Below are 55,301 nucleotides of genomic sequence, written 5' to 3' on the forward strand. Positions count from 1 at the left end.
TGCTGTCATGGATCTACGTCATCTATTACGCGCTGGTCTACCACTTCAAGGGCTGAAATGGGCATGACCTGGCTCCGCTGGCTGGTCACCGCGCGCCGGCACCCGTCGGCGTGGTTGCTGCTGGTGCAATTGCTGGGCGTGCTGCTGTACCCGCTGATGGAGGACACCGCCGGCGGCCGCGCGGTGTTCGGTGCGTTCGGCATCCTGGTGCTGGCGCTGGCCCTGTGGGTGGTCAACCGCAGTCCGTCCCGCTTGTGGATTGCCCTGGCCCTGGCGATGCCGGCGATGGTGCTGTCGCTGCTGGCGGCCGCCTTCGACAATGCCGCCCTGGGCGTGTTCGCGCATCTGCTGGAAAGCGGCCTGTACTTCTATACCGCCGGCAGCCTGATCGCCTACATGCTGCAGGACCACCAGGTGACCAGCGATGAGCTGTTTGCCGCTGGCGCGACCTTCACCCTGCTGGCGTGGGCGTTCGCGTTCGCTTTCTCGGTCTGCCAGCAGTGGTATCCGGGCAGCTTCATTGCGGCGGTGGCGGCGGACCAGCCGCGCACCTGGATGGAACTGCTGTTCCTCAGTTTCAGCGTGCTGTCCGGCGTGGGACTGAGCGACATCGTCCCGGTGCAGGCGGAGGCGCGCGCGCTGGTGATGCTGGAGCAGTTCGCCGGGGTCATGTACATCGCGCTGGTGGTGTCGCGCCTGATCGGCCTGACCACCTTGCGGATGGGGATGCGCAGGGACGATTGAAAAAAAGCCCGCCATTGGCGGGCTTTTTCGATTCGGGCGCGGGAGCCGGTTACTTCTTCAGATCGGCGTAGCGCTGCATGGCGTCGACCAGCACCTGCTTGGCGTCGGCGGCGTTGCCCCAACCGTCGAGCTTCACCCACTTGCCCTTCTCCAGGTCCTTGTAGTGCTCGAAGAAGTGGCCGATGCGCTCCAGCCAGTGCGGACTGACCTGATCGATGTCGGTGATGTGCTTGTAGCCGGAGAAGACCTTCTCCACCGGCACCGCCAGCAGCTTCTCGTCGCTGCCGGCTTCATCGCTCATGCGCAGCACGCCGACCGGGCGGCAGCGGATCACCGAGCCGGGGATCAGCGGCAGCGGCAGCACCACCAGCACGTCGGCCGGATCGCCGTCGCCGCACTGGGTGTTGGGCACGTAGCCGTAATTGCAGGGGTAGCGCATGGGGGTGGAGAGGATGCGATCGACGAAGATCGCGCCGCTTTCCTTGTCCACTTCGTACTTCACCGGTTCCGAATCCTTCGGGATTTCGATGATGACGTTGATTTCTTCCGGCGGGTTCTTGCCAGTGGAAACGTGGTCCAGACCCATGATGCGTGTGCTCCAGAGCGTGCGGAATGACAGGGCCGGCAATTCTACGCGCTTGCCTGCTGCGGCGCAGCAGGGCCGGGGCGGTCCTCCCCGCCGGAACCGGAGGGTCGGGGCCTGCCGGCCGTCCGGCAGGGGCCGCGAAGGCCGTTTCCATGGGGTTGCCGCTCAGCTTGCCGGCCCTAGAATCCGCCCCCATGCACCCGTCCCGCCTGCTTGTCCTGGTCTGCCTGCTGGCCGTCTTGGCCGGCTTCGGCCTGCCCGAAGCCCAGGCGCGGACGGTCTACCGCTGCGTCCGCGACGGCACTGTCAGCCTGGCCACCGCGCCGGAGCCGGGCTCCCGCTGCGAGGCGCGCCAGATCGAGGACGACGCGGTCCAGTTGCCGAACCTGTGGGGCCGGATGGGCATCTTCAGCGGCACCCTCTACGAGCGGGAGCAGGACGGCCAACTGGTCTACAGCACGCGCAACCTGCCGGGCTCGCGCGTGTACCTGAAGTTCACCGTCGCCACCCCGCCCGGGGAGCCTGCGCACGCCGGCTTGGGCAAGGTCGGCAAGCCGCGCCTGAACATGTATCCCAAGGATTTCCGCACGGCGGCGAAGAAGACCGGCGTGGACGACGCCTGGCTGCGCGCGATTGCGCATGCGGAAAGCGATTTCGACGCGGCCGCGGTGTCGGCGAAGGGCGCCAAGGGCGTGATGCAGCTGATGCCGGAGGTGGCGAGCGAATACGGGGTAACCGATCCGTTCTCGTCCGCCCAGTCCATTGACGCCGGCGCGCGCCATATGAAGCTGCTGATGCGCCGCTACAAGGGCGACCTCACCCTGGTCGCGGCGGCCTACAACGCCGGCATCGGCACGGTGACCCGCTATGGCGGGGTGCCGCCTTACGCGGAAACCCAGGAATACGTGGCCAAGGTGACCGCGCTGTATGACCTCTATCTGCGCGCCCTGGGCCGCAAGAGCGCAGCTGAACGCCCGGCACAGTGACCCCGCCGGACGCTGGCGGGCGCGGGCTTTCTTCACTCCCGCATCCCGTGCACGGGCCTATGGTCGTCCCGAGGCTGGATGACAGCCGCACACGGGAGTCCGCCATGAATCGACGTGTTTTCAGCGCGCCGGACCTGGGCACCGCGGAACAGGCCATGGGTGCCGCGCTCCGACTCGGCATCCGTCCCGGCCACGCCGCGGTCCTGGCCCAGTCCGACATCGAGATGACCCAGGTCCCCGACGCCGAGAAGGAGGCATCGCCGACCGATTTCATGCCCGCCGCCTGGCGCGGGATCGTGGGCGGTGGCGTCATCGGCCTGGTCGGTGGCTTGATCGGCATGTGGTTGCCGCAAACCGGTTTCCATGCGATGGGCGTGCTCATCACCACGCTCGTGGGCGCGACGGTGGGCGGCTGGTCGGCGGCATTGGCTGGTTCGACCGTCCCCAGCGAGGTGCGGCGGGACTACGAGCGCGAAATCGAAGCTGGCCGCCTGCTGGTGGTGATCGACGGTGAGGACGACGCCCTGCTGGATCGCGCGAGCCAGGCCATTGCCGCCACCGACGGCATGCAGCCGCTGCGCCAGGTCCCGCATGGCCTGTTGCGCTGAACCGGACATCCGCGGCATTTGATGACAACTGTCACTGGTCCAGGCGTGGCGCCTGGACCTAAGGTGTGCGCCATCCATCCTCTGGAACGCATGCCATGCCCGCCGTCGCCTTGCCCGCGCTGACCCCCTATCTCGTCACCGCCGGAATCGGCTGGATCATGTATCGCCGTATCCGCCGCAGCTTCGGCCGGCAGCCCTGGCAGCCGAAGCGCACGGCATTCCGCCTGGTGCTGATGGTGCTGCTGCTGGCCATGCTGCTGGCCGCCGCGGTGTACCTGCCGGGCGTCGCGGTCGGCATCGCCGGCGGCCTGGCAGGCGGGCTCGTGCTCGGCGCGTTCGCGCTCCGGCACACCCGGGTGGAGTGGCACGAAGGAAATCCCACCTATGTGCCCAACCCGTGGTTCGGCGGAATCCTGACCCTGCTGCTGATCGGGCGCCTGGCCTGGCGCTGGTCGCACGGCGCGTTCGCCGATGGCGCGGCGGCCACGGCGCAGCAGGCCAGTCCGTTGACGATGGCGTTCGCCGGCGCGCTGGTCGGCTACTACCTGCTGCTCAACAGCGGGCTGCTGTGGCGCATGCGGCGTCTGCACGCCGCCGCCGGCTGATCAGCGGGGAATCGCCTCGGATTCGATGATCCGCATGCCGGGGGCTCCGGCATGCGCCGCATCCAGCAGCGCGGCCGCGACCGCTGCCGCCGGCACCACCCGGTAACGGCGGGGAACGATCGGATCCAGCGCGGTCAGCAGGCGCAGCGCCAGGTGTTCGCCGCTGCGCCGTTGCGCGCGTTCGCCGCCCAGCAGGGCAGGGCGGACGAAGGTGAGCGAGGCAAAGCCGCAGGCGGCCAGCGCCTGTTCCAGTTGCCCTTTGGTGCGGCTGTAGAAGACCCGCGAATCCGCGCGCGCTCCGGTAGCCGAGGTCACCGCCAGCGTGCGCGCACCCTGCCGATGCAGCAGGCGCGCGACGGCCAGTGGATAGTCGAAATCGACGTGGACGAAGGCGGCCCGCGATCCCGCATCGCGCAGGGTCGTGCCCAGCGCGCTGATCATCGCGTCGGCGCGCCAGTAGTCCGCGTCCGCATCCAGGCGCTCGAAGTCGATGACCGGGTTCAACAAGCGTGGATGCGGCGGCAGCGGGCGCCGGGTCGGCGCGATGACGGTGTCGATGCGGTCGTCCGCCAGCGCCAGCGCAAGCGCCGCCTGGCCGACCAGGCCGGTACTTCCCAGCAGCAGCAGGCGATCCATCCGCTTCTCCCTTGCGCCGGGCACGGCGCCGGCATGCCTCACGTATCCTATGCCATCGGTCGCCGGCTACTGCCGGCCCATCGCGATCCGCCCGCGCGGATCCCATTCCGCGTGACGGGAGCACGCACGACGCCATGAACCTGCCCTTGCACTTCGGATTCCTCGGCGCGCTGGAAGCGTGCCTGATCGCCTTCGCCGTGGGCCTGCTGGTCTACGCGGGCTGGCAGGCGATCTGCCGCGCGCTGGGCTGGTCGATCGGGCATGCGGTGGGCTGGGCCTGCCTGATCGCGATCGCCATCGGCGCCGGTGTCGACACCTGGAACCTGTTCTACATCGGCATGGTGAAGCTGGAGTCGCCGCTGTATGCGCGCATCGCATTGAAGGCAATCCACGATCCCGACGCGCTGGGCACGCGCGTGGTGCTGGAGATCGTCGGCGCGCTCACCGGCGTCGTAATGGGTTGGCAATGGTTCAGCCGTGGCCGGCGTGAAGGAGTCGTTTCGCCGGAACAAAAAAATACGCGGATTGAACACTGATCTGACGCGTGCATCACGCTGCGATACCGCTTGCACATAGCCATCACGTATCGCTAACGAACCAAGTAATCGAAAAAAAATCGCGGATGGTTAAGCCTGCGTGCACGTTCATTTCGGGCCGCAGGGTTGATTCAGAAGCACGAAGGCATCGTCGGCATCGTGCGCTACAGGACGCACTTCCTACTTTCCATAACGGAGCAAACGACGATGACCAAGAACAACACCCGCAAGCCGCTGATTGCCCTGATCGCCCTGGGTGCCGCCGTCGCCATGCCGATGGCCTTCGCGCAGGACACGCAGGCCCAGCAGCAGCCGCAGCCGACCGAACAGGCCGAGCCGGCCCAGCAGGCCCAGCCGACCACCGATCAGGCGACCGGCGGTGCGGAACAGTCCGCCCAGCAGTCGACCCAGTCGGGCAGCCAGCAGGGCTGGGCTGATATCGACAAGGACGGTGACGGCAACATCACCAAGGAAGAGGCCGCGGCCAATGCCGGTCTTTCCCAGGTCTTCGACAAGGCCGACGCCGACGCCGATGGCAAGCTGACCGCCGACGAATACAAGTCCTTCGTCGAAAAGAACTACAGCGAGCCGCAGAAGTAAGACGCGCACCGCGGTCATCGTGACCGCAACGCGATGGCGCACCGGCGCCATCGCCCAGCGCCCGCGGAGGGCGGCCATGCCGCCCTCCGCCTCCGAGCGAGTCGTTGTCGTCTTCCCTGCCACCACACGGTCGGGAGTACACGCAAAGCAAAAGGAGACGCGCATGAAACCTTCATCCCGCCTGTTTTCTCTGCCGTTCGCCCTGCTGGCCGTCGCCCTCGCGGCCCCGGTCGCCGCATCCGCGCCGGAACCCACCGCGCAGGAACGCGGTGCGCAGGAACAGCGCCAGGAAACACCGCCACGGCAGGCCGACACACCGCCCGCGAGCGATGCGGCGGCGCCCGCGCCACGACCTTTCGAGGAACTGGACGCCAACGGCGATGGCAACATCGGCAAGGACGAAGCGGCGGTCGACCCCGCGCTCACCCAGGCTTTCGGCACGCTTGACCAGGATGCCGACGGCAAGCTGGCGCCGGCCGAATATGCCGCCTACAGACCGGCCGGCAACGGCCGCTGATCCTTTTCACCCGTCGCGGCACGATCCGCGGATCGGCGCGGCAAAAGGAGGAAACGAATGAATTCCCATTCCCACAGCAACACGCAGACTCGCAAGCGGCCCGTCTGGCTGCTGGTGGCGATGCTGGGTGGCGCGATCGCGTTGACGGCATGCAGCAAGACCGAAGAGGAAACCATGCCGCCGCCGACCGACACCGCGCCGCCGGCCGAAACCACCCCGCCTCCGGCGGAGCCGGCAACCACGCCGCCGCCAGCCGATCCGAACGCGCCGCCGGCCACGGATCCGAACGCACCGGCGACGACTCCGCCGCCGGCCGATGGCACCACGCCGCCGGCCAGCGACCAGACGCCACCGCCTCCGGGTGACGGCGCCGCACCGGCCAAGTAGGCAAGAGTCCGCAACGCACCCCTTTGCTCCTGGTGCGGACACGACGGAACCGGAACACAGGGCGGCCTTCGGGCCGCCCTGTGCATAAGGGCCGCTGTTATGCTGCGCGCCCCACGAAGAACAGAAGGCAGCAATATGGCCGGCATCCGCTGGGTCGGTTTCGACGGTGACGACACCCTCTGGAAGAGCGAGGACTACTACCGCCAGGCGGAGCAGGATTTCGAGGCCATCCTCGCCCGGTACATCGATCTGGGCGACCGCCGCATGCAGCAGCACCTGCTGGATACCGAACGGCGCAATCTCAAGGTGTTCGGCTATGGCGTGAAAGGCATGACGCTGTCAATGCTGGAAACCGCCATCCAGCTGACCGGGGAGCGCATCAGCGCACGCGATCTGCACCGGGTGATCGAGATCGGCCGGACCACCCTGCAGCATCCGGTGGATCTGTTGCCGGGCATCCGCGAAGCGGTGGAAGCCATTGCCCGGGATCATGAAATCGTACTGATCACCAAGGGCGATCTGTTCCACCAGGAAGCCAAGATCGCCCAGTCGGGCCTGGCGGATCTGTTCCATCGCATCGAAGTGGTGTCGGAGAAGGATGTTCCGACCTACTCCCGCGTGCTGCAGGAACTGGAAGTGGAACCTTCGCGGTTCGTGATGATTGGCAATTCGCTGCGCTCCGACATCGAGCCGGTCATTCAGCTCGGGGGCTGGGGCATCCACATGCCCTATCACGTCACCTGGGCGCTGGAGACCGAACACGGCCTGGGCGAGGACGTGCCCCGTCTGGCGACCGTCGCCGGAGCGGCCGAGTTGCCCGCGGCGCTGGCCGTCATCGAGGGACGCGCCCGCTGACGGGGGGCATCCCGGGGGCGCGGGCCCAGGACAGGAAGCGACGCCTCTGCTTGAACGGAAGGTGTCCGCCATCACCGACCCCGATTCCGTTTCCGCCGGGTTAAATCCGGGTTCACGCGCCAGGCGACATCTTTCACGCACAGGCCCGCAGGAACCGGACCTTTCACTTACCGGCCCGCTGCGGCGGGCCACCGGAGGATGTCATGGCAAGCTTCTCGCTCACGCGTCTGTTGGCTCCCACCGTCCTGGCCGCCGGCCTGGGGCTGGCGGCGCTGGCTCCCTCGCCGGCCCGTGCGGACGACGATCTGGTCCGGGTCCTCGTGGACGTGGCCGATGTCATGTACCACGGCGGGCAGCCTTACTACCGCTACGGGGACGGCGACCGCTACGGCTATGGCAATCGCGTGGTCATCGTGCGCGATCGCTATCACCGCCCGACCTACTACCGCTACGTGCCGCGCCAGTACTACCGCACTCCGCCCCGCGGCAACGCCTACGGCTACTACCGCAACAATCCGCACTATGTGCGCTACGTGGATCGGGATCGCTACTACCGGTATGACCGCTACGATCGCCACGACCGCCGTGACCGGCACGATCGCCGGGATCGCTGGGACGACGATGACCGCCGCTGGCGTCGCCATGACGGACATCGCCACCACGACGACGATTGATCCGGACATCGCTGCAGGACCGAATGGCGGCCGGCATTTTTTGCCGGCCGCCTGCTTTTGCGCAGCCGCTGCGGCACAATGCCCGCATGTCGGCGTCTTCCCGTTCCCGCACCGTTCTTTTCCGGCTGGGCCTCGTGCTCGGCCTGCTGGCATGCGCGACGGTGGACGCCGCCACGCCCGCGCCGCCACAGGCCGAATGGCCCGGCAGCGGCGATGCCTCCGTGGACCGCCACCTCAAGGACATCAACGATTACGCGGCACGCTATCCGGCCGCGTTCGCCGACGAGATGTCGCGCTACTACAGCGTGCCGCGCGCGTACGTGGAAGCGATGATGAAACAGCCGGACTGGTCCGCCGGCGACATCTACATGGCCTGCGCGGTCGCGCAGGTGGCGGGGCAACCGTGCCGCGCGGTGGTGCGCGAATGGTCGCGCGATCACGCAGGCGGCTGGCGCGCGGTCGCCGAGCGCCTGGACGTGCGTCCGGGCACCGCGGACTACCGGCGCCTGCGCAAGGGGCTGGACGATACCTATCGCCGCTGGGAGCGTCCGGCGCCCTGATCCGGCATCGGCTCCGACGTGGTTTCCGGCGGCCTGTCGATGCGGGCACGCGGACGATGGCCGCGCGCCGTACACTCCGCGTCCGGCACATGAAATGACAGGGAAGGGAGACAGGGTGGGGAAGGTCGTCTGTTTCGGTGAATTGCTGTTGCGGCTGGGCGCTCCCGGCCGCGAAACCCTGCTGCAAACCCCGGCGCTGGAAGTGCATGTCGGCGGTGCCGAAGCCAATGTCGCCGTGTCGCTGGCGCGATTCGGCCATGCCGCGTGGATGGTCGGCGTGGTCGCCGACAACCCGCTCGGCGAGGCCGCGGTCGGCGAACTGCGACGGCACGGGGTCGACACCACGGCGGTGCAGCGGCAACCAGGGCGGATGGGGCTCTACTTCCTCACCACCGGCGCCGTCCATCGCCCTTCGCAGGTGCTCTACGACCGCGCCGGTTCGGCATTCGCGCAGGTGGGGGGCGGACGCCATGACTGGCCCACGCTGCTGGCCGGCGCCGACTGGCTGCATGTGTCCGGGGTAACCCCGGCCCTGGGCGCCGAAGCCGCGCGCGGCACGCTTGAAGCGATGCGCGCCGCGCGCGCGGCCGGGATCCGGGTTTCGTTCGATGGCAACTACCGCCCGCAACTCTGGCAGGCTTGGGACGGCGACGCGCCGACCCTGCTGCGGGGCCTGATGGCCGAAGCGGACGTGATGTTCGCCAGCCATCGCGACATCGAAGTGGTGCTGGGGCATGTGTTCGAGGGCGACACCGCGCAGGAGCGCTTCGCCGCCGGAGCACAGGCGGCGTTCGCGGCGTTCCCGAACCTGCAGCGGATGGCCGCGACCGTGCGGGTGCAACGCAGCGTGGATCACCACGCCTTGTCGGCGGTGTCGCTGCGACGCGGCGAACGGTTGCAGGGAACGCCGGAATACGAGATTCCCGGGATCGTCGACCGCATCGGCACCGGCGACGCTTTCGCCGCGGGCGTGCTGCATGGCGCGATGAGCGGCCGCACCGACGCCGACGCGCTGCGTTTCGGCCTTGCCGCCGGTTGCCTCAAGCATTCGTTGCCGGGTGATTTCAGCACCCTGGGCGTGGCCGACGTGGAAGGTTTCCTGGCGCAGGCGGGATTCGACGTCCGCCGCTGAACGCGGCGACGCAGGTTGCGTTGCAGCAAATCCGCGGGACGAAGCGGGAGAGCGGGCGGCGGCGGCGCCTCCCTTCCGCGCAACGGGCGGCGACTCCCGACGCGGAAGGCCGCCGGATCACCGGCGGCGCGGGATGCGGGCCGTGCGTGCCCGGGTATCGCAAGCAAATGTTGGGTCTGAAGATGCCGGGCAAGACTTTTCTTTGTGTCCGCATCGTTGAAACTGCCTCGCCATGAAGAGTGCGGTCCATGCGTAGCAAGCTGTTCGTGCCCGGCAGTCGCCCGGAACTGTTCGCCAAGGCCCTGGCGAGCGGCGCCGACGCGATCTCCTTCGACCTGGAGGATGCGGTGCCGCAACCGCGCAAGGCCGAGGCGCGCGCGAACCTGGCCGACTTCCTGGGACGGCCGGGCCTGCCGGCGGACAAGGTGATCATCGTCCGCACCAACGCGCCGACTTCGCCGGAGTTCGCCGCCGATCTGGTCGCGCTGGCCGGCCGGCGCGTGGACATGCTCAACCTGCCCAAGATCGACAATGCCCGCGACGTGACCACCGCCGTGGTCGCGATGGCCTCGCTGCTGGCGACCGAGCAGGCGCCGGAACTGCTGGTCAACATCGAAACGCCGTCGGGCCTGCGCCATGCCGCCGAGATCGGACGCGCGCATCCGCGCGTGGCCGGGCTGCAGCTGGGCCTGGGCGATCTGTTCGAAAGCCTGGGCATCGAGCGCCGCGATCCCGCCAACCTGCATGCCGTGCTGTACGCGCTGCGGATGGCGGCCGCCGAGGCCGGGGTGTTCGCCTATGACAGCGCGTATCCCGATGTCGAGGACGAAGCCGGATTCCGGCTCGAAGCCGGGATTGCCCGCCGCCTGGGCTATCTGGGCAAGAGCTGCATCCATCCGCGCCAGGTCGCCCTGGCCAACGCGGCGTTCCAGCCGTCCGAGGAAGAAATCGCCCGCGCGCGGCGGATCGTCATGGCCGCCGCCGAGGCGGCGCAGCAGGGGCTGGGCGCCTTCCTGCTGGAAGGTCGGATGATCGATCCCCCCTACCTGCATCGTGCGCAAGCCATCGTCGCGGCGGCGGATGCATGAAGATCGCGGGGGAAACGCAGGGCCCGTCTCCGCGGAGGCGCCTGACGGGCATGTCCGGCGCCGCAACCACACCGAATCAAGCAATCATGGAAACCCGATGAGCCGAACCGCCGTCCCGTCCGCATCCACGGAGGCACCCGGCTTCCTGCGTGTCCTGTCCTGCCTGCTGCTGTTGCTGTGTGCCGGCATCCCCGGGCTGCGCGCCGAGAGCCTGACGTCGGTGGAGCGCAGCGCACTGCCGGCACTGCCCGCGGGTGCGACGGTGGAGCGGCTGCAAACCATCGAGGACCGCCCGATTGCCCTGGGAACATCAGGTGCCTGGATCCTGTCGGCCGACGGCCGCCAGTGGCAGGCCGTGTCCTGGCCGGACGGACAGTCACCCCGGGTACTCGATGCCGGTGGCGACGGCCGCCAGTTGTTCGCGCTGGTGTCCACGGGATCGGAGCCCGGGCGGATCGAACAATGGCGGCTCAGCGGAAACGCGATCACGCGCCAGCTGCTACCCGCGCTTCCGGAGGCGCTGCGCTGGGCGCGCTTTGCCATCCTCGGCGACGTGTTGTACGTGGCCGGCGCCGGCGAAGGGCCGCCCCGCCTGTGGCGCACGGTATTGAGCGCACCTGCCGCCTGGAGTGACGGTCCTGCGTGGCCGGAGGGCGTGGACGGTGCGGATCTGCTGGCCCAGACCAATGCCCTCTACCTGATCGGTGGTGGCACGACCTCGCAACCGGTGTGGCGCTGGACCGCCGATCACGGCTGGGAAGCCAAGCCACCGGTGCCGGGTACGCGCCTGCCGGGATCGGCGCGTTCGCTGGGGCAGGCGCACCTGTTGATGCTGGTGCGCGACAACCGCGGCACGCACCTGATGACGTACCACACCATCACCAGTGCCTGGGCCACGCTGCCCACCGAGGTTGGTGCCGGCGTGCGCCGGGCCACCGCATGGCACAACGGCCTGGCCTGGACCACCGATGACGGCAAGGGCGGGCAGGTACTGGAATTGGCGCAGCTGGCTTCCGGCAAGCACCTGCTGAAGTGGATGGACTGGCTGGTGATCATCGTCTACCTGGCGTCGATGATCGGCATCGGCATGTATTTCTACCTGAAGGAAAAGCGCAACTCGACCTCGGATTTCTTCGTTGGTGGCCGCAGCATCCCGTTCTGGGCGGCGGGGGTGAGCCTGTATGCCACCAACACCAGTTCGATCAGCTTCATCGCCATTCCGGCCAAGGCGTTCGAGACCAACTGGCAGTACATGACCAACAACCTGATCGCCGTGATCGGATTGATGTTCGTGGCGGTGTGGATCGTGCCGCTGCTGCGCCGGCTGGATCTGATGTCAGTGTTCTCGTACCTGGAAACCCGTTTCCATCCGGCCATCCGGATGCTCGCCAGCGCGCTGTGCATCGCCATGCAGGTCGGTGCGCGAATGAGCGTGATCCTGTTCCTGCCCGCGCTGGCGATCGCCACCATCACCGGCATCAGCGTGGTCTGGAGCGTGATCCTGATGGGCGTGTTCACCATCATCTACACCGCGATGGGCGGCATGAAGGCGGTGATCTGGACCGATTTCGTCCAGGTGTTCGTCAAGATGGGCGGCGCGATGTTCGCCATCGGCTTCATCATCTGGCACCTGAAGGGCGGGGCGTCGGAGTTCTTCACCACCGCGATGGCCGAGCAGAAGATGCACACGCTGGACTTCAGCTTCGACCTGACCAAGGCGACGGTGTGGGGCTTCATCTTCCTGGTGATCTTCGACGTGGTGCTGACCTTCCCGAAGGACCAGGTGCTGATGCAGCGCACCCTGTCGACCAAGTCGGACAAGGAGGCCGGGCGTTCGATCTGGGCATTCGCGGCGATCATGATCCCGGGCGGATTCATCTTCTACGGCATCGGCACGGCGCTGTTCGTCTACTATAAGAACAATCCGGACCGGCTGAACCCGCTGCTGCCGATCGATGCCACCTTCCCATTGTTCATCGCCGCCGAGCTGCCGCCGGGCGTGACCGGGCTGATCATCGCCGGCATCTTCGCCGCCGCGATGGCCACGCTGTCGAGCATCATGAACAGCGTCGCCACGCTGATCTCGGTCGACTTCTACGAAAAACTGTCGAAGAAGGCCGACCAGAAGAAGAGCGTGCTGTTCGCCGAGGTGACCACGGTGATGGTCGGCCTGGTCGGCATCGGCCTGGCCCTGTTGCTGTCGCGCTACGACATCCACTCGCTGTTCGACATCTCCATCGAACTGGCCGGCCTGCTGGGCGGCGGCTTCGCCGGCGCGTACACGCTGGGCATGTTCACCCGCCGGGCCAATTCGCCGGGCGTGGCGATCGGCATCGGTTCGAGCATCGTGCTGACTTTCCTGGCGTGGTCGATGGATCTGGTCCATCCGTACTTCTACCTGGCCATCTCGATCCTGCTGTGCATCGTCATCGGCTACCTGGCCAGCCTGATGTTCCCCGCGCCGCAGCGCTCGCTCAAGGGCCTGACCATCTACCGCGATGCCGAATGAGCACGCGCTCCGCCCCTGCCGTTGGTCCTGTCGCGCCCGCGTCGGGGCTGCGGTAGCCTGCTGAGCGCACGCCAGGGGGAGAACCGTGGATACCCAGTTCCTGAATACCTTCGTCACCGTGGTCGATCGAGGCTCGATGGCGGCGGCCGCGCGTGAGTTGAACATCACCCCGGCAGCGGTGGCCCAGCAGATCCGTACCCTGGAACGCGAACTCGGCGCTTCGCTGATTGCGCGGGTGGGCCGGACCGTCAGCGTCACCGAGGAGGGTTCGCGAATCATCCAGCGCGCCCGCGACCTGCTGCGCGACGTGGCCGACATGCGCAGCGTCGCCAACGACAGCGCGGTTTCCGGCGAACTGCGCCTGGGCGCGTGCCCGACCGCGCTGGCCGGCATGCTGCCGGACATCCTGGCGCGGATGGTGGAAACGTTTCCGCAGATCAACGTGTTCATCAAGCCGGGCTATTCCGCCGATCTCTATCGCGCGGTGGAATCCGGCGAGCTGGACGCGGCGATCGTGCTGCAGGCCCCGTTCTCGCTGCCCAAGACCTGCCAGTGGCAACTGTTGCGCGAGGAACCGCTGGTGGTGCTGGCGCCGGCGGCGATGGCCGGCCGGGACCCGCATGAACTGCTCGCCACCCAGCCGCTGATCCGCTACGACCGCAACCAGTGGGGCGGTCGCCAGGCCGACGAATACCTGCGCACGGCCGGCATCGTTCCCCACGAGCGGTTCGAACTCAACGCGCTGAACGCCATCGCGGTGATGGTGGACCGCGGCCTGGGTGTGTCGCTGGTGCCCAACTGGGCCCGCCCCTGGCCGGAAGGACTGGACCTGGTCCGGATCCCGCTGCCGAACGAATGCGTGCCGCGCCGGATCGGCATGGTCTGGTCGCGTTCGACCGTGCGCATCCGCCTGGTCACCGTGCTGCTGCAGGAAAGCCAGGCGGTTTCGCAGCTGTCCTGATCGCGGCCGATGTTGCACTGCATCGATACCGCCGGCCCGGATCACCCAACAAAAACTAGGCTCTGAACATAGGCGCGGAGGATTCTTTCCGTGACGGCGTGCACCTAGGCTCTGTCGACATTGTCGAGGCTGTCGCCGGCGTCTGGGAGGAACGCCTGGCAGCGCGGGCGCTTTTCCTGTTGCCCGCGGATGCGAAACCACAAGAACGCCATCGGGGAGCCCCGCGGCCATATGCCGGGGTTCTTGCAGCCACCATCTCAGAGAAGAACACCATGAAGCACGTGCCCGCCGCTTTCGGCGTATTCCTGCTGGCCGCCGCCGTTAGCGCCAGCGTCAAGGCCCAACAGAACACCCCGCCGCCGCCGGACGACGCCACCCAGTCCGGCGAGGTGGAAGCCACCAACCTCGACCAGGTCATCGTCACCGGCGTGCGCACGCCGAAGGCGGTGGACAAGATCCCGGGCGCGATCACGCTGGTGTCCAAGCAGGAAGTCGAGCGCACGCTTGGCCTGACCGAAGATGCGACCGCCGTGCTCGCACGCCAGGTGCCCGGCTACTCGGAATCCTCGCAGGCGATGAGCAATACCGGCGAGACGCTGCGCGGGCGTATCGCCCTGCGCCTGTTCGACGGCATCCCGCAGACCTCGCCGCTGCGCGAGGGCAATCGCTCCGGCACCTTCACTGACATGGGCCTGGTTGGCCGCATCGAGGTCATCAATGGCCCCTCGGCCTCCGAGGGTATCGGTGCGCAGGGCGGCATCATCAACTATCTGTCCAAGACCCCGACCAAGGACGGCAGCGAAACCACCGTCACTTCGCGCTACAGCACCCAGAACGGCGACGACAGCGAAAGCTGGAAGCTGGGCGTCACGTACGCGTACAAGGCCGATGACTTCGACCTGCTGACCGCGGCTTCCTTCATCGATCGCGGTATTTCCTACGATGGCCGCGGTCGCCGGATTGGCATGAATGCGAGCGGCTCCATCTCCGATTCCAAGGCCGACAACCTGTTCATCAAGTGGGGCATGAACTTCGGCGAGGCGGGGGAACAGCGTGTCCAGGGTTCCTTCAGTCGATTCAACGTGAAAGGGAACAACAACTATCATTGGGTTCCCGGCGATCGCGAACAGGGCATCACCGATACCGCCGAACGCGGCCGTATCCCCGGTTCAAGGGCCGAGTTCAACGATTTCACCCAGTTCGCGTTCTCCTATACCCATGGTGATTTCTTCGCAGGCACCCTGAAAGTGGACCTGTACAAGGCCAACCAGGCCATGCGTTATCCGGCGGAGAATGGAGATGATCGCCAGGATCCGGTGATCGCGCCGATTGGTACCTTGTGGGATCAATCCGAGATTCATTCCAGCAAGCAGGGCCTGCGCACGGCCTGGACGCGGCCGCAACTGTTCGGCGTGGATGGCCTCGAAATGCGCATGGGCCTGGACCTGGTCGAAGACGAGACCGAGCAGAGCCTGGCATTGACCCATCGCGTCTGGGTGCCACCGATGACCTACAAGAGCACCGCGCCCTACGTGCAGCTCTCCTATGACATCGGCCCGGTGACCTTGAGCGGCGGCCTGCGCCGCGAGGATGGCGAGCTATCGGTGGACGACTACACCACCACCTGGTTCCGCGATCGTCGCTCCGTCCTGGGTGGAAAGCTGTCCTACGAGGAAACGCTCGCCAACTTCGGTGCCATCTGGCGCCTGCCGGCTGGATTCTCGGTGTTCGCGTCCTATGGCGAAGGCTTCGGCCTGCCCAACGTCGGCATCCCGCTACGCAACCTGCAGTGCTCCAACGACTCGCCGGAAGGTACCCAGCCGGACGGCTGCCCCAACGACCCGCAGGCCACGGTGGCCGGCATCGTCGATCTGCAGCCGATCATCGCCGACAATCGTGAAGTCGGCTTGAACTGGCAGGGACAACGCGGCAGCTTTGGCCTGTCCCATTACAAGTCGGATTCGGATTTCGGTGTTTCCCTGGCGGTGGACCCGATCAGCCGCGATTTCGTGATGGTTCGCGCGCCCGTCGAAATCAAGGGTTACGAGTTCAACGGCGAATACAACTTCAACGATCAATGGAAGGCAACCGCCCTGTACTCCCGTATTCGCGGCAAGACCACGTTCGTGACTAACGGTCCCCTCGACAAGGAAATGGGCATCAACGACATCAGTCCCGACAAGATCGGCGCGTCGCTGACCTGGAACTTCCTGCCGCGCGGCAACGTGATCCTGGGCGCCACCCAATGGCTGGACCGCGATATCAACGAGGGCCGCTCGGGTGAAGAGCACACCAAGGGCTATACCCTCTACGATCTGACCGTCAACTATGAAACCGAGAAGTACGGCAAGTTCACCCTGGGCGTGGAGAACCTGACCGACAAGTTCTACATCCTGAGCTGGTCGCAGATCGACTTCTACCGTAACTACTTTGCCGGTCGCGGTCGGGTGATCTCGTTGACCCACACCATCAACTTTTGAAACGGACGACTCCCCCACGTCGGATGTTTCAGGGAACGCACGGGCAGCGGGCGTGGCCGCTGCTGATGGCCGCGCTGATGGCCGTGCCCGCGGCGCGGGCGCAGGCGCCGGTGGTGGATCTTCCGTCCGCGGCTTCGGCCGCGGCGGAAGGTTTCTCGCCGGCCCGCCTGCAGCGGCTGGATGATTTTCTCGATCAAGCAACCGGACCGAAAGGCTATCCGGGCGCGGTGGCCCTGATCGCGCGCGACGGCAAGGTCGTCACGGTGCAGGCACACGGCTACCGCGACCTCGCGCGCAGCCGGCCGATGACGGAGGACACGATCTTCCGCATCTACTCGATGACCAAACCGATCACGTCGGTGGCGGTGCTCCAGTTGATGGAGCAGGGCAAGCTGGGCCTGGACGACCCGGTCAGCCGCCATCTGCCGGCATTCGCGCATATGCAGCGGTTCGCGGGCGGGACGGCGGACGCGCCGGTGCTGGAACCGGTGGAACGCGCCATCACCCTGCGCCAGTTGCTCACCCATACGGCCGGTTTCGCCACCGGCGGCGAGGGCTTCGAGGAAGCCACGCGACTGCTGGAGCGCGCGGACCTGCATGGGTCGCCGGACCTGGCGGGCTTTGCCGCGCGCCTGGCGAAGGTGCCGCTGGCCACCGAGCCGGGCACCCGCTTCAAATACGACGGCACCGGCATCGAAGTGCTGGCGCGCGTGGTGGAAGTGGTGAGCGGGGAATCGTTCGAGGCCTATCTGCGCCGGCACATCCTGGCGCCGCTGCGCATGCGCGATACCGGCTTCAGCGTGCCGGAAGCCGCGCGCGGACGCGTGGTCGACCTGACCCGCATGGGCGCCGACGGGAAACTCGCGCTGGACGACAGCCGCAGCGCCCGTCATCCCGGCGAGGCGCTCAATGCCTATCCCAGCGGTGCCGGCGGACTGTATTCCACGGCGTCGGACTACGCGCGGTTCTGCCAGATGCTGCTCGACGGCGGGATCCTGGACGGGCAGCGCATCCTCGGCCGCAAGACGGTCGAGCTGATGATGATGAATCACCTGCAGGACCAACTGGATCCGCCGGTCACCGAGTTCAGCCCCGCCGAGGGCTTCGGCCTGGGAGGTTCGGTGATCCTGGACGTTGCCGGTCGCGGCCGGCTGGGATCGGTCGGCGCCTACGGCTGGTCCGGCGCGGCCTCCACCTATTTCACCGTGGACCGGCAGGAGCGCATGTTCCCCATCCTGCTGCTGCAGCATCTGCCGGACGGACAGCCGCACGGTCTGCCGCGTCTCGCCACGCCCTTCTACAACCTGGTCTACCAGGCACTGGAACCATGACCGCAACACCCAGGCACATCCTCGTCGCCGGTTCGGCGAACCTCGATTTCGTCGTCCGCGCCGCGCACGTGCCGGCGCCGGGCGAGACCGTGCTGGGACGCGACTTCGCGACCTTCCCGGGTGGCAAGGGCGCCAACCAGGCGGTGGCGGCGGCGCGCGCCGGCGGCGCGCCCACCCGCATGCTGCTGGGACTGGGCGAGGATGCGTTCGCCGCGACCCTGGAAGCGTCGCTGCGCGATGCGGGCGTGGATCCGGTGATAGTCCGCTCGCGCAAGCTGCCCACCGGCACCGCCTTCATCTGCCTGTCCGACGACGCGGAGAACGCGATCACCGTGGCACCCGGCGCCAACAACGCATTGCGTGCCAGCGATCTGCCGCCGCTTGCGGCGGTTTCGCACCTGCTGCTGCAACTGGAAACACCAATTGAGACCGTCACCGCCTATGCCGCCACCGCGCGCCATGCGGGGGTCAAGGTGGTGCTCAACGCCGCGCCGGCGCGCCCATTGCCCGACGCGCTGCTGCGCGCGGTCGACGTGTTGATCGTCAACGAGGGCGAACTGGAAACCCTGGCCGGCGCCGAAGGCGGCATCGCCGACCGCCTCGATCGCCTGGCCATGCCCTGCGTGGTGGTCACCTTGGGCGCACGTGGCTGCATTGCCCGATGCGACGGCGAAGTCATCGTGCAGCCCGCGTTCCCCGTCGTGGCCGTGGACACCACCGCCGCCGGCGACACCTTCTGCGGCGCGCTGGCCGCGCGCCTGGCCCGGGGCGAGGCCCTCGCCGATGGATTACGCTACGCCTGCGCGGCCTCGGCGCTGGCCTGCATGCGTCTGGGCGCGCAGGCGTCCATTCCCGCGCGCGAGGCGGTCGAAGCCTTCCTGCGCGACGCGCCGGCCGGTTCGCCGCAGGCACGCCAGGCCCTGGCCGCGCACTGCGGACTGATCTGAATCCCCCTCCCGAAAGAAGTACGCCATGACTGCCGCTCCGGATCCGTTCCTTTCCGCCCACGACGACGATGCGCTCAGGCACGTGCCGAAGACCGAATACAAGTTCTCGCACGTCACCACCCAGCGCTACCTGCCGACCCCGGGCAAGGCGCCGGGTTGGCCGTTCGCCGAGATCGGCCACTGGAAGATCGATGTCAATGCGACTTCGGCCGACTGGATCGCCGAGCTGCGCGACTGGCGCCGCGAGCACCTGACCCGGATCGGCTACGACGACGCCAACTACCGCCGCCCCGAACTGCAATGGGCGCAGCGCAATTTCGTGCATGCGCAGATGATGGTGGAGGACCGCTATTTCTACGATCCGGTGGCGGGCCGCTACACCGTGGACCGCTATTTGGACGATCTGGAACAGCGCTTCGGTGGCCTGGACAGCGTGCTGCTCTGGTATGTCTATCCGAACATCGGCATCGACGACCGCAACCAGTTCGACATGGCCGCGGACCTGCCCGGCGGCCTGGCCGGCCTGAAGGGCGCGGTGGAGGATTTCCACCGCCGCGGCGTCAAGGTGTTCCTGCCGACCATGCCCTGGGACAACGGCACCCGCGCGCAGGGCGAGGCCGACTGGCAGGCGATCGCCCGGCTGGTGAAGGAAGTCGGCGCCGACGGCATCAACGGCGATACCTACAACGGCGTGCCGCGCGCGTTCTTCGACGCCTGCGATGCGTTGGGCCAGCCGGTGGTGGTGCAGCCCGAATCCACCATCAGCGCCGAGGAACACCTGATCTGGAACGTGCAGAGCTGGGGCAAGAAGGCGCCCAACGAGGTCATCCCGCCGGTCGCCAAGTTCAAGTGGCTGGAACCGCGCCACATGATCAACTACGAGAACCGCTGGGGCCGCGACCGCAACCACGATCTGCAGTACATCTTCTTCAACGGCATCGGCTACAACGCCTGGGAGAACATCTGGGGCCTTTGGAACCAGTTCACGCCGCGCGACGCCGAATCACTGCGCCGCATCGCCACCATCGAGCGCCGCTTCGCGCCGTTGCTGGTTAGCCGCGACTGGACACCGTATTTCCCGACCCTGCAGGCCGGCGTGTTCGCCAGTTGCTTCCCCGGCGAGGGCCAGGTGCTGTGGACGCTGGTCAACCGCAACGAGTACGACGTCGAGGGCGAACAGCTGGCGCTGCCGCACGCGCCGGGCCGCCAGTATTTCGACGTCTGGCATGGCGTGCAGCTGCAGCCGCTGGTCGTCGGCGACCGGGCCGTGCTGGAAATGAACCTGGAAGGACGCGGCTTCGGCGCGGTGCTGGCGTTGGATGAGGGCATCTCGGTCGACGGCCTGCCCGCATTCCTGTCGCTGATGGCGGGCCTGGCGCGGGTGCCGCTGCGCAGCCTGTCCAACCGCTGGCATGCGATTCCGCAGCGGATCACCCCGATTGCGCCGACCGCCGTGCGCGCGCAGGCGCCGGAGGGAATGGTGACGGTGCCGGCCGGCGAGTTCGTGTTCGTGGTCGGCGGCGTGGAGATTGAAGGCCAGACTTGGGAAGGCCTGGACGTGCAGTACCCGTGGGAAGGCAGCGCGCGACGCCACCATCGGCGACGGATGGCGATGAAGGCCTTCCACATCGATCGCCATCCGGTCACCAACGCGCAGTTCAAGGAATTCCTGGACGCCAGCGGCTACGCGCCGCGCGATGCGCACCATTTCCTGCGCGACTGGCAGGACGGCGCGCCGCGCCCGGGCTGGGAAAACCGGCCGGTCACCTGGGTGTCGCTGGAGGATGCGCGCGCCTACGCCGCCTGGGCCGGCAAACGCCTGCCGCACGAATGGGAATGGCAATACGCCGCGCAGGGCGCCGATGGGCGGCTCTATCCGTGGGGCAACGACTGGCGCGCCGACGCGGTGCCGCCGGTGAACCGCGAACGCCGCCTGCGTCCGCCCGCCGAGGTGGGCGCGCATCCGCAGGGCGCCAGTCCGTTCGGCGTGGAGGATCTGATCGGCAATGTCTGGCAGTGGACCGACGAGTATTCCGACGAACATACCCGTGCGGCGATCCTGCGCGGCGGCAGCGCCTACCAGCCGCAGACCTCGCACTGGTACTTCCCGCAGGCCTACCGGCTGGATCAACACGGCAAATACCTGCTGATGGCGCCGAGCAAGGATCGTTCCGGCATGCTCGGGTTCCGTTGCGTGGTGGACGCGGAGTAGGGCATGGCGGTGGACGGACATCATCCGCAGGGCGATCGCTTCGCGCCCGCCGCCGCCGGCGCGGTGGTGCTGGAGGGCGTGCTCGGCGAGGCCATCGAGGCCAGCCGGCGCGGCCGGCTCAGCCACTTCATCACCGGCGCCGACAGCCCGGCGATCGCGATCTTCAAGCCCGAGCACACCCGCGACAACCAGGAAGGCGACTGGTACGGCGAGCACGCCGGCAAATGGCTGTACGCCGCCGCGCGCGCGGTGGCGCGCAGTGGCGACGATGCGCTGCGCGACAACCTGCGCACGGTCGCCGACTACCTGCTGTCGCGCCAGGCTGATGACGGTTACCTAGGCAACTACGCGCCCGAGCGCCGTTTCATGCGTCCGCAACCGCCCAAGCCGGTCAGCTGGGACGGCGCGCCGGCGTGGCGCACCTGGGACATCTGGACCCACAGCTATCTCATCCTCGGCCTGATCGAGACCTGGCGCGCGCTCGGCGACGATCGTTATCTCGCCGCCGCCCAGCGCATCGGCGATCTGTGCTGGCGCACGCTGGGCGAAGGCGGCATCGACATCACCACGCTGGGCAACCACTTCGGCATGTCGGCCACGGTGTTGATGGATCCGGCGGTGGAACTGCACCTGGCGACCGGTGATCTGCGTTACCTGGAACTGGCCGAACGCATCGCCGAACAGGCCGATGCAGAACCGCGGCTGGCCCTGATCCGGCGCGCGCTGGAAGGCGCGGACGCGTCGGAAATCGCCACTGGCAAGGCCTATCAGCTGGCCTGGAACCTGGTCGGGCTGGCCAAGCTGTACCGGGCCACCGGCAACGCGCGCTATCGCGATGCGATCGACCACCTGTGGCACAACATCCGCACGCACCACCTGACCCTCGGCGGTGGTCCGTGGGGCGGGGTGGCGCATCGATCGCGCGAGGTGTTCAACCCGATTGGCGTGTTCAGCCCGCAGGCCTACGTGGAGACCTGCTCGGTGCTGGCCTGGCTGCAGCTCAACCGCGAACTGCTGCGCATCACCGGACAGGCCCGCTACGCCGAGGAAATCGAGCGCATCGCTTACAACGATCTGCTCGGCGCCGCCGCGCCCAACGGCGAGGACTGGTGCTACTACTCGTTCCCGAATGGCCCGCGCGTGCACACCACCTACTGGCGCTGCTGCAAATCCAGCGGCGCGATGGCCTGGGAAGAACTGCCGCCGCTGGCTTGCGGCGTGGCCGACGATGGCGCCTTGCAGATCAATTTCTACGGTCCCGGACACGCGCGGCTGGCGCTGGCGGAGGGCGAGGTCGGCATCGTCCAGTCCGGCGGCTATCCGTTCGCCGGCGACGTGCGCCTGCAGGTGGAGTTGAAACAGGCGACGACCTTCACCCTGCGACTGCGCATTCCCGCCTGGGCCGACGGCGCCCGGGTGGCGGTCAATGGCGAATCCGTGCCGGCCACCGTCGTCCCCGGCGAGTGGCTGGACCTGACCCGCCAGTGGCAATCCGGTGATGCGATCTCCCTCGATCTGCCGATGACGCCGGTCCTGCACTATCGGCGCAGCCGCAACGTGCAGGAATCACGCGCGCCGGACGGCTCGCCGGTGCGCCAGCAGGTGCTGCGCTACGACTACGTGGGCCTGACCCGCGGCCCGCTGGCGTACGCGACCGGCCTCATCGACGGCTTCAAGCATGAAGAGGCGATTCGCTTGCCGGACGCGGCGCCCGCAGAGTGGCTGCACGAGTCGCCGGCCGCCGATGGAGGGCCCGGCGTGGAAGTGGAAATGCGCCTGTCCTGCCGCGCGCCGCTGCGCTTCGGTCCCTACTACCGCGCCGGCGGCCGCGAGGACGGCGCCTGGCGCCTGGGCTGGCTGTCGCTGGCGCCGGATCGCTGGCGCGCGGATCCGGAAGCGGATGCCTGAGCCGGGAGAAGGGATCTCGCATGCACGCGCCGGGCAAGCAAGAATTTGTCGCCGCTGAAAGTACGCGGCCCCGCTGTTTCGTCTCCGGGGCATGCGGGAGACTGGCCCCGGCACGGTTCGCGGCACCCGATGGAAAATTCACGCATGGATAACCCGTCTCCCTTCGGCCTGGTGCGGCGCGAGGGCCCCACCGGACCGCTCAGCGGCGTCAAGGTGCTGGATCTGAGCGCCTACATCGCCGGGCCCTACGGCTGCACGCTGCTGGCCGACCAGGGCGCGCAGGTGATCAAGATCGAGCCGCCGGACGGCGACAACCTGCGCAAGTACCCTTCCACGCTCGCGGCCGAAAGCCGCGCGTTCATGGGCGTGAACCGCAGCAAGATCGGCATCGTCCTGGATCTCAAGACCGCCGACGGCCTGGCCGCGCTGTTGCGGCTGGTGCGCGAGGCCGACGTGCTGGTGCACAACTTCCGCCCGTCGGTGCCGAAGCGGCTGGGCATCGATTTCGATCGACTGACGCTGATCAACCCGCGCCTGATCTACTGCGCGGTGACCGGTTACGGCGAACGTGGCCCGATGAAGGACAAGGCCGGCTATGACCAGGTCCTGCAGACGATGACCGGCATGTGCACCTTGCAGGGCAAGCGCGGTGGGGCGCCGGAAATCACCTACGGTTCGGTGGTGGATTACTACGCCGCCGCGCTGCTGGCGGCGGGCGTGTCTTCGGCGCTGTACGAGCGCGAACGCAGCGGACGCGGCCAGTTCGTCGGCGTGTCGCTGCTGCGCAGCGCGCTGACCATGCAGTCGGCGCGGATGATCTGGGCCGAAGGCGAATCGCTGGACATTGGCCGTGACATGCGCTCCGGCGGCGTCACCGGGATCCATCCGGCGCGCGAGGGATACATCTACATTTCGGCCAATACGCCACGCTTCTGGAAAGCGCTGTGCGAGAAGACCGGCCTGGACGCGCTGGCCGGGAACGAACGCTACGACAGCGTGCGCAAGCGCGCCGAGCACGCGAACGAGATCGTGCCGCTGCTGCACGAGGCGCTGGCCGCCCACACCGCGATGGAATGGGAAGCGCTGTTCGGCGACGAGGTGCCGTGCGCGGCCGCGCGCCGGATCGAGGACATGTTCGATCACCCGCAGGTGCTGGCCGAGGACATCGTCGCCAGCATCGAACACCCGGCGGTGGGCCGCTATCGCGGCGTGACCCGGCCGATCGCGTTCGGCCGCACGCCGGGACCGGCGCCATTCGCCGCGCCGGTGTTCGATCAGCACACCGACGAGGTGCTGGCGGCCACCGAAACCGCCGAGTCATCATCGCGATAGCGGGCGGCGGACGGGCCTTTCGGCGCTGCGTGCGCGCCGCTGCCGGGTCCCTCCGCTAGAACCAGCCGTTCCGGCGATACCAGTCCACCGTGTCGGCCACGGTCTGTTCGGCCGGCCGGAAACGCAGGCCGAGTTCGCGCTCGCTCTTGGCCGGATTGAAGCGGGTGCGATCGGCCTCCCGCACCATCAGGCGCACCGTCGCCAATCCCAGCAGCACCGGCTTGCCGGTCAGGCGCGCATAGATTTCCTGCGCGGCGGCCAGCGTATACAGCAACGGCAGCGGGAGCTGCCTTGTCGGCACCTTGAAACCGCCCACCCTGCCCAGCATCGGGATAATTTCCTTCATGACCATGTGGCGTCCCGCCGCGAGATAGCGTTCGCCGGAGCGGCCCCGTTCGGCCGCGGCGATCTGCGCCAAGGCGACGTCGCGGGCATCCACCACCGAGAAACTGCCCGGCACCAGGCCCGGGAGCTTGCCCTTCGCCACATCGTTGACCAGTTGCCCGGACGAAGTCGGGCCGATATCGCCGGGGCCCCACATCCAGCCGGGCAGGACGAAGCACGCATGCATGTCCGGGTGCGAGCGGACGAAAGACCGGACTTCGCGATCGGCGAGGATCTTGCTGCGGTAGTAATCGTCGGCATCCGCGGGATCGCGGTCGCAGGTCTCGTCGATCACCGTGCCCGGCGGGCCGTTGAGCACCGCGATGGAAGAGGTCTGCACGAAGCGGCGCACCCCGGCGGCGTAGGCGGCGGCGATCAGCGCGGCGGTTCCATCCACGTTGATGCGCTTCAGGGCGTCCCAATGACTGCCGCCGGTGTAGTTCTCACGGAAGTAGGCCGCCACGTGGAAAACCGTGTCGCAGCCCGCGAGCGCGGGAGCGAACGCGGCGACGTCGCTCATGTCGCCGGCGACGACTTCCACCTGTGGCACGTCCGAGAACTGCCGGCGGGCCTTGTCGGCGGATCGCGCCAGGGCGCGCACGGCCACGCCGCGCGCGACCAGTTCACGGACCAGGTTGTTGCCCAGCAGCCCGGTGGCGCCGGTGACGAAGACGGTCCGGAGCGTCATGGCTGCCGGCTCCGGGGCGGCGAGGGGAGGATTTCACCGGTCGGCAGGGTCGGTTGATAGGGCAGGTGGGGAAACATGACAGGCTCTCGAAGCGGCGAGGGAATTCCAGATATCGACTGATATCTGGATGGCGCATGGTATTTTTGCCGCCTTGCCCTGTCAATTCCAGATAGCAATCGATATCTGCAATGTCACATGACTGACCATTCTCCCCACCGCCTGACCCGCGAAGAAAGCCAGGAACAAACCCGCCAGCGTCTGATCGAGGCCGCCTGCAAGCAGGTGGCCGAGCGGGGTTTCGCGGCGGCCTCGGTGCGCGACATCGCGCGCGCTGCCGGCTACACCCAGGGCGCGTTCTATTCCAATTTCAGCAGCAAGGAGGACTTGCTGCTGGACCTGTTGCGCCAGCACAAGGAACAGGAGGCGCGCCACATCCTCGACGCGATCGATGCCGCGGGTGACGATTTCGGCGCCGCGCTGCAGGCACTGGAACGCTGGGCGAGGAGTTTCGGCATGGACGCCGAACAGGCGATGCTCGCCACCGAACTGCACCTGCACGCCGCCCGCAACGCGGCGTTCGGCAAGGCCTATGCGGCCCTGATGGCGGAACAGCGCAAAGCCTACGCGGCCCTGTTGACGCGCTTGTTTTCGCTCGCGGGCCAGACGCCGCCCGCACCCACCCTGGAACTGGCCGGCAACCTGATGACGCTGGCGCGCAGTCTCGCCATCGATCACGCCCTGTATGGCGGAACGGCGGCGGGCAAAACCTTGGTCAGGACCATCCGCTCGCTTTTCAGCGCGGTGCCCGCACGCTGAGGACCCGCGCGGGGAACAACGGATAACGGGCGGAATTTACGCCGAATTTACGCGGCCACCCGGACCACGAATGGAGGCTTTACGCCGGCCGGCGGGAAGATTTCCGCAGCCGCGGAGCCGTTTCCGCGTGGACCTTCCGCAATGCGCATCCCTTCCTTCCGCACGTCGTTCCCGGCGTGCGCGTTCCTGCTGGCGCTGGCCGCCCCCGCCGCCGCTGGCACCCTCGGCGGCAACGCCGCCCTCACCACCGACTACGTGTGGCGCGGCATCACCCAGACCCAGGGCGACCCCGCGATCCAGGCCGGCGTGAAAGCCACCGCCGGCAACGGCCTGTATGGATCGGTGTGGGGTTCCAGCGTCGAATTCGCGCCCGACACCCAGGCCTCCAGCGAATTCGACTTCGTCGTTGGCTGGGCCGGCGCTCTGGCCGACGACTGGGCGCTGGACGTCAACCTCACCCATTACCGCTATCCCGGCACCACCGTTGATCTCGACTGGACCGAACTCAACGGCACGGTGACGTGGAAGCAGAACTACTGGGCGCAGGTCGGCTGGTCCAACGACGCCTTGGCGACCGATCACCACGGCACCTACGCGCAACTGGGCGCGCGCCTGCCGCTGAACGCGCAATGGCGCCTGGAAGGCGCGGTCGGCCACTACTGGCTGGACGACGCCTACGGCGACAGTTATGCGCACGGCCAACTCGGCGCGGTATGGGCGTTCAAGCCCCCGTTCGAACTGCGTGTGGCCGCGCACGCCACCGACGATTCCGCCAAGCGCCTGTTTCCGGATCTGGCCGGCTCGCGCTTCGAGGCGGCCCTGCAAGCGTCCTTCTGAGGAGAACTCCCATGCCTGGTTGGCTGGCCCTGTTGTGTGGCATCGCGGTGATCGTGGCGGCGGGTTACCTGCTGTACGTGATCCTGCGTCCCGAAGAATTCTGATGCGGTGAACGACAATGACTGAAGCTTTCCTCGTCTTCGCGCTCGCCATCGCCCTGGGCTGGCCGCTGGGCCGCTATCTGGCGGCGGTGATGCGCGGCGCGTCGATGCGCGGCGACCGCCTGTTCGGCTGCATCGAAAAGCCGATCTACGCGCTGCTGGGCACGCGCCCGGAGCGCGGCATGAACTGGCGCGGCTATGCCGGCGCGTTCCTGCTCAGCAACCTGATCGTCGGCCTGATCGCCTGGGTGGTCTTCATGACCCAGGCGTGGTTGCCGTTCAATCCCGACGCCATCCCGAACATGCGCTGGGACACCGCGCTGCACACGATGGTGTCATTCCTGACCAACACCAACCAGCAGCACTACTCCGGCCAGGCGCAGCTGTCCTACCTGTCGCAGATGACCGGCATCGTCGGCTTGCAGGTCGTTACGCCGATGATGGGACTGGCGATGGTGGTGGCGACCCTGCGCGCGCTGTTCGGCGGCCGCAATCCCGCCGACACCGTGCGGGAAGGCGGCGCGGACCCGACCGCCGAGCGCGTCGACGTCGGCAACTACTGGGCCGACGTGGTGCGCCCGACCGTGCGCTTCATGCTGCCGCTGTGCCTGCTGTGGACGCTGCTGCTGACCAGCCAGGGCGTGCCTTCCACGCTCGCGGCCGGCCCGGTGGCCACGCCGGTGGACCGCTCCGCCGGCATGACGGAGCAGAAGATCCCGCTGGGACCGGTCGCGGCGATGGTCGCGGCCAAGCAGCTCGGCTCCAACGGCGGCGGCTGGTACGGCCCCAACAGTTCGGTGCCGCTGGAGAATCCGACCCCGCTGTCCAACCTCCTGGAAACCCTGGGCATCCTGTTGATCCCGGTGTCGGTGGTGTTCATGGTCGGTGCGTTCACCGGCCGACGGAAATTCACCGCGCTGGTGTTCGGCAGCATGATGCTGATGTCGGTGGTGTCCACCGGCGCGGCGATCTGGTCCGAGGCGCATTCGGCTACCGCCGCGGACCCGGCGTTGATGGAAGGCAAGGAAGTGCGGCTGGGCGCCGACGCGTCCGCGCTGTGGGCGGCGGTCACGACCCAGGTCAACAACGGATCGGTCAACGCCATGCACGACTCGTTGGCGCCGCTGACCGGGCTGGTGACGCTGGTCAACATGCTGGTCAACGCGATCTGGGGCGGGGTGGGCTGCGGCCTGCAGCAGTTCATCGTGTACCTGCTGCTGAGCGTGTTCCTGGCTGGGCTGATGACCGGACGCACGCCGGAACTGTTCGGCCGCAAGATCGAAGTCGGCGAAGTGCGCTGGCTGGCCCTGCTGATCCTGCTGCAGCCGCTGGTGGTGCTGGGCCTGACCGCGATCACGCTGGCGGTGCCTTCGATCACCGGGAACTCGAATCCCGGCTTCCACGGCATCAGCCAGGTGTTCTACGAGTACACCTCCGCCTTCGCCAACAACGGTTCCGGTTTCGAGGGCCTGGGCGACGCGACCTACTGGTGGAACCTGAGCTGCGTGGTGGCGCTGGCGCTGGGCCGCTTCCCGGCGTTGATCATCCCGCTGCTGGTCGCCGCCCGCATGGCGGGCAAGCGCTGCGCCGCCGAGTCGGCCGGCACCCTGCACATCGAAACACCCACTTTCGCGCTGACCCTGGTGGCCGTGGTCGTGATCCTCACCGTGCTGCAGTTCATGCCGGCGCTGGTGCTGGGACCGATCGCCGATCACCTGTCGCTGGCGGCGCACTGAGAGCACTCCCATGACGACGATTTCTTTCCAGGAAAAAACCCGCCGGGATCATCCGGCGCTGATGGATGGCGCGGCCTTCCGCGCCGCCCTGCGCGACGCCTTCCTCAAGCTGGCGCCGCAGCACCTGATCCGCAGCCCGGTGATGGCGGTGGTGATGGGCGGAACCCTGCTGTCGGCGGTGATCACGCTCGCCGGCCTGGCGCCCATCGGATTCGGCGGGGCGGTGACGGTGATCCTGTTCGTGACCGTGCTGTTCGGCAATTTTGCCGAAGCGGTGGCCGAGGCGCGCGGACGTGGCCAGGCGGCGTCGCTGCGGCGCGCGCGCAAGGACCTGGTGGCGCGGCGGGTGGACACCGCGCTGGGCGGCGCCGAGACCCGCATGCCGGCGGCCGACCTGCGCCCCGGCGACTACGTCATCGTGTCCGCTGGCGAGCAGATTCCCGCCGACGGCGAGATCATCCGCGGGCTGGCGACCATCAACGAGTCGGCGGTCACCGGCGAATCCGCGCCGGTGCTGCGCGAGGCCGGCACGGATCGCTCCGGCGTGATCGGTGGAACCAAGGTGCTGTCCGACGAGATCGTGGTGAAGATCACCGCCGAGCCCGGGCACAGCTTCCTGGATCGGATGATTGCGCTGGTGGAGGGCGCCAACCGCCAGAAGACCCCCAACGAGATCGCGCTGACCCTGTTGCTGGCGGCGATGACGCTGACCTTCCTGATCGTGGTGGCGACGCTGCCGGCGATCGGCGCCTTCGTGGGGGTGAAGGTGGACCCGCTGCTGCTGATCGCGCTGCTGGTGTGCCTGATTCCGACCACCATTGGTGGCCTGCTGCCGGCCATCGGCATCGCCGGCATGAACCGCGCGCTGTCGGCCAACGTGCTGGCCAAGTCCGGCAAGGCGGTGGAAGTGGCCGGCGACGTCGATGTGTTGCTGCTGGACAAGACCGGCACCATCACCCACGGCGATCGCCAGGCCACCGCGTTCCATCCGCTGGCCGGCATCGACAAGACACAACTGCGCGACGCGGCGCTGCTGGCCTCGCTGGCCGACCCGACGCCGGAAGGCAAGTCGATCGTGCGGCTGGCGCGCGAACAGGGCTGCACGCTGGCCGAACCGGAGCGGGCGACCTACCTGCAGTTCACCGCGCAGACCCGCATGTCCGGCGTGGACGTGGAGGGGCGGAGCATCCGCAAGGGCGCTGGCGACGCCATCGGCCGGCACGTGCAGGCGCAGGGCGGCGACGTGCCGAACGAACTGGCCGCGCGCATCGAGCAGGTCGCCCGCGGCGGCGCCACCCCGCTGGTGGTGTCCGAGGGCCGGCACGTGCTCGGCGTGGTGGAACTGTCGGACGTGGTCAAGCACGGCATCAAGGAGAAGTTCGCCCGCCTGCGCGCGATGGGCATCCAGACCGTGATGATCACCGGCGACAATCCGCTGACCGCCGCGGCGATCGCCGCCGAGGCCGGCGTCGACGACTACATCGCCGAGGCCCGGCCGGAAGACAAGCTCGCGCGTATCCGCCGCGAACAGGCCGCCGGCAAGCTGGTGGCGATGGTCGGCGACGGCACTAACGACGCGCCGGCGCTGGCGCAGGCCGACGTCGGCCTGGCGATGAATTCCGGCACCCAGGCTGCCAAGGAAGCCGGCAACATGGTCGACCTGGATTCGGATCCGGCCAAGCTGCTGGCAGTGGTGGAAGTGGGCAAGCAGCAGCTGATCACCCGCGGCGCGCTGACCACGTTCTCGCTGGCCAACGACGTCTCCAAGTACTTCGCGATCCTGCCGGCGCTGTTCGCCGCCGCGCTGCCGCAGATGGCGGCGCTGAACGTGATGCACCTGTCCAGTCCCGCCAATGCCGTGCTGGCGGCGCTGATCTTCAATGCGCTGATCATCCCCGCGCTGATTCCGCTGGCCCTGCGCGGCGTACGTTTCCGTCCCGCTTCGGCCACCGTGCTGCTGCGCCGGAACATGCTGATGTACGGCGTGGGCGGCGTGCTGCTGCCGTTCGTGGGCATCAAACTGATCGACATGGCGCTCTCGCTCGTGACCGGCGCCTGAGGACATCCGACATGCAATCTCCCGTGAGCTACAAAATCGTCGCCTCCCCCGATATCGCCCGCGCGGGCCTGTGGCGGCCCTCCATCGGTCTGGCGCTGGTGTCGCTGCTCGGTTTCGGCCTGCTGTACTCGCTGGCCGGCACCGGACTGGGGCGTGGACTGTTTCCCGCGCAGGCGACCGGCTCCATCGTCTCGTCCGAGGGCCGCGCGGTCGGTTCGGCGCTGGTGGCGCAGCCGTTTGCCGATGCGCGCTACTTCCAGCCGCGTCCCTCGGCGGCCAATTACGACCCGATGGCGGCGGCCGGCAGCAACCAGTCTCGCCGCAATCCGGATCTGCGCAGGCGCATCGACGAGACCCGCGCGGCGGTGGCCGCGCGCGACGGCATCGCGCCAGCCGACGTGCCCGCCGATCTGATCACCCAGTCCGGTGGCGGCCTGGATCCGCATGTCAGCCCGCGCGGCGCCGAGATGCAGATTGCCCGCGTCGCCGGCGCGCGCGGCCTGCCGCCTTCCGCCGTGGCCGAACTCGTGCGGCGGAACACCGAATCGCCGCAGCTCGGCGTGCTCGGCAAAGCCCGGGTCAACGTCCTGCGCCTGAACCTGGCGCTGGACGCGCTGCCGTCCGCCGCGCAACAGGCACAATAGCCGCATGACCGACGCCCGCAGCCGCCAAGCCGACGCCCTGATCGACGGCCTGCACCGGGAGGCCGGCGGCCGCCTGACCATCTTCCTCGGCGCGGCGCCTGGCGTGGGCAAGACCTACACGATGCTTTCGCGCGCGCGGGAACTGCGCAAGCAGGGCGTGGACGTGGTGATCGGCGTCGTCGAGACCCATGGCCGCAGCGAGACCGCCGCGCTCACCGAGGGGCTGGAGGTGGTGCCGCGCAAGCGGGTCGGTTACCAGGGGCGCTGGCTGGACGAAATGGATCTGGACGCGCTGCTGGCGCGCCGGCCCAAGGTCGCGCTGGTCGACGAACTGGCCCACCGCAACGCGCCGGGCAGCCGCCACGAGCGGCGCTGGCAGGACGTGATGGAGCTGCTGGAAGCCGGCATCGACGTCTACACCACCATCAACATCCAGCATCTGGAAAGCCTCAACGACGTGGTCCACCGGATCACCGGCGTGCGGGTCGGCGAGACCGTGCCGGACGCGGTGTTCGACCGCCTGCGCGACATCGTGCTGGTGGATCTGCCGCCGCGCGAACTGATTGAACGCCTGCACCAGGGCAAGGTTTATCTTCCGGATCAGGCGGCGCAGGCGCTGCAGGCGTTCTTCTCGCCGTCCAACCTGACCGCCCTGCGCGAGCTGGCCATGCAGACCGTAGCCGACCGCGTCGACAACGACCTGCGCGATACCCGCACCGCGCGGGGCCTGCCCGGGATGGCCCTGCGTCGCCGGGTGCTGGTGGCGATCGACGGCATGGGCCAGTCGGAGTACCTGGTACGCGTCGCCCGCCGCCTGGCCGAACGTCGCGATGCGCCGTGGACGGTGGTCACCGTGCAGGCGCGCGAAGCGGGTGAGGCGGTCCAGCTGGAACTGGATCGCGCGTTCGCGCTGGCGCGGCGGCTGGGCGCGCAGACCGAGGTCGTGCACGGCAACAGCATCGCCGACGCGCTGCTCGATCACGCGGCGCAGATCGGCGCGTCCACCCTGGTGCTGGGGCGCACCCGCGAGCGACCGGTGGCGCGGATGTTCAACCGCACCCTGACCCAGCAGCTGCTGCAGCGCGCCGCCCACTACGAACTGGTCATCATCAACACGCCGGAAGCGCGCGCGCGATCGCGCCGGCGCTGGAACCGCGCCGACCTGCCGGTGCTGCGCCACGACCTGCTGTTCGCTGTGGTCGCGGCGGTCCTGGCGGTGGGCGTGTCCTGGCTGGTCGAGCGCTGGACCGGCATCGACGATCTGTCGATGGTGTTCATCGTGGCGGTGGTGCTGGTGGCGACCCGGACCCGGATGGCGGCGGCGGTGGTGGCCGCGCTGCTGAGCTTCCTGGCCTACAACTTCTTCTTCATCGACCCGCGCTTCACCTTCAACATCGGCGCCTCGCAGGGCGTTACCACCGTGTTCCTGTTCCTGCTGGCCGCGCTGATCGCCGGCCGGCTGGCCTCGCGCCTGCGCATGCAGGTGCTGGCGCTGCGCGCCGCCAATGCCCACGCCAACGCCCTGCAGACGCTCGGCCGGCAACTCACCAGCGCGGCCGATCTGGGCCAGGTGCTGGCCGCCGGCCGCGATGCGCTCGCCACCGCGATGGACGCGGATGCATGGTTGCGCTGGAACGGCGAGGTCGCCGCGTCGAACGGCGTGGTGCTGGAAGGCAAGGATCTGGCCGCCGCCGATTGGGCGCAGCAGCACGCGCAGGCCACGGGCCGCTTCACCGACACCCTGGCCGGGTCGGCCTGGTGGTTCCTGCCGCTGCGCGACGCGCGCGGGGTGATGGGCGTGGCCGGCGTGCGTTTTCCGCGCGAGCTGGCACGGCTGGCGTTCGAACAGCGGCGGATGGCCGAGGCGATGGCCGACGACATCGCCCAGGCCGCGTTGCGCACCCGGCTGGTCGCGGATCTGGAAGGCGCGCGCATCACCGGCGAGACCGAACGGTTGCGCTCGGCGCTGCTGTCGTCGGTTTCGCACGACCTGCGCTCGCCGCTGGCCTCGATGATCGGTTCGGCCAGCAGCCTGGCCAGTTACGCCGACGCCATGGACGCGGAGGATCGCAAGGCGCTGCTGGACACCATCCAGCGCGAGGGCGAGCGGCTGGATCGCTACATCCAGAACCTGCTCGACATGACCCGGCTGGGTCACACCGGCCTGACCCTCAACCGCGACTGGATCAACGTCGACGAATTGATCGGATCGGCGGTCGGCCGATTGCAGCGCTACCAGCCGGACGTGCAGCTGCACACCCGCATCGCCGCCGATCTTCCGCCGATCTGGGTGCATCCGGCGCTGGTCGAACAGGCGGTGTTCAACGTGCTGGAGAACGCGGCCAAGTTCTCGCCGCAGGGCGAACCGGTCGAGGTCGAGGCGCGCCTGGTCGACGAACAACTGCGCATCGACGTGCGCGATCGCGGCCCAGGCATCCCGGAGCAGGAACGCAGCCGCATCTTCGACATGTTCTACAGCGTGGAGCGCGGTGATCGCGGTCGCCAGGGCACCGGCCTGGGCCTGACCATCTGCCAGGGCATGATCGGCGCGCACGGCGGCAGCGTGGAGGCGCTGCCGGGACCGGATGGCCGCGGCACCACGATCAGGATTACGCTTCCCCTCCTGCATCCCTGAGTTCCGCCGGTCCCGCCTTGAATCCCGCCGACAATCCGGTTCCGTCCGCGCCCCCGGTCCGCATCCTGGTGGTCGACGACGAACCGCAGATCCGCAAGTTCCTCGACATCAGCCTGCGCGCCCAGGGCTATCGGGTGCTGCTGGCCGAAGACGCCGCGTCCGGACTGGCCACGCTGGTCTCCGTCGGCGCCGATCTGGTGATTCTCGACATTGGCCTGCCGGACCGCGACGGCCACGAGGTGCTGCGCGAGATACGCGGTTTCTCGCAGGTGCCGGTGATCATGCTGACCGTGCGCGCGGGCGAACAGGAGAAGGTCGCCGCGCTCGATGCCGGCGCCAACGACTACGTGACCAAGCCGTTCGGCGTGCAGGAACTGATGGCGCGCATCCGCGGCCTGCTGCGCATCCAGGCCGCCGCGGTCACGGAAGCGCCGGTGGTATTCGACGATGGCCATCTGCATGTCGATCTGGCCCGGCGCGAGGTGTTCCGCGACGGCGAACCGCTGGCGCTCAGTCGCAAGGAATTCGCCCTGCTGTCGCTGCTGCTGCGCCATGCCGGCCGGGTGGTGACGCAGCCGCAGCTGTTGCGTGAACTGTGGGGTCCGACCCACCAGCAGGACACCCACTACCTGCGCATCCTGGTCGGCAAGCTGCGCCAGAAGATCGGCGACGACGCGTCCGCGCCGCGCTACATCGCCACCGAACCGGGCGTGGGCCTGCGCTTCATCGACGGCGCGCATTGACGATGCGAAGGCGGTACGCATATCCCGTGCGATGAAGCGCGGGGCGCATGAGTCCGCGGGTCAGGGCCGCCGTTCCAGCCGCAGCAGGCGCCCGTCGCCCTCGTCGGTCAGCAGATAGAGCGTGCCATCGGGCGCCTGCTTCACGTTGCGCAGGCGGGTGCCGGTGAGCAGCGGCTCCTCGCCGAGGATGCGATTGTCCTCCACGTCCAGTCGCAGCAGGCTGCCGGTCGACAACCCCGCCAGGATCAGATCGCCACGCCATTCCGGGAATTGCGAACCGCTGTAGACCACCAGGCCGGTGGGCGCGACCGTGCGGTCCATCCACGTCCAGGCCGGCGCGGTGTAGATCGCGCCCGGCAATGCCTGCGGGCGGTAACCCACGGTGCGGTAGCGACCCGAGGTATGCACCGGCCAGCCGTAGTTGGCGCGCGCTCGCAGCACGTTGACCTCGTCGCCCCGGTGCGTGCCGTGTTCGGACATCCAGATGCGCCCACCGTCCGGCGCCTGTGCCAGGCCCTGCGCGGCACGGATGCCCAGCGCATAGAGTCCGGGCACCGCACGCGCGCCGAAATCCGGATTGCCGGGCGCGGGTTCGCCATCCAGGGTGAACCGGTAGATCTTGCCGCGCCGATCCGTGGGATCCTGCGCCACCGGCAAGGGCGGGTTGTCGCCTTCGCGGAAATGACGCTCGCCGACGGTCAGGTACAGGTGGCGCTGGCGGTCGATCAGCAGGCCGCCGCCGTAGTGGAAGCGTTCGCTCGAACGCGGCGTGGCCTCGAACAGTGAACGCACCTCGGCCAACCGGTCGTCGACCAGGTGCGCGGTGGCCAGCCGGGTGGTGACGCCGTCCGTGCCCTGCGAGGCGTAGGTGAAATAGATGCGCCGGCTGCTGGCGAAGTCCGGATGCAGCACCACGTCGAAAAGGCCGCTGTTGTCGCCGCGCCCCTGGAAGGTGCCGACGAGATCATCGGGCATGCCGGTGATCGGGTGTTTCGTGCCATCCGGTTCGATGCGGACGAATCCCCCTTCCTTCTCGCTCACCAGGAAATCTCCGCCGGGCAGGAACGCCATCGACCAGGGGCGCTTGAGTCCGGTGGCGACCGGGACGGTTTCCACCTGGGCGGTGGCCATGCCCGCCGCCAGCATCAGTTCGAACAGCATCGCGGTTTCCTTTGCTATGGTGCCTCGCCGTCCCTGCCGGACGCGCGTCGGAGGGGAGGAGGTCCTGCCCGTGTCGTCGATCAGGCTAGCCGTCGCCACGGCACCCGGGCGCGCATTTGCGCCGGAACGTTTTCAATGCGCGACGAACCGAGTCGTGCGGGTGAGGCAGGCCTGTTCCGTCACCTATGCTGTCCGCAGGATTTCACCCCATACGCCATGAGTCCGGACCCCGCCTTGCCCCGCCCGTCGAATCCCTCTCCGCCACAAGGCGACACGCCATCCGCATGGCCGGTTGGCGGCCTGTTCTGGTGGCTGCACGCGGGCGGTTGGGGAGGCGTGTTCCTGGTCAACTACTTTTCCGCTCTCGCCAACGGCAAGCCGGCCGAATACTGGACCGTGCTGTTCGCGGTGGCGGCGACCGGATTCCTGGGCACGCTCGGCTTGCGCCAGCTGCTGCGTGCCTGCGCCGACCAGCCACCGGCGCGGGTGGCGCTGTTGATGATCGTGCCGGTGCTGCTGACCGCTGCGGCGATGGCGCTCGCCTACAAGCTGGTCACCGACCTGGAATGGTGCCAGGCCTGCCTCCCGTTCACCCGGTTCGGGTACTTCAGCTACCTGATCAGCCAGTTGTACGTGGTGGTGGGTTGGGTCAGCCTCTATCTGGTCATGACCACCTGGCGCAAATTGCGCATGCAGACCGAGGCGGCGCTGGCCGCGACCGCGATGGCGCACCAAGCCCAGTTGAAGATGCTGCGCTACCAGTTGAACCCGCATTTCCTGTTCAACACCCTCAACGCGATCTCCACCCTGGTGCTCGACCGCGACAACGCCACCGCCAACCGGATGGTGCAGGGACTCAGCGCGTTCCTGCGCCACTCGCTCGACGCGGACCCCATGCAGCGGGTGACCCTGAAACAGGAACTGGACGCGATCGGCCTGTACCTGGATATCGAGAAGACCCGCTTCGCCGAACGCCTGCGCGTGGATGTGCAGGTGGAGCCGGCCTGCTGGTCCGCGTTGCTGCCGAGCCTGCTGCTGCAGCCGCTGGTGGAGAACGCCATCAAGTACGCGGTCGCCAAGCGGGTGGAAGGCGGCACGATTGGCCTGCGCGCCGCGCTCGAGGGCGAGCATCTGCGTCTGTCGGTCATCGACGACGGCCCGGGATGGGCCGCGCTTGGTCAGGGCGGCGTGCCGCCGGACAGCGCACCGCGTGGCAACCGGGTGGGGCTGGCCAATACCCGCGATCGGCTGCGCGTGCTCTATGGGGAGCAGCAGGGTTTTGATCTTCGCAATCGCCCGGAAGGGGGCTTCGAGGTGACCATGATCCTGCCATTCGAAACCGCGGGCGCGCCCAGGGAATGAGCATGTCGAAGACCCGACGGGACAGGATGATCCGGACCCTGATCGCCGACGACGAACCGCTGGCGCGGCGCGGGCTGGAACTGCGGCTGGCCGGTGAGGCCGATATCCGCATCGTCGATCAGGTCGGTGACGGCGCGGCGGCGGTGCGCGCGGTGTCGACGCATGCACCGGATCTGCTGTTCCTGGACGTGCAGATGCCGGGACTCGACGGCTTCGCCACCCTGCGCGCGATTCCGGCGCAGCAGATGCCGCTGGTGGTGTTCGTCACCGCCTACGATCACTACGCGCTCAACGCATTCGAATCCAATGCGATCGACTATCTGCTCAAGCCGGTGGACGACAGTCGGCTGCACCAGGCGTTGTTCCGCGTGCGCGAAGCCCTCGATCGGCGCGAGGCCAGCGATCACCGCGCCCGGCTGCTCGGGCTGCTGGGCGCGCTCAGCGGGCGCCCGGCGCTGAGCCTGGACGAGGCGCTGGAAGCTGGCGGTGCGCACGAACTGCGGGATCCGGACGCACCTCTGGCGATCCGCGACGGCGCCCGCACCGTACGGCTCCCGCGCGCCAGCATCCGCTGGGTCGATGCGGCCGGCGACTACCTGTGCATCCATACCGATCACGAAACCCACGTGCTGCGTGCGAGCCTCGGGCAACTGGAGAGGCGCCTGGATCCGGCGCGCTTCCCGCGTATCCACCGCTCGACCCTGATCAACGCGGCGCGGGTCAGCTCGCTGCGTCCGCATCTCAACGGCGAGTATTTCCTGACCCTGGACTGCGGGCAGGAACTCAAGCTCTCGCGCAGCTATCGCGACCGCCTGGCCCTGTTCAAGTGAACCGTCGCGCGTCGCGGCGGTTGCGCCGAAGCGTGCGAAATCCGCGGTGGGCGGGATTGTCCGAACGTGTGCCGCCGGCCAATCTCTGGCTGGAAATTCCTCGGAGATCTGCAATGAACCAGTACCGGTTTCGCGGCCTGTTCGCGGGCGCCTTGATCCTCCTTGCAACCAGCGTGCCGGCACCGTCCGCGGATGCGCAGGCGGCCCCGACGGCGGCGGCGCAGGATCCCGCCGCGCAGGCGGGCATGCGCCAGGCGATCAATCACTACTTCCGCGGGCAGGCCACCGGCGACGCCTCCCACATGCGCCGCGCGTTCCTGCCGAGTGCGCGGATAGAGAGCGTGCGTGACGGCAAGGTCACCTCGCTGACCCTCGATGAGTTCTGCGCGTTCTTCAAGGGCAACCCGGCGGCCGATGAAGCCTCCCGCGTGCGGACCATCGACTTCATGGACGCTTCGGACAGCGCCGGCACCGCCCGGATCACCCTGGACCATGGCGCCATGGTGATCACCGATTACTTCCTGCTGCTGAAGGTCGGCGACGAATGGAAGATCGCGAACAAGATTTCCCACTTCGCCCGCAGGGAGGGCAGGGCGGGATGATGCGCGGGAAATCCGGAATGCGCCTGCTTGGCGCGCTGCTTTGCCTTTCGGCGGCGGTGTCGACTCCCCCCGCCAGCGCCGACGAACCCGCCCGTCGCGGCGCCGTCGAGGCGATCCGCGAAGTGGACGCCCGCTGGTCCGAGGATCTCTTCGCCGGCCGCCTGGATCAGGTGATGGAGAACTACGACGACAACGCGGCGTTCCTGGTCCATGGCAGCCCGATCATCCGCGGCAAGCCGGCGATCCGCGCGTGGTTCAGGGAGCGCCTGGACACACCCGGCTACTCGGCGCGTTTCCGGCCCACCGAGATCATCGTCGCGGCCTCGGGCGAGATGGCCTACGAACTGGGAGAATTCGAGGCCACGGTCCTGTCCGACGGCAAGCGGATGCGGGTCAAGGGCAAGCACCTGGTCACCTGGAAATGGAACGGATCCCGTTGGCTGGTCACCGCCGAATCCATCAACACCGATGGCCCGGCCGTCGCCGGATAGGCGAATGGGGGACCGTTCGGATGGCGGAATGCAGGGTGCGGGAGCGGGGAGGCGGTCCAGCCATTGACGGATCCGGGCGATAATGCGGGGCGTGGATGGCCTGCGGGCCTGATGCCCGCTTCCCGTCGCCTTCCGTCAAAAAGCCCGGAAACCCCCGCAATGCAGTCCCCCGAAACACCCGTCCCGACGGGGCCACGGCCCCGCAGCCCGCATATTCAGGAGGGCGTGACCCTGTCCGTCGCCCCGATGATGGACTGGACGGATTCACACTGCCGGGTGTTCCATCGCCTGCTGTCGCCGCACGCGCGGCTGTACACCGAGATGGTCCACGCGCAGGCGGTGATTCATGGGGATCGGGATCGCCTGCTGGGTTTCGATCAGGGCGAACATCCGGTCGCGCTGCAACTGGGCGGCAGCGAGCCGGAGTTGCTCGCGCGCGCCGCGCGCATCGGCGGGGAATGGGGTTACGACGAAATCAACCTCAATGTCGGCTGTCCTTCCGATCGCGTGCAGGCCGGCCGGTTCGGTGCCTGCCTGATGAAGGAGCCGGCGCTGGTGGCCGACGGCGTGGCCGCCATGATCGCCGCGGTCGCCATCCCGGTAACCGTCAAATGCCGGCTGGGCGTGGACGAACTGGAGGACTACGATCGCTTCCGCGCGTTCGTCGACACCGTCGCCGACGCCGGCTGCACGACGTTCTTCGTGCATGCGCGCAAGGCCTGGCTGCAGGGGCTGTCGCCGAAGGAGAACCGCGAGATTCCGCCGCTGCGCTACGAATGGGCCTACCAGCTCAAGCAGGAACGCCCGGACCTGGCCATCGCCGTCAACGGCGGCATCGCCAGCGAGGCGGATGCGCAGGTCCATCTCCGCCATAGCGATGGCGTGATGCTCGGACGCGCCGCCTACCACGAGCCCTACCTGTTGCATGTGCTGGAAGCGGCGTTGTGGGGCGCGCCACTGCGCAGTCGCGCCGAACTGCTGCGCGCGCTGCGTCCCTACGTCGAAGCGCGGCTTGCGGCCGGCGTGGCGCTCAAGCACATCACCCGCCATGTCCTGGGCCTGTTCCATGGCCAGCCGGGCGGACGCGTGTTCCGCCAGATCCTCAGCGAGGGCGCGCACCGGCCCGGCGCGGACTGGACGCTGGTCGAGCAGGCCCTGGCGGCGACCGAATCGCGCCTGCAGCCGGCGGCCTGAGCGTGTCCGGCCCGCTGCCGACGCGTGACTGCCAGGCGTTCCTGCGCATCGCGCGCGCCGCCGCAACGGACTTCGGAGCCGCCACCGCGCGCGCGGCCTTCCTGGTGACCCCGGAAGGCTTCGGCCGCGCCGAACAGTCCGCGGCCGACAACCGCTACATGGCGCAGGCCGCGGGCTTCGACGCGGACGCGGCGCTGGCCGAGCACCGCGCGTTGCAGCGCGCCCTTTCCAGCGAATTGCCTGTGGTCTCGTTCGCCGGCGATCCGGCGACCCCGGACGCGGTGTTTCCCAACAACGTGTTCGCGACCGTGCCCGGGCGCCTGATCGTCGGCCGCATGCGCCACGAGGTCAGGCAGCGCGAAGCGGCGCGCGCGGATATCCGGAACTTCTTCCGCAACGTCCTCGGCTACCGGGAACAGGATCTCTCCACCCAGCCGCACCCGTGCGAACTGACCGGCGCGCTGGTCATCGATCGCGCGCGCGGGCTGGGCTTCTGCGGACTGTCCGAACGCTGCGACGAGGCCGGCGCGGCGCTGATGCACCGGGCCTTCGGCCTGCGTGCCACCCTGGTGTTCGATCTGGCGCCGGGTGAGTACCACACCAACGTCGTGCTGGCGGTCCTGGCCGGGCGGGCGGCCTTGTTCTCGCCAACGGGGTTCGCCGATGCGGAAATTCCGGCGGTCCTGACCGCGCTGTATGGAGCATCGGCCATCCCGCTGTCGCCGGACGAGCAGGCGGGGTTCACCGCCAATGCGATCGCCCTGCGCCAGGACAGCGTATGGATGAGCCGCCGGGCGTCGGAAGCCCTGTCGGCCATGACGCGCCGTCGACTCGAAGACGACGCCGGCTTCACGGTCCGGGACGTCCCGCTGGCCGCGATCGAGGCCGGTGGAGGCTCGCTAAGGTGTTGTGTCGGCGAGATTTTCTGAGCGTTCCGTTAGCTGAACGGCGCCGCCAGGCTTGTGGATAAGTTCAGACCGGATTCACTGCCCTGAGCCAAGACTTTGCGTCCATTGGTCTAGAAGTGGTTTCGGCTTCCGTTCAGTTTGGGAAGCCCAGATCCGTTACGATTCCGTTATGCATCGCACACTTTCTTCCATCGCTTTCGTGGCACTGCTGGCCCTGGCCGGCGTGACGGTCGTGGCCGATGCCCGGGCACAGGCCCAAGGCCAGGATCAGGGCCGGGGAAACGATGATCGTGGCGAACGCCAGGCTCCGCGCGAACGCGGATTTCCCCGCTCCGGCGACGCCCGTGACAACAACCACAATTCGCTGTCCGATTCCGTGCGCCGCGCCCAGCGCGAGCCGGGTATCCGCGTGCTGAGCGCCGAACGTGTGCCGTTCGACGGCCGCGACATCAATCGCATGAAAGTGATCGATGAGCGGGGCCGCGTGCGTTACATGGACGATGCCGGCGGCAGTCGCCGCCGCACGCCGTCGCGTGGGGGAGAAAGCGAACAGGCGCCCGCGTCTGCACGTGGTGATAACCCACCTCAACCGTAGTCTTACGTAGAATCAACTCGTAAGCTCGAGGCGGTCCAGAAGCCGCCCGCATTCCAAGGAGAGTCCATGCGTATCTTGCTGGTCGAAGATGAAGCCCCCCTGCGCGAAACCCTGGCCGCCCGCCTGAAGCGCGAGGGTTTTGCCGTCGACGCCGCCCAGGACGGCGAGGAAGGCCTGTACATGGGCCGCGAAGTCCCGTTCGACGTGGGCATCATCGATCTCGGCCTGCCCAAGATGTCCGGCATGGAACTGATCAAGGCCCTGCGCGACGAGGGCAAGAAATTCCCGATCCTGATCCTGACCGCCCGTTCCAGCTGGCAGGACAAGGTCGAAGGCCTGAAGCAGGGCGCCGACGACTATCTGGTCAAGCCGTTCCACGTCGAGGAACTGCTGGCGCGCGTCAATGCGCTGCTGCGGCGCGCCGCCGGCTGGAGCAAGCCGACCCTGGAGTGTGGTCCGGTCGCGCTGGATCTGGCCGCGCAGACCGTCAGCGTCAACGGCAGCAACGTCGACCTGACCAGCTACGAGTACAAGGTGCTCGAATACCTGATGATGCATGCCGGTGAACTGGTCTCGAAGGCGGACCTGACCGAGCACATCTACCAGCAGGACTTCGATCGTGACTCGAACGTGCTGGAGGTCTTCATCGGCCGCCTGCGCAAGAAGCTGGATCCGGAAGGCGAACTGAAGCCGATCGAGACGGTGCGCGGTCGCGGCTACCGCTTCGCGATCCCGCGCACCAACGAGGCTTGATGGCGTCCCCGGCGGACGCCGAGCCCTCGGCCAGGCCGCGGCGTGCGCCGTTCGACGGCTGGCGCCCACGGTCGTTGCGTGCCCGCCAACTGCTGGCCGCCAGTCTCGGACTGGTGGCCTTTCTCGCTTTGGCGGGCTATGCGCTGGACCGGGCCTTCATCGCCACCGCCGAGGACAACCTGCGCCAGCGCCTGAAGGCGTACGCGCTCAAGTACACCGACGAAATCGACTTCACCCGCGGCGGCGCGTTGATCCCGCCGTTCGATACGCCGGATCCGCGCTTCGATATGCCCGACAGCGGACTGTATGCGGAAGTGATCCTGCCCAATGACCGCTGGGGCTCGAATTCCACCCTCGGTCCGGTGCTGCCGGCTTCGCCCATGCTGGGGCCGCTGGAGGAAGCCTTCGACGGTCCGGTCACCTTCCGCCGCGCCGATGGCAGCGAAAGCCAGGTCTATCGCTATGGCGTGGGCTTCGTCTGGGCCGAGCGCGGCCCCGAGGCCGAATTCCCCTACAGCATCTACATCCTCGAGGATGCGCAGGCGCTCAACGCGCAGATGCGGGTGTTCCGCGGTGCGTTGTGGGTGTACCTGGGCAGCGCCGGCTTCATCCTGCTACTGCTGCAGATGGCGGTGCTGCGCTGGAGCCTGCGTCCACTGCGGCGCGTGATCACCGAACTCACCCGCGTGCAGGGCGGCCAGATCGATCGCATGAGCGAACGCCACCCGCGCGAACTGGAACCGCTGACCGACAGCATCAACGCCTTCATCGAAAGCGAGCGCGAGAACCTGGAACGCCAACGCAACACGCTGGCGGATCTCGCCCACAGCCTGAAGACGCCGCTGGCGGTACTGCGCACCCAGTTGGACAGCGGCGCCAGCGAGGCCGCGCTGCGCGGGGAACTGGACAACCAGCTCAAGCGCATGAACGGCCTGGTGTCCTACCAGCTGGCGCGCGCCGCCTCCAGCGGCCACAAGCTGTTCTCCGCGCCGGTGCCGATCGAACCGCACGCCGAGGAGATCGTCAGCGGCCTGGAGAAGGTCTATGCCAGCAAGCGGGTGCTGTGCGAGTTCGAGATCGAACCGCAGGCGCGCTTCTACGGCGAGACCGGCGACCTGCAGGAACTGATGGGCAACCTGCTGGAGAACGCGTTCAAATGGGCGCGCTCGCGGGTCCTGCTGACCGTCCGGCCGCTACCGGCGGCGGCGCAGCGGCGCGCGGGGCTGTACCTGTCGGTCGAGGACGACGGGCCGGGCATCACCGAGGAAAACATCCCGGTCGTGCTCCAGCGTGGTGTGCGTGGCGATGAGCGCGTGCACGGCCATGGCATAGGCCTGTCGATCGTGCAGGATCTGATCCGCGACTATCGCGGCGAACTGCAGGTCAAGCGTTCCGAGGAACTGGGTGGCGCCCAGTTCGTGGTCACCCTGCCGCAGGGCCTCTGAGCCGCCGCCGTCCGCATGCGCGGAGGACGCGCATCGCCCGCTCACCACTCCGGTGGCGGACCATAGAACCGGCGCAGGTGCGCGGCTACGTCCGGCATGGCCTGGCGCAGCAGGCGCGGGGCCGAGAAATGGTACTCGGTGGCCACCGCGAAGAATTCATCCGGGCCTTCGGTCGCATAGGGATCGATGCGGGTCTCGCGGCCCAGATCCACTTCCTGGCACAGCGTGTCGTAGGCGCGCTGGAAATCCTGCGCCCAGCGGCGGCGCCATTCGCCCGGCAGGGGCGGCGTGCCGTCCATCTCGCCATCCAGGGCATCCAGCTTGTGGGCCATTTCGTGCACCGCCACGCAGAAGCCGGTATCGGGTTCGGCCAGATCCGCCTGCACGTCGGCCCAGGAGAGAATCAGCGGACCGGCGTCCCAGGATTCGCCGGCCAGATCGTCTTCCCACTCGTGTTGCACGCCGGCCGCATCGGTGTGGCTGCGGTGCACGCGGAACGCGTCCGGATACACGATGAGCTGCGACCAGCCGCGCCAGCCGCGGCGTCCGTACTCCAGCAGCGGCAGGCAGCATAGCGCCGCCAACTGCGCGCATTGCGATGCGTCGAGTGAAAGATTGCCCAGCGGGGTGATGGTCTTCTCGTGCAGGAAGCGTTCGGTCAATGCGCGCAGGCGCCAGCGGCGCACGTCGTCCAGCCACGCGATCCACGGCGTATCGCGGCAGACCTGCTGCCAGATCGCGTCATCCAGGGGAGCGGGCGGACGGAACCGTCTGAGCAGGCGCAACACTGGTCAGCGGAACATGCCCGGCAGGAAGCTGTGCCATTTCGGCGCGCGCGGGCGCGGCAACACCGGCGTGGGATCACTCTCGTCCTCGCCACCGCCACCACGGCTGCTCGTCACCGGCAACACGCTGTTGGTCGAGGTGGTGTTGGCGGGGGTGTACTTGTCGCGCACGGAAGCGCGCGCCGCGCGCGTGGATGCCTCACTCGGCGGTGCCGCGTCGGTTGCCTTGTTGACGATCTCCTGGCAGGCCGATGCGGTGACGGTCGACAACACGCGGCCGTTCTGCGCCATGGCCGGCGCACAGATGCAGGTCAGCAGGACGATGAAGCTGGCGCGAAGCATCGGAGGACTCCTGTCGGATGGCACCGCAGCGGCGGCCATCCTGCTGAATATAGCCGGAAAAGGGATTGACGGTCTGAACAGGCCGGAGCCCCGGCGATGCCCGGCCCGCCCCCGGCATAATGAGCGGATGCCCCGCACGCCATTCCTTGCCCGAGTCCCCCATTCACCCGTGTCCACAGGTGGCCGGAGACGCGCCGAATGAGCGGCGAACGCGAGCTGCTGGCGCGCCTGATGGAGGGTCCGGTCACCGGCGACGCCCTGGCCCGGGACACGGGCCTGACCCGGGCGGCCATGTGGAAGCGGATCGAATCCCTGCGCGAGGCCGGACTGCGCATCGACGCCAAGGCGGGCCGGGGCTACGCCTTGGCCGAGCCGGTGTCGTTGCTGGACCCCGATGCCATCCGACAGGCGCTGGCGCCGGATTGCCGCGCCGGCCTGGCCGCGCTGGAAGTCGCCTGGTCGCTGGATTCCACCAACAGCGAGCTGCTGCGCCGGGATACCCCGCCCCAGGGCGCGGCCGTCCTGCTGGCCGAGCAGCAGACCGGTGGGCGAGGGCGGCGTGGTCGCCATTGGGCATCGCCGGTCGCGGCCAATCTGTACGTCTCGCTGGCCCGCCACTTTTCCGGTGGCCTGGCACGACTGGGTGGCCTCAGCCTGGTGGCCGGCGTCGCGATGGCCGAGGCGCTGCGCGCGCTGGGGCACGAGCGGACCGGGCTCAAATGGCCCAACGATCTGATGGTGGACGAGCGCAAGCTGGGCGGGGTGCTGGTCGAGGGCGGCGGCGAACATGGCGGCCCGGTGCGGGCGATCATCGGCATCGGCATCAACGTCCGCATGCCGGAAGCGTTCGCCGCCCGCATCGATCAACCCTGGATCGATCTGTCCACGCTGGGAGGCGCTTCCGTCGATCGCAACACGCTGGCGGCGGCACTGCTGTCGCGACTGCTGCCGGCGTTGGACGAGTTCGACCGGGATGGCCTGGTGCCGTTCCTGCCGCGCTTCGCGGCGCTGGACGTACTGGCGGGACGGGAGGTGGCGATCCGGGATGCACACCGGACGCGCCATGGCATCGCCGGCGGCCTGGCCGAGGATGGCGCGCTGCGGGTCCTTGTCGACGGTGCCTGGGAAAGCGTGCATGCGGGCGAAATCAGTGTGAGGGCGCAATGACGCAATGGGTATTCGACCTGGGGAACTCGCGGCTCAAGTGCGCGCGGCTGGATGACGATGGACGGCCCGGCGAGGTGACCGCGTTCGGCCATGACGAGCGCGGGTTCGTCGAAGCGCTGCGACGGCACCTGCCGGACGAGGTCGACTCGGCCTGCCTGGCCAGCGTGGCGTCGCCGGCCCTGACCCTGGCCGTGCTCGATGCCCTCACCGAACGTTTCCAGCGCATCTCGCTGGCGCGCACGCAGGCCGCTTTCGCGGACGTGCGTATCGCCTATGCGCAACCCGGAAAACTGGGGGTGGATCGGTTCCTGGCGATGGTCGCGGCGCGCGCCCGTGGCGCGCACGCATGGATGATCGTGGGAGTAGGCACGGCCATCACCGTCGATCTGCTGGATGCGCAGGGCCAGCATCGGGGCGGTCGCATCGGGCCCTCTCCCGCGTTGATGCGCAGCGCCCTGCATCAGGCCGCCGCCCATTTGCCGGCGCAGGGCGGCGCCTACCAGGAGTTCGCCGACGACACCGAGGATGCGCTGGCCTCCGGTTGCGAGGGGGCCGCGCTGGGTCTGGTCGAGCGCAGCCTGCGGCTCGCCACCCGGGAACTGGGCCAGGCACCGGCATTGCTTCTGCATGGGGGGGGCGCCGAGGCGCTGCGCGGCGGATTGCCGGCGAGCGAGTTCGCGCCGTCCCTGGTACTGGAGGGCTTGGCGCAATGGGCCCGGGCTGGCCAGCCCGGGAATGCGCCGGCATGACGGCCATGGATAGAATCCACGCATGCTGATTCGTGCCCTGATCGTCCTGCTGGTCGTCCTCAATCTTGGTGTGGCGGCTTGGTGGCTGACCCGCGCCGAGCCGCCGCCGCCTTCGCCTCCGGAGATTCCGGCCGGGGTGGCGACCCTGGAACTGGTCGGCACCCCGGACGCCCCGGCGGCCCGTCCTGCTGCCGTATCGTCCGTCGCACCGCCTGCCCCGGCAGCATCTGCTGCGGCCGCTCCCGTCACATCCACGCCTGCCGCCGCCGCCGCGAGCGTTTGCTTCCGGGTCGGGCCATTTGCCGATCGCGCCGTCGCCGAGCAATCACGCGGCAGGTTCGCCTCCACCACCGGCCGGATCGCCTTGCGCGAGACGCCGGGAAGCGGCGCCAGCGGATACCGGGTATCGCTGCCACCCTCGGCCACGCGCGAGGAAGCGGTGGCGATGGCGCAACGCATCGGCGCCGCGGGCTTCGACGACTTCCTGGTGATCAACCAGGGCGAGGAAACCAACGGCATCGCGCTGGGACGCTATCGCAGCCGGGAAGGCGCGGAGCGTCGGCAGTCACAGTTGGTGGCCGCCGGCTTCCCCGCGCAGATCCATGCCATTGGCGAGGAAGGTCCTTCGCGCTGGTGGCTGGATGTCGCGGCACCCGCCGGTACCCGCGCGGCGGCGCTGCGGGCCGGTATCACGGTGCCGGTCGAGCCGCAGGACTGCCCTGCCGCACTGCGGTAGAATCCCCATGCCGGCGCAACGCCGGCCCTCCGTGCCGCTTTAGCTCAGCTGGTAGAGCAACCGCCTTGTAAGCGGTAGGTCATCCGTTCGATTCGGATAAGCGGCACCACTTCTCTTCCCTTGTTCCTGGTTGACCGGGATGCAACGCCATCCTCCGGACGCGGCTGGCTAGAATCAGGCGCATCACGTCACCGGATTTCGAGGATGGCTGTCTTTCGTTCCTCCATCTGTCTGTGGTGTCTGCTGTCTGGCATGGCGATGTCTTCCGCGTGGGGAGCCTCTCCGGAAGCTGTGGACGATCCGTTGGTGATCGAAGTCGAGACCGTCGACGCCTGGCGGTTCGCCCGCGTGTTCCAGCAAACCGACGGGGCGCCCACGCCCGCGCAATTGCAAGCGGGCTACCTGTCCGGCGCGGGCCTCGGCGTGGAGGTATTCACTCCGGATCGCATCGTCGACGCCGACAACCTTGCCCGCGCCATTGCGGCCAACAAGGAAAAATACCGGCACGCCATCGACCTGTGCCTGCCGGAAGTGGAGCGGACCAATGCCCAGCTGCGCGCGGTCTACCTGGCCTACCGCGGGCTGTTCCCGGAACGGACGATGCCGCCGGTCGCGGTGGTATTCGGCGCGGCCAACTCGGGCGGCACCGCCGATCCGCGCAGCCAGGTGATAGGCCTCGAAGTGGCCTGCCAGGGCATCGCCGACGCGGAGTCGTTCCACCGCGCCATGCGCCAGCTGTTCGCCCACGAAACCATCCACGCATTGCAGGCGCCGATGCGGGAAGGCAGCGAAGTCCAGCGGGATCTGCTTGCGTGGGCACTGCGCGAGGGTGCCGCGAATTTCTTCGCGGCGATGGTCACCGGCGGCGACATCACCGGTGCGGACAACGCCTGGGGCATGGCGCGCGAAGCGGAGCTGTGGCGCGATTTCGTCGCCGACAGGCATACGATGCGAACGCATTGGCCGACCGGCAAGGAACCGGAGGAGGCGGCGGTGAAAGCGGCGATCCGTTGGATGTGGAATGGCGGAAATCCGCCGCCGGGATGGCCGGCCGAACTAGGCTACTGGATCGGTCACCGGATCATCGGCGCTTACTATCTGCGGCAGGCCGACAAGCGCGCGGCGATCGCCACGATCCTCGCGCTGGAGGACGCGGATGCGATCCTGCGCGAAAGCGGTTATGGCGCGACGTTCCCGGCAGCCACCGGCGCCCGCTGACGCTTCGTCCTTGGGTCCCGCTGCTGCAGCGCCACAGTCCGGTCATGCAAATCGGACTAGACTTCCAGATTCTTCGAATCCACCGAGTGTCCGATGGCCCGTACCTTCCCTCCCGTTTCCCTGATTGGCGTGCCCACCGATATAGGCGCCGGGCACCGCGGTGCGCGGATGGGGCCGGATGCCCTGCGCATCGCCGGCCTCGGCGAAGCGCTGGCCGGGCGCGGGGTGGATGTGATCGATACCGGCAACGTGCAGGGTCCGGCGAATCCGTGGACCGACCCGGTGCGCGGCTATCGTCACCTCGATGAAGTCGTCGACTGGAACCGTGCGCTGATGGACGCGACCGCGGCCGAACTGGCGAAAGGGCGGTTGCCGATCATGATGGGCGGCGATCATTGCCTGGCGATCGGATCGATCACCGCCATCGCCCGCCATTGCCGCCAGCAGGGCAAGCGCCTGCGGGTGCTGTGGCTGGACGCGCATTCGGACTTCAACACCAGTGACGTCACGCCTTCCGGCAACATCCACGGCATGCCGGTGGCGTGCCTGTGCGGCATCGGTCCGGATGCGCTGACCCGGCTGGGTGGCGACAGTCCGGCGATCACCCCGGCGATGGTGCGGCAGATCGGCATCCGCTCGGTGGATCCGGAAGAGAAGAAGCTGATCAAGGATCACGCGGTCGACGTCTACGACATGCGCTACATCGACGAGGTCGGGATGAAGCGGACGATGGAAGCGGCCCTGGAAGGCGTGGATGCCGATACCCACCTGCATGTCAGTTTCGACGTGGATTTCCTGGATCCCAGCATCGCCCCGGGCGTCGGTACCACGGTGCCGGGCGGTCCCAACTATCGCGAGGCGCAGCTGGTAATGGAGATGATTGCCGATACCGGCCGGATGGGCTCCCTCGACATCGTCGAACTCAACCCGGTGCTGGATCGCCGCAACCGCACCGCTAAGCTGACCGTGGATCTAGTGGAAAGCCTGTTCGGAAAATCCACCCTGATGCGCGACTGAATCGCAGCCGCCTCCAGGCTGATTTGCGCCTGAATACGCGGGCCCGGTTTCACGTGCCGTGAACGGCCCGCTGTCCAAGGTGGAGCCACGCTGCAAGGGTGGCCCGCCGGGCCGGTGCAGCATCGTTCCACCGGACATTCCACCAAGGAGGCGAGCATGAAACGTTGGATGGCTTTGCTGATGCTGGCGATGTTTTCCACCGCCGTACTTTCCGGCTGCAACACCATGGCCGGCGCGGGCAAGGACGTGCAGAAGGTCGGCGAGAAGGTCGAGGACAAGGCGCAGGACTGCAAGGACGGCAAGTGCTGACGTCGTCCTGACCCCTTGGGCGCAGCGACGAGGCGCGCCTTCCGGAAGGGCCGGCCATGCCGGCCCTTTCGTTTTCGGGTGCCTTGGTCAGCCCCGATGCAGCATGCTTTAATCAGACTCGCCGCCGCAGGGGAAGCCGGCGCGGAAGGACCGCCGCCGCGTCCCCGGCGTGGAGTCACCCTACAACCAGGAGTTTTCCATGAAGCGCTACGCCGCTCTGTTGTTCATTGCCCTGTTCTCGATCGCCGCGCTGTCCGGCTGCAACACCGTCAAGGGGTTCGGCAAGGACGTACAGAAGGTCGGCGAGAAGGTCGAGGACGCTTCCGGCAAGTAAGACCGTGCGGGCGCACGGGCCCAATGGGCCGATGCGCGCGGAACGAAGCAACGAGGAAAGGGTCGGCATCCGCCGCCCCTTTTCTTTTGCGCATGCGAGCCCCGTCGCCGGGTTTTCCTGGCCGAAATAATGTGCCGTTGACGCCGCCTTGATCGTGCGGGAATGCCCGGGCTGCGATGCTGGTCGCGCGGTATCCCCCGCCGCGAAACCAAGAGGACATTCCATGAACCAGGACATCATCGCCGGCAACTGGAAGCAGCTGAAGGGCAAGATCCAGGCCAAATGGGGCGATTTGACCGATGACGACTTCCAGGTCGCGGAGGGCAATTCCGAATATCTGGAAGGACGCCTGCAGGAGCGCTATGGCTGGGGCCGCGAGCGGGCCCATGACGAAGTGAAGGCGTTCGAGCGCAGCCTGCGTTCGGACATGAAGCACTGAGTCCGAACCAACCTCGGACCGCTGACGGGCCGCGCTTGCGGCCCGTCGCTTTTTTTTTCTCCGCTCGGCCGCGTCGCTCAGCGCCAGCGCGGCGGATCCGCGACGAAACCGTTGGGAAACGCCTGCGGCGCGGGATCGCGGTGGAGGCGACGATACGGGGGCGGCAGGATGCCCAGGGCGACCAGGCGCCGGGGCTCGTCGTAACGGATCTGGCTGACCTGGTCGGGCGTGCGGCGGGCGCGCACGAAGTCGGTGGAGCCCACCGGCGCCCACTCGCGTTGACCATGTCCCGTGCCGATGCGCTGGCGGCTGGCGATGGCATCCTGGGTAACGGCCTCGGGCGCCGCCGCGCCGGCGGCCTTGGCGCTGTTTTCCGCCTCCGGCCGCGCACGCGATCCGGCATACGGGGGATAGGGCGCTGGCGCGGACGGGTAGGGCGGCCGGTAGTACGGGCGCGCCTCGCGGAATGCGGCCACGCCGATCACGCCGACATTGCGCGGCCGTCCGGTACGGGCCGCATAACTGTCGCCCTTGTCGGTGAAGACGAACTGGGCGATGTCGTCGAGCGATTTGCGCCAGCCGGCGATCTCGGCGCTCTCCCAGGGATCCAGCACGTAGCCGGCCTGCGACGGGGCGGCGGTCTCGCCGGTGACGGCGTTGACGCCATCCACCGACAGCACCACCAGCACGCGTTCGCCGGTGGTGTTGGTCAGGCGCACGGCATAGCGGTGGCCGGGCTCGCCGGCGACCCATTGGTCGCCGCGGTGCGGGTAGCTGGGCAGCCACTGGCCGGTGTCGCGGTCGATCACCGCCACGTCCACCAGCGGGCCGGCTACGGCGCGGGAACAGGCGGCCAGCGGGAACAGAGAAGCGAGCAGCAGAAGGCAGGCGCGGAACATGGCGGTTCTCCGGAAGGGACGCGTGTGTCAACGCGTCGCCGCCACGGATGGGGTTTGCGGCGGCAGCGGTTAAACTGGCCGTGTTCAGACTTCAGAAAGACGCGATGACCACCCGAGTCCTGACCGGCATCACCACCTCCGGCACCCCCCACCTGGGCAACTACGTCGGCGCGGTCCGCCCCGCCGTGGCGGCCAGCCGCAACCCGGGCGTGGAGAGCTTCTACTTCCTGGCCGACCTGCACAGCCTGATCAAGGCGCAGGATCCGGCGCGCACCCAGCGTTCGACGCTGGAGATCGCGGCCACCTGGCTGGCCGCCGGGCTGGAACCGGACAAGGTGTGGTTCTACCGGCAGAGCGACATTCCCGAAATCACCGAGCTGACCTGGTTCCTGACCTGCGTGGCCGGCAAGGGCATCCTCAACCGCGCGCATGCCTACAAGGCGGCGGTGGACAAGAACCGCGCCGACGGCGAGGACGACGATGCGGCGGTCACCGCGGGACTGTTCATGTACCCGGTGCTGATGGCCGCCGACATCCTGATCTTCAACGCCAACCAGGTGCCGGTGGGGCGCGACCAGATCCAGCACATCGAGATGGCGCGCGATTTCGGCCAGCGCTTCAACCATGTCTATGGCAAGGAGTACTTCGCCCTGCCGGAAGTACTCATAGACGACAACGTCGCCACGCTGCCGGGCCTGGACGGGCGCAAGATGAGCAAGAGCTACAACAACACCATTCCGCTGTTCGTCCCGCGCGAGGAGCTGAAGAAGCTGGTGTTCTCGATCCTCACCGATTCGCGCGGTCCGGGCGAGCCCAAGGACACCGCGGGCTCGGCCCTGTTCCAGCTGTACCAGGCCTTCGCCAGCGCCGAGGAAACCGCTGCGTTCGCGCAGGCGTTCGCGGACGGTATCGGCTGGGGCGACGCCAAGCAGAAACTGTTCGAGCGCATCGACGCGGAGATCACCCCGCTGCGCGAGAAGTACCTGGCGCTGATGGCGCGGCCGGAGGAGATCGAGGCGATCCTGCGCGACGGCGCGCAGCGCCTGCGCACGAAGTACGCCATCCCGCTGCTGGCGGAACTGCGCCACGCGGTCGGCCTGCGCAACCTGGCAGAGCAGCCGGCGGCGCCGGCGAAGGCAGGCATCGCCAAGGCCACGCTGCCGCTGTTCAAGCAGTATCGCGACAAGGATGCGCGGTTCTACTTCAAGTTCACCGACGCCGAGGGCCGCGTGCTGATCCAGAGCAGCGGCTTCGATGCACCGAAGGACGCCGGCCAGATCATCGCCGTGCTGAAGCAGGCCGAGCGCGCCGACCAGATGGAAACCCCGGAGATCGTGTTGCAGGTACCGGTCGCCGAGGTGCTGGCGGCCCTGAAGCAACTGCGCGACGCCGAGGCCTGACATGCCTTTCCTGGCGATGGTGCTGTTCCTGCCGTGGTTCGCGCTGCTGGGCACGCTGTTCTGGCTGTTCCCGCGGCAGCCCCGCGGTGGCCGGCGCAAGGCCTTCGACACGATCAGCCTGATCGTGGCGTTCGTGCTGAGCATGGTGGGCATGTACTGGGGCTATGCGCTGGGCCTGGCCGATATCGGCACCGGCGCGATCTGGAAGCAGGTGCTGGCGACGCTGGTCGGCTATGGCGGGTTCCTGTTCGTGCTGACGATGGCGGTGCTGCTGCGGTCATGGTGGCTGGATCGCCGCTGAGCGCGCGAGCCGGCGGCGCCCGACCCGCTGATGTGGGAGCGACGTGAGTCGCGAATCAAAAACTCCCCTTGGCGCGATCCTTGTCTCACCTTTCGTGAAGGGCATGAATCGGCGGCGCTTTTTCGCGACCCGCGTCACCTCCACAGTCGGGAATGCGCTGGGCTTCTGCGACCAAAGATGCATCGTGGCGCCGCCGCCGCGCCGGTAGAATTGGCGCCATCCTCGCGTTACCCCACCAGCGTATGGACAGCACTGGCATCCACACCATCGATACCGCCTTCCAGCGGGATCATTTCGATGCCGCCTACCTGATTGTCGAACAGGGACGTGGCGCATTCATCGACACCGGCACCAACCACGCGGTGCCGCGTCTGCTGCGGGCCGCGCGCGACGCGGGCCTGGGCCCGGAGGACATCGACTGGGTGCTGGTCACCCACGCGCACCTGGATCATGCCGGCGGCGCGGGCGAACTGATGGCGCAGCTGCCGCATGCGCGCCTGGTCGCGCATCCGCGCGCGGCGCCCCATCTGGTTGATCCGTCCCGATTGATCGCGGGGGCCACCGCGGTTTATGGCGAAGCGGAAATGGCGCGCAGCTACGGGCGCATCCGGCCGGTGCCGGAAGCGCGCGTGGTCATCGCCGAGGATGGCCATACCCTGGCACTGGCCGGTCGCAGGCTGCAATGCATCGATACGCCCGGGCATGCGCGCCACCACTACTGCGTGTGGGACGAGCGCAGCCGGAGCTGGTTCACCGGCGATACCTTCGGCCTGTCCTACCGCGAGATGGATGGCCCGCACGGTCCGTTCATCCTGCCGACCAGCTCGCCGGTGCAGTTCGAACCCGAGGCGTTGAAGACTTCCATCGCGCGCCTGCTCGCTTACCGCCCGCAGGCCATGTACCTGACCCACTATGGCCGGGTGGAAGAGCCGGACCGGCTGGCGTTGGAACTGTTCGAGCAGATCGATGCGATGTGCGCGCTGGCCCGGCAATGCGACGGCAAGCCGGACCGGCACCGTGCGATGGTCGCCGGCTTGACCGCGTCGTACCAGGAGCGCGCCCGCGCGCTGCGCTGTCCGCTCGACGATGCCGGCGTGACCCGCGTGCTGGCGATGGACATCGAACTCAACGCGCAGGGCCTGGCCTGCTGGCTGGATCGGGACCGCCGCTGATCAATCCCAGCGGTTGAGGCCTTCGCGCTCGCCTTCACCCATCGGCACGATGCAGAAGCGCTGGCCGGTCGGCGCTTCCATCACCCACCAGCGATCGTGGACGAAGCGGATGCGGCGCGCGCCGAGCCCTTCCAGGCGCGTGGCTTCGGCTTCCAGGTCGTCGGCCTCGATGTCCAAATGCACGCGCGAAGGATGGTCGACCTTCTGCACTTCCACGTGCAGTCCGCCGGCCGCATCCTTCAGCCGGTCATACAG

General features: G+C 68.1%; 58 protein-coding genes and 1 tRNA gene (2 of these 59 running past the window's edge). 51 read left to right on the forward strand and 8 right to left on the reverse strand.

Translation table 11 applies throughout. The features are described from left to right. Positions 1-56 carry the final stretch of a hypothetical protein gene (locus AC3DE2_RS11680; protein ID WP_295377669.1) on the forward strand. 112 nt of this gene lie to the left of the window's left edge, so 56 of the gene's 168 nt are visible here — the last part of the coding sequence; its start codon lies beyond the left edge, outside the window; the stop codon is at positions 54-56. 7 nt (positions 57-63) lie between these two features. Beyond that, positions 64-744: an ion channel gene (locus tag AC3DE2_RS11685; protein WP_295377671.1), complete on the forward strand. Its 681-nt coding sequence runs from the start codon at positions 64-66 to the stop codon at positions 742-744. Positions 745-793: 49 nt separating this feature from the next. On the opposite strand, the gene ppa is transcribed toward AC3DE2_RS11685, so the two are convergent. Further along, a complete protein-coding gene (ppa, locus tag AC3DE2_RS11690) occupies positions 794-1,330 on the reverse strand; it encodes an inorganic diphosphatase (protein ID WP_295377673.1) in 537 nt (178 codons plus the stop codon). 194 nt (positions 1,331-1,524) lie between these two features. On the opposite strand from ppa, the gene AC3DE2_RS11695 reads away from it, so the two are divergent. The 3 genes from AC3DE2_RS11695 (at position 1,525) to AC3DE2_RS11705 (ending at position 3,529) form a co-directional block, all read left to right on the forward strand. Further along, on the forward strand, positions 1,525-2,316 hold the full coding sequence (locus AC3DE2_RS11695) for a lytic transglycosylase domain-containing protein (protein WP_488426316.1): 792 nt from the start codon (positions 1,525-1,527) through the stop codon (positions 2,314-2,316). Between the two features lie 104 nt (positions 2,317-2,420). After that, complete coding sequence (locus tag AC3DE2_RS11700; RefSeq protein ID WP_295377677.1) at positions 2,421-2,924, forward strand: hypothetical protein; 504 nt, start codon at positions 2,421-2,423, stop codon at positions 2,922-2,924. Between the two features lie 95 nt (positions 2,925-3,019). Further along, the gene (locus AC3DE2_RS11705) at positions 3,020-3,529 is read left to right on the forward strand and encodes a CcdC protein domain-containing protein (RefSeq protein ID WP_295377679.1); all 510 of its coding nucleotides are present in this window, start codon (positions 3,020-3,022) and stop codon (positions 3,527-3,529) included. Here AC3DE2_RS11705 and AC3DE2_RS11710 read toward each other — a convergent pair whose 3' ends face one another. Further along, positions 3,530-4,165 carry a Rossmann-fold NAD(P)-binding domain-containing protein gene (locus AC3DE2_RS11710; protein ID WP_488426318.1) on the reverse strand — a complete coding sequence of 212 codons (636 nt, stop codon included), beginning with the start codon at positions 4,163-4,165 and terminating at the stop codon, positions 3,530-3,532. Positions 4,166-4,299: 134 nt separating this feature from the next. On the opposite strand from AC3DE2_RS11710, the gene AC3DE2_RS11715 reads away from it, so the two are divergent. The 17 genes from AC3DE2_RS11715 to AC3DE2_RS11795 all read left to right on the forward strand — a co-directional run bounded on the left by AC3DE2_RS11715 (position 4,300) and on the right by AC3DE2_RS11795 (position 24,194). After that, positions 4,300-4,701 (forward strand): hypothetical protein, encoded by a 402-nt coding sequence (locus tag AC3DE2_RS11715; protein WP_488426320.1) that lies wholly within the window; start codon positions 4,300-4,302, stop codon positions 4,699-4,701. A 207-nt stretch (positions 4,702-4,908) separates the two neighbouring features. Then, a complete protein-coding gene (locus AC3DE2_RS11720) occupies positions 4,909-5,301 on the forward strand; it encodes an EF-hand domain-containing protein (protein ID WP_295377686.1) in 393 nt (130 codons plus the stop codon). A 163-nt stretch (positions 5,302-5,464) separates the two neighbouring features. Then, complete coding sequence (locus AC3DE2_RS11725) at positions 5,465-5,818, forward strand: EF-hand domain-containing protein (RefSeq protein ID WP_295377688.1); 354 nt, start codon at positions 5,465-5,467, stop codon at positions 5,816-5,818. A 57-nt stretch (positions 5,819-5,875) separates the two neighbouring features. Beyond that, the gene (locus AC3DE2_RS11730; protein WP_488426322.1) at positions 5,876-6,205 is read left to right on the forward strand and encodes a hypothetical protein; all 330 of its coding nucleotides are present in this window, start codon (positions 5,876-5,878) and stop codon (positions 6,203-6,205) included. A gap of 135 nt (positions 6,206-6,340) precedes the next feature. Next, positions 6,341-7,060, forward strand: coding sequence for an HAD family hydrolase (locus AC3DE2_RS11735; RefSeq protein ID WP_295377694.1), 720 nt, complete (start codon positions 6,341-6,343; stop codon positions 7,058-7,060). Between the two features lie 203 nt (positions 7,061-7,263). Next, on the forward strand, positions 7,264-7,734 hold the full coding sequence (locus AC3DE2_RS11740; RefSeq protein ID WP_488426323.1) for a hypothetical protein: 471 nt from the start codon (positions 7,264-7,266) through the stop codon (positions 7,732-7,734). 86 nt (positions 7,735-7,820) lie between these two features. Continuing rightward, positions 7,821-8,294: a hypothetical protein gene (locus AC3DE2_RS11745; RefSeq protein WP_488426324.1), complete on the forward strand. Its 474-nt coding sequence runs from the start codon at positions 7,821-7,823 to the stop codon at positions 8,292-8,294. Between the two features lie 94 nt (positions 8,295-8,388). Continuing rightward, the gene (locus AC3DE2_RS11750) at positions 8,389-9,426 is read left to right on the forward strand and encodes a sugar kinase (protein ID WP_488426325.1); all 1,038 of its coding nucleotides are present in this window, start codon (positions 8,389-8,391) and stop codon (positions 9,424-9,426) included. A gap of 248 nt (positions 9,427-9,674) precedes the next feature. Beyond that, complete coding sequence (locus AC3DE2_RS11755; RefSeq protein ID WP_488426326.1) at positions 9,675-10,514, forward strand: HpcH/HpaI aldolase/citrate lyase family protein; 840 nt, start codon at positions 9,675-9,677, stop codon at positions 10,512-10,514. Positions 10,515-10,611: 97 nt separating this feature from the next. After that, complete coding sequence (locus AC3DE2_RS11760) at positions 10,612-13,023, forward strand: sodium:solute symporter family transporter (protein WP_488426327.1); 2,412 nt, start codon at positions 10,612-10,614, stop codon at positions 13,021-13,023. Positions 13,024-13,108: 85 nt separating this feature from the next. Then, positions 13,109-13,984 (forward strand): LysR family transcriptional regulator, encoded by an 876-nt coding sequence (locus AC3DE2_RS11765; RefSeq protein ID WP_295377708.1) that lies wholly within the window; start codon positions 13,109-13,111, stop codon positions 13,982-13,984. 272 nt (positions 13,985-14,256) lie between these two features. Then, positions 14,257-16,464 (forward strand): TonB-dependent receptor, encoded by a 2,208-nt coding sequence (locus tag AC3DE2_RS11770; RefSeq protein WP_295377711.1) that lies wholly within the window; start codon positions 14,257-14,259, stop codon positions 16,462-16,464. Between the two features lie 23 nt (positions 16,465-16,487). Continuing rightward, the gene (locus AC3DE2_RS11775) at positions 16,488-17,795 is read left to right on the forward strand and encodes a serine hydrolase domain-containing protein (RefSeq protein ID WP_488426328.1); all 1,308 of its coding nucleotides are present in this window, start codon (positions 16,488-16,490) and stop codon (positions 17,793-17,795) included. After that, on the forward strand, positions 17,792-18,742 hold the full coding sequence (locus AC3DE2_RS11780) for a ribokinase (RefSeq protein WP_488426329.1): 951 nt from the start codon (positions 17,792-17,794) through the stop codon (positions 18,740-18,742). The genes AC3DE2_RS11775 and AC3DE2_RS11780 overlap by 4 nt, the downstream gene beginning before the upstream one ends. Before the next feature lie 25 nt (positions 18,743-18,767). Continuing rightward, positions 18,768-20,954: a formylglycine-generating enzyme family protein gene (locus tag AC3DE2_RS11785; protein ID WP_488426330.1), complete on the forward strand. Its 2,187-nt coding sequence runs from the start codon at positions 18,768-18,770 to the stop codon at positions 20,952-20,954. A gap of 3 nt (positions 20,955-20,957) precedes the next feature. Next, complete coding sequence (locus AC3DE2_RS11790; protein ID WP_488426331.1) at positions 20,958-22,862, forward strand: glycoside hydrolase family 127 protein; 1,905 nt, start codon at positions 20,958-20,960, stop codon at positions 22,860-22,862. A gap of 144 nt (positions 22,863-23,006) precedes the next feature. Beyond that, positions 23,007-24,194 (forward strand): CaiB/BaiF CoA transferase family protein, encoded by a 1,188-nt coding sequence (locus AC3DE2_RS11795; protein WP_488426332.1) that lies wholly within the window; start codon positions 23,007-23,009, stop codon positions 24,192-24,194. A 55-nt stretch (positions 24,195-24,249) separates the two neighbouring features. On the opposite strand, the gene AC3DE2_RS11800 is transcribed toward AC3DE2_RS11795, so the two are convergent. Continuing rightward, positions 24,250-25,266 carry an SDR family oxidoreductase gene (locus AC3DE2_RS11800; RefSeq protein WP_488426333.1) on the reverse strand — a complete coding sequence of 339 codons (1,017 nt, stop codon included), beginning with the start codon at positions 25,264-25,266 and terminating at the stop codon, positions 24,250-24,252. A gap of 195 nt (positions 25,267-25,461) precedes the next feature. On the opposite strand from AC3DE2_RS11800, the gene AC3DE2_RS11805 reads away from it, so the two are divergent. The 8 genes from AC3DE2_RS11805 to AC3DE2_RS11840 all read left to right on the forward strand — a co-directional run bounded on the left by AC3DE2_RS11805 (position 25,462) and on the right by AC3DE2_RS11840 (position 34,837). Next, positions 25,462-26,082, forward strand: coding sequence for a TetR/AcrR family transcriptional regulator (locus AC3DE2_RS11805; protein ID WP_488426334.1), 621 nt, complete (start codon positions 25,462-25,464; stop codon positions 26,080-26,082). Between the two features lie 141 nt (positions 26,083-26,223). Continuing rightward, positions 26,224-26,919: a TorF family putative porin gene (locus tag AC3DE2_RS11810; RefSeq protein WP_488426335.1), complete on the forward strand. Its 696-nt coding sequence runs from the start codon at positions 26,224-26,226 to the stop codon at positions 26,917-26,919. Between the two features lie 11 nt (positions 26,920-26,930). Next, the gene (locus AC3DE2_RS11815; protein WP_141455506.1) at positions 26,931-27,023 is read left to right on the forward strand and encodes a potassium-transporting ATPase subunit F; all 93 of its coding nucleotides are present in this window, start codon (positions 26,931-26,933) and stop codon (positions 27,021-27,023) included. 14 nt (positions 27,024-27,037) lie between these two features. Next, positions 27,038-28,756: a potassium-transporting ATPase subunit KdpA gene (gene kdpA, locus AC3DE2_RS11820; protein WP_488426336.1), complete on the forward strand. Its 1,719-nt coding sequence runs from the start codon at positions 27,038-27,040 to the stop codon at positions 28,754-28,756. A 10-nt stretch (positions 28,757-28,766) separates the two neighbouring features. Next, entirely contained in the window at positions 28,767-30,815 is a 2,049-nt protein-coding gene (kdpB, locus tag AC3DE2_RS11825) for a potassium-transporting ATPase subunit KdpB (protein ID WP_488426337.1), read from the forward strand. A gap of 11 nt (positions 30,816-30,826) precedes the next feature. Next, on the forward strand, positions 30,827-31,459 hold the full coding sequence (gene kdpC, locus AC3DE2_RS11830) for a potassium-transporting ATPase subunit KdpC (RefSeq protein WP_488426338.1): 633 nt from the start codon (positions 30,827-30,829) through the stop codon (positions 31,457-31,459). 4 nt (positions 31,460-31,463) lie between these two features. Continuing rightward, positions 31,464-34,094, forward strand: coding sequence for an ATP-binding protein (locus AC3DE2_RS11835; RefSeq protein ID WP_488426340.1), 2,631 nt, complete (start codon positions 31,464-31,466; stop codon positions 34,092-34,094). Between the two features lie 17 nt (positions 34,095-34,111). Next, on the forward strand, positions 34,112-34,837 hold the full coding sequence (locus AC3DE2_RS11840) for a response regulator (RefSeq protein ID WP_488426341.1): 726 nt from the start codon (positions 34,112-34,114) through the stop codon (positions 34,835-34,837). A gap of 60 nt (positions 34,838-34,897) precedes the next feature. Here AC3DE2_RS11840 and AC3DE2_RS11845 read toward each other — a convergent pair whose 3' ends face one another. Continuing rightward, the gene (locus AC3DE2_RS11845; RefSeq protein ID WP_488426342.1) at positions 34,898-35,998 is read right to left on the reverse strand and encodes a PQQ-dependent sugar dehydrogenase; all 1,101 of its coding nucleotides are present in this window, start codon (positions 35,996-35,998) and stop codon (positions 34,898-34,900) included. 216 nt (positions 35,999-36,214) lie between these two features. Here AC3DE2_RS11845 and AC3DE2_RS11850 point away from each other — a divergent pair, with 216 nt between their 5' ends. The 9 genes from AC3DE2_RS11850 to AC3DE2_RS11890 all read left to right on the forward strand — a co-directional run bounded on the left by AC3DE2_RS11850 (position 36,215) and on the right by AC3DE2_RS11890 (position 44,178). Then, positions 36,215-37,360 carry a sensor histidine kinase gene (locus AC3DE2_RS11850; protein WP_488426343.1) on the forward strand — a complete coding sequence of 382 codons (1,146 nt, stop codon included), beginning with the start codon at positions 36,215-36,217 and terminating at the stop codon, positions 37,358-37,360. A gap of 2 nt (positions 37,361-37,362) precedes the next feature. Further along, the gene (locus AC3DE2_RS11855) at positions 37,363-38,190 is read left to right on the forward strand and encodes a LytR/AlgR family response regulator transcription factor (RefSeq protein ID WP_295377988.1); all 828 of its coding nucleotides are present in this window, start codon (positions 37,363-37,365) and stop codon (positions 38,188-38,190) included. 113 nt (positions 38,191-38,303) lie between these two features. Beyond that, on the forward strand, positions 38,304-38,792 hold the full coding sequence (locus AC3DE2_RS11860; RefSeq protein ID WP_488426344.1) for a nuclear transport factor 2 family protein: 489 nt from the start codon (positions 38,304-38,306) through the stop codon (positions 38,790-38,792). Between the two features lie 17 nt (positions 38,793-38,809). Next, complete coding sequence (locus tag AC3DE2_RS11865) at positions 38,810-39,283, forward strand: YybH family protein (protein ID WP_488426345.1); 474 nt, start codon at positions 38,810-38,812, stop codon at positions 39,281-39,283. Positions 39,284-39,442: 159 nt separating this feature from the next. Beyond that, on the forward strand, positions 39,443-40,477 hold the full coding sequence (gene dusA / locus AC3DE2_RS11870; protein WP_488426346.1) for a tRNA dihydrouridine(20/20a) synthase DusA: 1,035 nt from the start codon (positions 39,443-39,445) through the stop codon (positions 40,475-40,477). 2 nt (positions 40,478-40,479) lie between these two features. After that, complete coding sequence (locus AC3DE2_RS11875; RefSeq protein WP_488426347.1) at positions 40,480-41,406, forward strand: arginine deiminase-related protein; 927 nt, start codon at positions 40,480-40,482, stop codon at positions 41,404-41,406. A 178-nt stretch (positions 41,407-41,584) separates the two neighbouring features. After that, complete coding sequence (locus AC3DE2_RS11880) at positions 41,585-41,980, forward strand: hypothetical protein (protein WP_488426348.1); 396 nt, start codon at positions 41,585-41,587, stop codon at positions 41,978-41,980. Positions 41,981-42,046: 66 nt separating this feature from the next. Then, the gene (locus tag AC3DE2_RS11885; protein ID WP_141455518.1) at positions 42,047-42,733 is read left to right on the forward strand and encodes a response regulator transcription factor; all 687 of its coding nucleotides are present in this window, start codon (positions 42,047-42,049) and stop codon (positions 42,731-42,733) included. Further along, positions 42,733-44,178, forward strand: a complete 1,446-nt coding sequence (locus AC3DE2_RS11890) for an ATP-binding protein (RefSeq protein ID WP_295377979.1) — start codon at positions 42,733-42,735, stop codon at positions 44,176-44,178. Before AC3DE2_RS11885 ends, AC3DE2_RS11890 begins: the two co-directional genes overlap by 1 nt. Before the next feature lie 41 nt (positions 44,179-44,219). Here AC3DE2_RS11890 and AC3DE2_RS11895 read toward each other — a convergent pair whose 3' ends face one another. Both AC3DE2_RS11895 and AC3DE2_RS11900 read right to left on the reverse strand, forming a co-directional pair. Further along, positions 44,220-44,966, reverse strand: a complete 747-nt coding sequence (locus AC3DE2_RS11895) for a M90 family metallopeptidase (protein WP_488426349.1) — start codon at positions 44,964-44,966, stop codon at positions 44,220-44,222. Between the two features lie 3 nt (positions 44,967-44,969). After that, entirely contained in the window at positions 44,970-45,305 is a 336-nt protein-coding gene (locus tag AC3DE2_RS11900) for a hypothetical protein (protein ID WP_295377975.1), read from the reverse strand. Between the two features lie 198 nt (positions 45,306-45,503). Here AC3DE2_RS11900 and birA point away from each other — a divergent pair, with 198 nt between their 5' ends. From birA to AC3DE2_RS11945, 9 genes are all read left to right on the forward strand, one after another. Next, complete coding sequence (birA, locus tag AC3DE2_RS11905; RefSeq protein WP_488426350.1) at positions 45,504-46,472, forward strand: bifunctional biotin--[acetyl-CoA-carboxylase] ligase/biotin operon repressor BirA; 969 nt, start codon at positions 45,504-45,506, stop codon at positions 46,470-46,472. Beyond that, a complete protein-coding gene (locus AC3DE2_RS11910; protein ID WP_488426351.1) occupies positions 46,469-47,221 on the forward strand; it encodes a type III pantothenate kinase in 753 nt (250 codons plus the stop codon). The genes birA and AC3DE2_RS11910 overlap by 4 nt, the downstream gene beginning before the upstream one ends. 22 nt (positions 47,222-47,243) lie before the next feature. Beyond that, the gene (locus AC3DE2_RS11915) at positions 47,244-47,957 is read left to right on the forward strand and encodes an SPOR domain-containing protein (RefSeq protein ID WP_488426352.1); all 714 of its coding nucleotides are present in this window, start codon (positions 47,244-47,246) and stop codon (positions 47,955-47,957) included. 33 nt (positions 47,958-47,990) lie between these two features. Then, a tRNA-Thr gene (locus tag AC3DE2_RS11920) sits at positions 47,991-48,066 on the forward strand. Positions 48,067-48,248: 182 nt separating this feature from the next. Beyond that, positions 48,249-49,175 carry a hypothetical protein gene (locus tag AC3DE2_RS11925; RefSeq protein WP_488426353.1) on the forward strand — a complete coding sequence of 309 codons (927 nt, stop codon included), beginning with the start codon at positions 48,249-48,251 and terminating at the stop codon, positions 49,173-49,175. Between the two features lie 93 nt (positions 49,176-49,268). Further along, positions 49,269-50,192 (forward strand): arginase, encoded by a 924-nt coding sequence (rocF, locus tag AC3DE2_RS11930; protein ID WP_488426354.1) that lies wholly within the window; start codon positions 49,269-49,271, stop codon positions 50,190-50,192. Positions 50,193-50,348: 156 nt separating this feature from the next. Beyond that, the gene (locus AC3DE2_RS11935) at positions 50,349-50,501 is read left to right on the forward strand and encodes an entericidin A/B family lipoprotein (RefSeq protein WP_141455525.1); all 153 of its coding nucleotides are present in this window, start codon (positions 50,349-50,351) and stop codon (positions 50,499-50,501) included. Between the two features lie 199 nt (positions 50,502-50,700). Continuing rightward, the gene (locus AC3DE2_RS11940) at positions 50,701-50,835 is read left to right on the forward strand and encodes an entericidin A/B family lipoprotein (RefSeq protein ID WP_295377958.1); all 135 of its coding nucleotides are present in this window, start codon (positions 50,701-50,703) and stop codon (positions 50,833-50,835) included. Between the two features lie 223 nt (positions 50,836-51,058). Then, positions 51,059-51,274, forward strand: a complete 216-nt coding sequence (locus tag AC3DE2_RS11945) for a CsbD family protein (protein WP_295377956.1) — start codon at positions 51,059-51,061, stop codon at positions 51,272-51,274. A 77-nt stretch (positions 51,275-51,351) separates the two neighbouring features. Here AC3DE2_RS11945 and AC3DE2_RS11950 read toward each other — a convergent pair whose 3' ends face one another. After that, entirely contained in the window at positions 51,352-52,173 is an 822-nt protein-coding gene (locus tag AC3DE2_RS11950; RefSeq protein WP_295377954.1) for a hypothetical protein, read from the reverse strand. Between the two features lie 104 nt (positions 52,174-52,277). Here AC3DE2_RS11950 and AC3DE2_RS11955 point away from each other — a divergent pair, with 104 nt between their 5' ends. The 3 genes from AC3DE2_RS11955 (at position 52,278) to AC3DE2_RS11965 (ending at position 55,046) form a co-directional block, all read left to right on the forward strand. Beyond that, the gene (locus tag AC3DE2_RS11955; RefSeq protein ID WP_488426355.1) at positions 52,278-53,573 is read left to right on the forward strand and encodes a tryptophan--tRNA ligase; all 1,296 of its coding nucleotides are present in this window, start codon (positions 52,278-52,280) and stop codon (positions 53,571-53,573) included. A 1-nt stretch (position 53,574) separates the two neighbouring features. Continuing rightward, complete coding sequence (locus AC3DE2_RS11960) at positions 53,575-53,874, forward strand: hypothetical protein (protein ID WP_295377950.1); 300 nt, start codon at positions 53,575-53,577, stop codon at positions 53,872-53,874. Between the two features lie 242 nt (positions 53,875-54,116). Next, positions 54,117-55,046, forward strand: coding sequence for an MBL fold metallo-hydrolase (locus tag AC3DE2_RS11965; RefSeq protein WP_295377947.1), 930 nt, complete (start codon positions 54,117-54,119; stop codon positions 55,044-55,046). On the opposite strand, the gene AC3DE2_RS11970 is transcribed toward AC3DE2_RS11965, so the two are convergent. Then, positions 55,047-55,301, reverse strand: partial view of a VOC family protein gene (locus AC3DE2_RS11970; RefSeq protein WP_295377943.1) — the 3' portion only. The gene runs 129 nt beyond the window's last position; the window shows 255 of its 384 coding nt (coding positions 130-384); its start codon lies off the right edge, out of view; its stop codon occupies positions 55,047-55,049.

This window comes from Pseudoxanthomonas sp. 68-E7 (genome assembly GCF_057773145.1).

Bases quoted from the DNA above. Each gene is read 5' to 3' on its own strand.
- AC3DE2_RS11735 (WP_295377694.1), top strand. From the start codon at position 6,341: ATGGCCGGCATCCGCTGGGTCGGTTTCGACGGTGACGACACCCTCTGG.
- AC3DE2_RS11695 (WP_488426316.1), top strand. From the start codon at position 1,525: ATGCACCCGTCCCGCCTGCTTGTCCTGGTCTGCCTGCTGGCCGTCTTG.
- AC3DE2_RS11745 (WP_488426324.1), top strand. From the start codon at position 7,821: ATGTCGGCGTCTTCCCGTTCCCGCACCGTTCTTTTCCGGCTGGGCCTC.
- AC3DE2_RS11950 (WP_295377954.1), bottom strand. From the start codon at position 52,173: ATGTTCCGCGCCTGCCTTCTGCTGCTCGCTTCTCTGTTCCCGCTGGCC.
- AC3DE2_RS11715 (WP_488426320.1), top strand. From the start codon at position 4,300: ATGAACCTGCCCTTGCACTTCGGATTCCTCGGCGCGCTGGAAGCGTGC.
- AC3DE2_RS11865 (WP_488426345.1), top strand. From the start codon at position 38,810: ATGCGCCTGCTTGGCGCGCTGCTTTGCCTTTCGGCGGCGGTGTCGACT.
- AC3DE2_RS11795 (WP_488426332.1), top strand. From the start codon at position 23,007: ATGGATAACCCGTCTCCCTTCGGCCTGGTGCGGCGCGAGGGCCCCACC.
- AC3DE2_RS11705 (WP_295377679.1), top strand. From the start codon at position 3,020: ATGCCCGCCGTCGCCTTGCCCGCGCTGACCCCCTATCTCGTCACCGCC.
- AC3DE2_RS11855 (WP_295377988.1), top strand. From the start codon at position 37,363: ATGTCGAAGACCCGACGGGACAGGATGATCCGGACCCTGATCGCCGAC.
- AC3DE2_RS11890 (WP_295377979.1), top strand. From the start codon at position 42,733: ATGGCGTCCCCGGCGGACGCCGAGCCCTCGGCCAGGCCGCGGCGTGCG.
- dusA (WP_488426346.1), top strand. From the start codon at position 39,443: ATGCAGTCCCCCGAAACACCCGTCCCGACGGGGCCACGGCCCCGCAGC.
- birA (WP_488426350.1), top strand. From the start codon at position 45,504: ATGAGCGGCGAACGCGAGCTGCTGGCGCGCCTGATGGAGGGTCCGGTC.
- AC3DE2_RS11910 (WP_488426351.1), top strand. From the start codon at position 46,469: ATGACGCAATGGGTATTCGACCTGGGGAACTCGCGGCTCAAGTGCGCG.
- kdpC (WP_488426338.1), top strand. From the start codon at position 30,827: ATGCAATCTCCCGTGAGCTACAAAATCGTCGCCTCCCCCGATATCGCC.
- AC3DE2_RS11770 (WP_295377711.1), top strand. From the start codon at position 14,257: ATGAAGCACGTGCCCGCCGCTTTCGGCGTATTCCTGCTGGCCGCCGCC.
- AC3DE2_RS11940 (WP_295377958.1), top strand. From the start codon at position 50,701: ATGAAGCGCTACGCCGCTCTGTTGTTCATTGCCCTGTTCTCGATCGCC.
- AC3DE2_RS11740 (WP_488426323.1), top strand. From the start codon at position 7,264: ATGGCAAGCTTCTCGCTCACGCGTCTGTTGGCTCCCACCGTCCTGGCC.
- AC3DE2_RS11785 (WP_488426330.1), top strand. From the start codon at position 18,768: ATGACTGCCGCTCCGGATCCGTTCCTTTCCGCCCACGACGACGATGCG.
- ppa (WP_295377673.1), bottom strand. From the start codon at position 1,330: ATGGGTCTGGACCACGTTTCCACTGGCAAGAACCCGCCGGAAGAAATC.
- AC3DE2_RS11755 (WP_488426326.1), top strand. From the start codon at position 9,675: ATGCGTAGCAAGCTGTTCGTGCCCGGCAGTCGCCCGGAACTGTTCGCC.
- rocF (WP_488426354.1), top strand. From the start codon at position 49,269: ATGGCCCGTACCTTCCCTCCCGTTTCCCTGATTGGCGTGCCCACCGAT.
- AC3DE2_RS11900 (WP_295377975.1), bottom strand. From the start codon at position 45,305: ATGCTTCGCGCCAGCTTCATCGTCCTGCTGACCTGCATCTGTGCGCCG.
- AC3DE2_RS11835 (WP_488426340.1), top strand. From the start codon at position 31,464: ATGACCGACGCCCGCAGCCGCCAAGCCGACGCCCTGATCGACGGCCTG.
- kdpA (WP_488426336.1), top strand. From the start codon at position 27,038: ATGACTGAAGCTTTCCTCGTCTTCGCGCTCGCCATCGCCCTGGGCTGG.
- AC3DE2_RS11790 (WP_488426331.1), top strand. From the start codon at position 20,958: ATGGCGGTGGACGGACATCATCCGCAGGGCGATCGCTTCGCGCCCGCC.
- AC3DE2_RS11780 (WP_488426329.1), top strand. From the start codon at position 17,792: ATGACCGCAACACCCAGGCACATCCTCGTCGCCGGTTCGGCGAACCTC.
- AC3DE2_RS11720 (WP_295377686.1), top strand. From the start codon at position 4,909: ATGACCAAGAACAACACCCGCAAGCCGCTGATTGCCCTGATCGCCCTG.
- AC3DE2_RS11700 (WP_295377677.1), top strand. From the start codon at position 2,421: ATGAATCGACGTGTTTTCAGCGCGCCGGACCTGGGCACCGCGGAACAG.
- AC3DE2_RS11810 (WP_488426335.1), top strand. From the start codon at position 26,224: ATGCGCATCCCTTCCTTCCGCACGTCGTTCCCGGCGTGCGCGTTCCTG.
- AC3DE2_RS11965 (WP_295377947.1), top strand. From the start codon at position 54,117: ATGGACAGCACTGGCATCCACACCATCGATACCGCCTTCCAGCGGGAT.
- AC3DE2_RS11860 (WP_488426344.1), top strand. From the start codon at position 38,304: ATGAACCAGTACCGGTTTCGCGGCCTGTTCGCGGGCGCCTTGATCCTC.
- AC3DE2_RS11760 (WP_488426327.1), top strand. From the start codon at position 10,612: ATGAGCCGAACCGCCGTCCCGTCCGCATCCACGGAGGCACCCGGCTTC.
- AC3DE2_RS11710 (WP_488426318.1), bottom strand. From the start codon at position 4,165: ATGGATCGCCTGCTGCTGCTGGGAAGTACCGGCCTGGTCGGCCAGGCG.
- AC3DE2_RS11850 (WP_488426343.1), top strand. From the start codon at position 36,215: ATGAGTCCGGACCCCGCCTTGCCCCGCCCGTCGAATCCCTCTCCGCCA.
- AC3DE2_RS11885 (WP_141455518.1), top strand. From the start codon at position 42,047: ATGCGTATCTTGCTGGTCGAAGATGAAGCCCCCCTGCGCGAAACCCTG.
- AC3DE2_RS11685 (WP_295377671.1), top strand. From the start codon at position 64: ATGACCTGGCTCCGCTGGCTGGTCACCGCGCGCCGGCACCCGTCGGCG.
- AC3DE2_RS11960 (WP_295377950.1), top strand. From the start codon at position 53,575: ATGCCTTTCCTGGCGATGGTGCTGTTCCTGCCGTGGTTCGCGCTGCTG.
- AC3DE2_RS11725 (WP_295377688.1), top strand. From the start codon at position 5,465: ATGAAACCTTCATCCCGCCTGTTTTCTCTGCCGTTCGCCCTGCTGGCC.
- AC3DE2_RS11750 (WP_488426325.1), top strand. From the start codon at position 8,389: ATGACAGGGAAGGGAGACAGGGTGGGGAAGGTCGTCTGTTTCGGTGAA.
- AC3DE2_RS11775 (WP_488426328.1), top strand. From the start codon at position 16,488: ATGTTTCAGGGAACGCACGGGCAGCGGGCGTGGCCGCTGCTGATGGCC.
- AC3DE2_RS11955 (WP_488426355.1), top strand. From the start codon at position 52,278: ATGACCACCCGAGTCCTGACCGGCATCACCACCTCCGGCACCCCCCAC.
- kdpB (WP_488426337.1), top strand. From the start codon at position 28,767: ATGACGACGATTTCTTTCCAGGAAAAAACCCGCCGGGATCATCCGGCG.
- AC3DE2_RS11805 (WP_488426334.1), top strand. From the start codon at position 25,462: ATGACTGACCATTCTCCCCACCGCCTGACCCGCGAAGAAAGCCAGGAA.
- AC3DE2_RS11915 (WP_488426352.1), top strand. From the start codon at position 47,244: ATGCTGATTCGTGCCCTGATCGTCCTGCTGGTCGTCCTCAATCTTGGT.
- AC3DE2_RS11800 (WP_488426333.1), bottom strand. From the start codon at position 25,266: ATGACGCTCCGGACCGTCTTCGTCACCGGCGCCACCGGGCTGCTGGGC.
- AC3DE2_RS11935 (WP_141455525.1), top strand. From the start codon at position 50,349: ATGAAACGTTGGATGGCTTTGCTGATGCTGGCGATGTTTTCCACCGCC.
- AC3DE2_RS11845 (WP_488426342.1), bottom strand. From the start codon at position 35,998: ATGCTGTTCGAACTGATGCTGGCGGCGGGCATGGCCACCGCCCAGGTG.
- AC3DE2_RS11945 (WP_295377956.1), top strand. From the start codon at position 51,059: ATGAACCAGGACATCATCGCCGGCAACTGGAAGCAGCTGAAGGGCAAG.
- AC3DE2_RS11815 (WP_141455506.1), top strand. From the start codon at position 26,931: ATGCCTGGTTGGCTGGCCCTGTTGTGTGGCATCGCGGTGATCGTGGCG.
- AC3DE2_RS11730 (WP_488426322.1), top strand. From the start codon at position 5,876: ATGAATTCCCATTCCCACAGCAACACGCAGACTCGCAAGCGGCCCGTC.